This is a genomic window from Nocardia sp. 852002-20019_SCH5090214 (assembly GCF_001665865.1).
Lineage (GTDB): Bacteria > Actinomycetota > Actinomycetes > Mycobacteriales > Mycobacteriaceae > Nocardia > Nocardia nova.
Genome location: NZ_LZMK01000158.1, coordinates 1 through 47393 on the forward strand (window position 1 = coordinate 1; position 47393 = coordinate 47393).

The 47393-nt window shown below is 66.4% G+C and carries 42 protein-coding genes and 3 tRNA genes; 27 read left to right on the forward strand and 18 right to left on the reverse strand.

Translation table 11 applies throughout. The annotated features are described in order from the left end of the window. Positions 1 to 36: 36 nt before the first annotated feature. The 9 genes from A5780_RS13380 to rpmH form a co-directional block, all read right to left on the reverse strand. A complete protein-coding gene (locus tag A5780_RS13380) occupies positions 37 to 777 on the reverse strand; it encodes a hypothetical protein (RefSeq protein ID WP_030514053.1) in 741 nt (246 codons plus the stop codon). Between the two features lie 192 nt (positions 778 to 969). Next, positions 970 to 1971 (reverse strand): ParB/RepB/Spo0J family partition protein, encoded by a 1002-nt coding sequence (locus A5780_RS13385; RefSeq protein WP_063015267.1) that lies wholly within the window; start codon positions 1969 to 1971, stop codon positions 970 to 972. Between the two features lie 4 nt (positions 1972 to 1975). Beyond that, on the reverse strand, positions 1976 to 2977 hold the full coding sequence (locus A5780_RS13390) for a ParA family protein (protein WP_104366055.1): 1002 nt from the start codon (positions 2975 to 2977) through the stop codon (positions 1976 to 1978). 307 nt (positions 2978 to 3284) lie between these two features. Continuing rightward, complete coding sequence (gene rsmG, locus A5780_RS13395) at positions 3285 to 4031, reverse strand: 16S rRNA (guanine(527)-N(7))-methyltransferase RsmG (RefSeq protein WP_081879323.1); 747 nt, start codon at positions 4029 to 4031, stop codon at positions 3285 to 3287. A 97-nt stretch (positions 4032 to 4128) separates the two neighbouring features. Further along, on the reverse strand, positions 4129 to 4704 hold the full coding sequence (locus A5780_RS13400; protein WP_193615583.1) for a R3H domain-containing nucleic acid-binding protein: 576 nt from the start codon (positions 4702 to 4704) through the stop codon (positions 4129 to 4131). A 44-nt stretch (positions 4705 to 4748) separates the two neighbouring features. After that, the gene (gene yidC / locus A5780_RS13405; protein WP_063015269.1) at positions 4749 to 5903 is read right to left on the reverse strand and encodes a membrane protein insertase YidC; all 1155 of its coding nucleotides are present in this window, start codon (positions 5901 to 5903) and stop codon (positions 4749 to 4751) included. Positions 5904 to 5907: 4 nt separating this feature from the next. Continuing rightward, a complete protein-coding gene (yidD, locus tag A5780_RS39100) occupies positions 5908 to 6273 on the reverse strand; it encodes a membrane protein insertion efficiency factor YidD (protein WP_081879322.1) in 366 nt (121 codons plus the stop codon). Further along, entirely contained in the window at positions 6270 to 6710 is a 441-nt protein-coding gene (gene rnpA, locus A5780_RS13410; protein ID WP_082940710.1) for a ribonuclease P protein component, read from the reverse strand. The genes yidD and rnpA overlap by 4 nt, the downstream gene beginning before the upstream one ends. Positions 6711 to 6795: 85 nt before the next feature. Continuing rightward, positions 6796 to 6939 carry a 50S ribosomal protein L34 gene (gene rpmH / locus A5780_RS39105; protein WP_006550910.1) on the reverse strand — a complete coding sequence of 48 codons (144 nt, stop codon included), beginning with the start codon at positions 6937 to 6939 and terminating at the stop codon, positions 6796 to 6798. Between the two features lie 571 nt (positions 6940 to 7510). Between rpmH and dnaA the strand changes: the two genes are divergently transcribed. The 11 genes from dnaA (at position 7511) to A5780_RS13465 (ending at position 20355) form a co-directional block, all read left to right on the forward strand. After that, a complete protein-coding gene (dnaA, locus tag A5780_RS13420) occupies positions 7511 to 9577 on the forward strand; it encodes a chromosomal replication initiator protein DnaA (RefSeq protein ID WP_064908586.1) in 2067 nt (688 codons plus the stop codon). 834 nt (positions 9578 to 10411) lie between these two features. Then, a complete protein-coding gene (dnaN, locus tag A5780_RS13425; protein ID WP_063015308.1) occupies positions 10412 to 11581 on the forward strand; it encodes a DNA polymerase III subunit beta in 1170 nt (389 codons plus the stop codon). A gap of 166 nt (positions 11582 to 11747) precedes the next feature. Beyond that, entirely contained in the window at positions 11748 to 12983 is a 1236-nt protein-coding gene (gene recF / locus A5780_RS13430; RefSeq protein WP_064908587.1) for a DNA replication/repair protein RecF, read from the forward strand. A gap of 58 nt (positions 12984 to 13041) precedes the next feature. Further along, positions 13042 to 13614 carry a DUF721 family protein gene (locus A5780_RS13435; protein ID WP_064902030.1) on the forward strand — a complete coding sequence of 191 codons (573 nt, stop codon included), beginning with the start codon at positions 13042 to 13044 and terminating at the stop codon, positions 13612 to 13614. Between the two features lie 391 nt (positions 13615 to 14005). Then, complete coding sequence (gene gyrB / locus A5780_RS13440) at positions 14006 to 16051, forward strand: DNA topoisomerase (ATP-hydrolyzing) subunit B (RefSeq protein WP_063015272.1); 2046 nt, start codon at positions 14006 to 14008, stop codon at positions 16049 to 16051. A 72-nt stretch (positions 16052 to 16123) separates the two neighbouring features. Further along, on the forward strand, positions 16124 to 18622 hold the full coding sequence (gyrA, locus tag A5780_RS13445) for a DNA gyrase subunit A (protein ID WP_064908588.1): 2499 nt from the start codon (positions 16124 to 16126) through the stop codon (positions 18620 to 18622). A 79-nt stretch (positions 18623 to 18701) separates the two neighbouring features. Beyond that, entirely contained in the window at positions 18702 to 19676 is a 975-nt protein-coding gene (locus tag A5780_RS13450) for a DUF3566 domain-containing protein (RefSeq protein ID WP_063015274.1), read from the forward strand. A gap of 152 nt (positions 19677 to 19828) precedes the next feature. After that, a tRNA-Ile gene (locus A5780_RS13455) sits at positions 19829 to 19902 on the forward strand. A gap of 33 nt (positions 19903 to 19935) precedes the next feature. Next, positions 19936 to 20008, forward strand: a tRNA-Ala gene (locus A5780_RS13460). A gap of 151 nt (positions 20009 to 20159) precedes the next feature. Beyond that, positions 20160 to 20267: a DLW-39 family protein gene (locus A5780_RS41835; RefSeq protein ID WP_218018595.1), complete on the forward strand. Its 108-nt coding sequence runs from the start codon at positions 20160 to 20162 to the stop codon at positions 20265 to 20267. A gap of 15 nt (positions 20268 to 20282) precedes the next feature. Further along, positions 20283 to 20355, forward strand: a tRNA-Ala gene (locus A5780_RS13465). 90 nt (positions 20356 to 20445) lie between these two features. Here the strand turns inward: A5780_RS13465 and A5780_RS13470 are convergent. Next, positions 20446 to 21084 carry a TetR/AcrR family transcriptional regulator gene (locus tag A5780_RS13470; protein WP_063910804.1) on the reverse strand — a complete coding sequence of 213 codons (639 nt, stop codon included), beginning with the start codon at positions 21082 to 21084 and terminating at the stop codon, positions 20446 to 20448. Between the two features lie 178 nt (positions 21085 to 21262). Here A5780_RS13470 and A5780_RS13475 point away from each other — a divergent pair, with 178 nt between their 5' ends. The 5 genes from A5780_RS13475 to A5780_RS13495 all read left to right on the forward strand — a co-directional run bounded on the left by A5780_RS13475 (position 21263) and on the right by A5780_RS13495 (position 27606). Further along, positions 21263 to 23056 carry a multicopper oxidase family protein gene (locus A5780_RS13475; RefSeq protein ID WP_064908589.1) on the forward strand — a complete coding sequence of 598 codons (1794 nt, stop codon included), beginning with the start codon at positions 21263 to 21265 and terminating at the stop codon, positions 23054 to 23056. A 1-nt stretch (position 23057) separates the two neighbouring features. After that, the gene (locus A5780_RS13480; RefSeq protein ID WP_063025967.1) at positions 23058 to 24314 is read left to right on the forward strand and encodes an oxygenase MpaB family protein; all 1257 of its coding nucleotides are present in this window, start codon (positions 23058 to 23060) and stop codon (positions 24312 to 24314) included. Next, complete coding sequence (locus A5780_RS13485) at positions 24311 to 25375, forward strand: lipocalin-like domain-containing protein (protein ID WP_064901824.1); 1065 nt, start codon at positions 24311 to 24313, stop codon at positions 25373 to 25375. The genes A5780_RS13480 and A5780_RS13485 overlap by 4 nt, the downstream gene beginning before the upstream one ends. Before the next feature lie 66 nt (positions 25376 to 25441). After that, positions 25442 to 26998, forward strand: a complete 1557-nt coding sequence (locus tag A5780_RS13490) for an FAD-dependent monooxygenase (RefSeq protein WP_156769486.1) — start codon at positions 25442 to 25444, stop codon at positions 26996 to 26998. 182 nt (positions 26999 to 27180) lie between these two features. Next, positions 27181 to 27606 (forward strand): hypothetical protein, encoded by a 426-nt coding sequence (locus A5780_RS13495; protein ID WP_197521742.1) that lies wholly within the window; start codon positions 27181 to 27183, stop codon positions 27604 to 27606. On the opposite strand, the gene A5780_RS13500 is transcribed toward A5780_RS13495, so the two are convergent. After that, the gene (locus A5780_RS13500; protein WP_064908590.1) at positions 27540 to 30101 is read right to left on the reverse strand and encodes a LuxR C-terminal-related transcriptional regulator; all 2562 of its coding nucleotides are present in this window, start codon (positions 30099 to 30101) and stop codon (positions 27540 to 27542) included. The genes A5780_RS13495 and A5780_RS13500 overlap by 67 nt on opposite strands. 316 nt (positions 30102 to 30417) lie before the next feature. Here A5780_RS13500 and A5780_RS13505 point away from each other — a divergent pair, with 316 nt between their 5' ends. Then, the gene (locus A5780_RS13505; protein ID WP_063015279.1) at positions 30418 to 31530 is read left to right on the forward strand and encodes an AI-2E family transporter; all 1113 of its coding nucleotides are present in this window, start codon (positions 30418 to 30420) and stop codon (positions 31528 to 31530) included. A gap of 49 nt (positions 31531 to 31579) precedes the next feature. Here A5780_RS13505 and A5780_RS13510 read toward each other — a convergent pair whose 3' ends face one another. After that, positions 31580 to 31810, reverse strand: a complete 231-nt coding sequence (locus tag A5780_RS13510) for a hypothetical protein (RefSeq protein WP_030516694.1) — start codon at positions 31808 to 31810, stop codon at positions 31580 to 31582. Positions 31811 to 32016: 206 nt separating this feature from the next. Here A5780_RS13510 and A5780_RS13515 point away from each other — a divergent pair, with 206 nt between their 5' ends. The 7 genes from A5780_RS13515 (at position 32017) to A5780_RS13545 (ending at position 37808) form a co-directional block, all read left to right on the forward strand. Then, positions 32017 to 32430, forward strand: coding sequence for a hypothetical protein (locus A5780_RS13515; RefSeq protein ID WP_030516695.1), 414 nt, complete (start codon positions 32017 to 32019; stop codon positions 32428 to 32430). Between the two features lie 86 nt (positions 32431 to 32516). Further along, positions 32517 to 33524, forward strand: coding sequence for an adenylate/guanylate cyclase domain-containing protein (locus A5780_RS13520; protein WP_063015281.1), 1008 nt, complete (start codon positions 32517 to 32519; stop codon positions 33522 to 33524). A 714-nt stretch (positions 33525 to 34238) separates the two neighbouring features. After that, a complete protein-coding gene (locus tag A5780_RS13525) occupies positions 34239 to 35243 on the forward strand; it encodes an ATP-binding cassette domain-containing protein (protein ID WP_064908591.1) in 1005 nt (334 codons plus the stop codon). Further along, positions 35240 to 36082: an ABC transporter permease gene (locus A5780_RS13530; RefSeq protein ID WP_081879640.1), complete on the forward strand. Its 843-nt coding sequence runs from the start codon at positions 35240 to 35242 to the stop codon at positions 36080 to 36082. Before A5780_RS13525 ends, A5780_RS13530 begins: the two co-directional genes overlap by 4 nt. Before the next feature lie 53 nt (positions 36083 to 36135). Beyond that, complete coding sequence (locus tag A5780_RS13535; RefSeq protein ID WP_063015283.1) at positions 36136 to 36351, forward strand: hypothetical protein; 216 nt, start codon at positions 36136 to 36138, stop codon at positions 36349 to 36351. Positions 36352 to 36396: 45 nt separating this feature from the next. Then, positions 36397 to 36924 carry a peptidylprolyl isomerase gene (locus A5780_RS13540; RefSeq protein ID WP_062965673.1) on the forward strand — a complete coding sequence of 176 codons (528 nt, stop codon included), beginning with the start codon at positions 36397 to 36399 and terminating at the stop codon, positions 36922 to 36924. 14 nt (positions 36925 to 36938) lie between these two features. After that, positions 36939 to 37808 carry a rhomboid family intramembrane serine protease gene (locus A5780_RS13545; RefSeq protein ID WP_082857089.1) on the forward strand — a complete coding sequence of 290 codons (870 nt, stop codon included), beginning with the start codon at positions 36939 to 36941 and terminating at the stop codon, positions 37806 to 37808. Positions 37809 to 37847: 39 nt separating this feature from the next. On the opposite strand, the gene A5780_RS13550 is transcribed toward A5780_RS13545, so the two are convergent. Beyond that, positions 37848 to 38366, reverse strand: a complete 519-nt coding sequence (locus A5780_RS13550) for a PH domain-containing protein (RefSeq protein WP_082976460.1) — start codon at positions 38364 to 38366, stop codon at positions 37848 to 37850. A 149-nt stretch (positions 38367 to 38515) separates the two neighbouring features. Next, positions 38516 to 38779 carry a cell division protein CrgA gene (gene crgA / locus A5780_RS13555; protein WP_030516702.1) on the reverse strand — a complete coding sequence of 88 codons (264 nt, stop codon included), beginning with the start codon at positions 38777 to 38779 and terminating at the stop codon, positions 38516 to 38518. 82 nt (positions 38780 to 38861) lie between these two features. On the opposite strand from crgA, the gene A5780_RS13560 reads away from it, so the two are divergent. The 3 genes from A5780_RS13560 (at position 38862) to A5780_RS13570 (ending at position 40809) form a co-directional block, all read left to right on the forward strand. Continuing rightward, a complete protein-coding gene (locus tag A5780_RS13560) occupies positions 38862 to 39500 on the forward strand; it encodes an aminodeoxychorismate/anthranilate synthase component II (protein WP_063015285.1) in 639 nt (212 codons plus the stop codon). A gap of 92 nt (positions 39501 to 39592) precedes the next feature. Next, positions 39593 to 40306 (forward strand): dihydrofolate reductase family protein, encoded by a 714-nt coding sequence (locus tag A5780_RS13565; protein ID WP_063015286.1) that lies wholly within the window; start codon positions 39593 to 39595, stop codon positions 40304 to 40306. Continuing rightward, a complete protein-coding gene (locus tag A5780_RS13570) occupies positions 40303 to 40809 on the forward strand; it encodes a deaminase (RefSeq protein WP_227462911.1) in 507 nt (168 codons plus the stop codon). Before A5780_RS13565 ends, A5780_RS13570 begins: the two co-directional genes overlap by 4 nt. Positions 40810 to 40822: 13 nt before the next feature. On the opposite strand, the gene pknB is transcribed toward A5780_RS13570, so the two are convergent. The 4 genes from pknB to A5780_RS13590 form a co-directional block, all read right to left on the reverse strand. After that, positions 40823 to 42724 carry a Stk1 family PASTA domain-containing Ser/Thr kinase gene (gene pknB, locus A5780_RS13575; protein WP_063015287.1) on the reverse strand — a complete coding sequence of 634 codons (1902 nt, stop codon included), beginning with the start codon at positions 42722 to 42724 and terminating at the stop codon, positions 40823 to 40825. Further along, on the reverse strand, positions 42721 to 44226 hold the full coding sequence (locus A5780_RS13580; protein WP_063015288.1) for a protein kinase: 1506 nt from the start codon (positions 44224 to 44226) through the stop codon (positions 42721 to 42723). Before A5780_RS13580 ends, pknB begins: the two co-directional genes overlap by 4 nt. A gap of 82 nt (positions 44227 to 44308) precedes the next feature. Next, positions 44309 to 45775, reverse strand: coding sequence for a penicillin-binding protein 2 (locus A5780_RS13585; RefSeq protein WP_063015289.1), 1467 nt, complete (start codon positions 45773 to 45775; stop codon positions 44309 to 44311). Continuing rightward, positions 45772 to 47256: an FtsW/RodA/SpoVE family cell cycle protein gene (locus A5780_RS13590; protein WP_036525362.1), complete on the reverse strand. Its 1485-nt coding sequence runs from the start codon at positions 47254 to 47256 to the stop codon at positions 45772 to 45774. Before A5780_RS13590 ends, A5780_RS13585 begins: the two co-directional genes overlap by 4 nt. Between the last annotated feature and the right edge of the window lie 137 nt (positions 47257 to 47393).

The window sequence follows — 47393 nt, forward strand, 5'->3', positions numbered from 1 at the left end:
ACCGGAATCCGATTCCGGGGGCGCCCTCTTTTTCGGTCAGTGGCAGGGAACGCTCGGTTGGGCCTGCATCGCGGCGGCGGCCAGCAGCTGGTCCAGGGCGCGCTCGACGTCTTCCTTCCACAGATGATCGCTGTCGAGTTCCAACCGCAGTCGCGGAAAACGATGGTGCTGCGCCACCACCGAGAATCCGACGTCCTCGAGGAAATCCGCGTCGATCATGCAGCTCTCGGGAGAGCAGGCCCTGTTGGCCTTCGGCCGCGGGGCCGAGGCGATGCCGTGGCCCGGCGAGTCGATGCGCTCCATGAAGAACATGGATCGCACTCCGCGCGCCGGCAGCGCGGTCGCGGCCGGATCGGTGCGAATTCCGAAGGCCTCGATCGCTCGCACACCTCGGCGCATCAGATCGCCGACTACGGCCTGAATCAGCCGATGGGCAATATCTCCATCGTTGTGCGGCGGTTCGGCCCGCAGCGTGGTCAGCAGGACCGCATCCGGGCTCACGGGGGAGGTGGGGAACAACGCCGCGCGCGGCACCACACTCGGCGGCGAATACAGCGCACATCCGGCCGGCTGGCCATCGACCAACGCGATCTGCCCGCAGGACCCCCATTCGAGCATGACCGTCGACAACCACGCCTCTTTTTCGAAGACGGGATCGCTGAATTCACGAGAGTCTGCCGCCACGGCCGGGTCGATCTCCCAGAACACGCATCGACGCGCATGTGCGGGAAGTTTGTCCAGTCCGCCGAGGGTTAGTGCGGTCACGCTGGTCGACACCGCTCTGCTCAGCCTCCAGCTTTCCGATTCATCTATGCTCACGCCGCATCAACATCTTCTCGCCAGCAAGAATATGCGATCAAAGCGAACGCCTCATTTCCCATCCCTTATCGATCGCGGCACATTCGGATCGGCGCGAAAAACAGCGGTGTCACAGTGACGTTTCTCGCCGAACCCCAGGGTTCTGTCTCGTCAGAGCTGTTGTTGCTCCATCAGCCCGACAATGCGCTCCAAATCGTCGACCGAACCGAACTCGACGACGATCTTGCCCTTCTTCTTGCCCATACTCACCGTGACCCTGGTGTCGAACGAATTGGCCAATCGCTCGGCAACCTTGTCCAACCCCGGTGCGTAGATCTGCCGCCGCTTGGGGGTCGGCTTCGCTTCTTCTTCGGGGTAGCGGTTCGCGAGAGTGACGGCCTCCTCGGTCGCACGAACCGACAACCCCTCGGCGACGATGCGTTCGGCCAACCGCTCCTGCGCCTCGGCGCCCGCTTCCAACCCGAGCAGCGCGCGAGCATGTCCGGCGGAGAGCACGCCGGCCGCGACTCGTCGCTGCACCGGAATCGGCAACTTCAGTAGGCGAATCATATTCGTGACGACCGGTCGGGATCGGCCGATTCGGTTCGCCAGTTCTTCGTGGGTGACGCCGAACTCCTCCAGCAGCTGCTGATAGGCCGCCGCCTCTTCGAGCGGATTCAGCTGCACCCGGTGGATGTTCTCCAGCAGCGCATCGCGCAACATGGCGTCGTCGGTGGTCTCCCGCACGATCGCCGGGATGGTCTCCAGACCGGCTTCCTGGCAGGCTCGCCATCGCCGTTCACCCATCACCAGCTGATAACGCGGAGTGGGGGAGGACTCCAGCACCCGCACCACGATCGGCTGCATCAGACCGAATTCCCGCACCGAATGGACGAGTTCGGCGAGCGCATCCTCTTCGAAGACCTGCCGCGGCTGCTTCGGATTGCGCTCGATCTGATCCGGCGGAATCTCCCGGTACACCGCACCGGCGCTCGACTCCTCGGCCGCATCGGGCACTCGATGCAGATAGGCCGACGCGGGATGCGGCCCGATCGGATCGAGTCCGATCACCGCATTGGCTGCCGCGCTTCCGAGTCCCTGCACATCGGCCGGACCGGTCGGAATCAACGCGGCTAGCCCGCGCCCCAAGCCACCCTTCTTCGCCTGACTCATCGGCCTACCGACCCCTTTCCTGTGCTGCACCAGCCGTACCGACCGACGCGCCTTCCTGGCCCGGCGACACTCGGCTCTGGATGACGGCCGAGCGGGCCGCGATCTCCCGCCCCGCGTCGAGATAACTCATCGCGCCGCGGGAACCAGGATCGTAATCGAGCACGGTCATGCCGTAGCCCGGCGCCTCGGAAACCTTGACGCTGCGCGGAATCACCGAGCGCAGCACCGCGTCACCGAAGTGGCCGCGGACCTCTTCGGCAACCTGGTCGGCGAGTTTGGTCCGGCCGTCGTACATGGTGAGAACGACGGTCGAGACGTGCAGCTCCGGATTCAGATGTGCCTGCACCAGACCGATATTGCGCAGCAGCTGGCCGACGCCCTCCAGCGCGTAGTACTCGCACTGGATCGGGATCATCACTTCCTTGGCCGCCACCATCGCGTTGACGGTCAGCAAGCCGAGAGAAGGCGGGCAGTCGATCATCACGTAGTCGATGTCGTAGCCCGCCAGGTTGGCTTCTTGAATGGCCGCTTTCAATCGGCCCTCACGGGCGACCATGGAGACCAATTCGATTTCGGCGCCGGCGAGGTCGATCGTCGCCGGAATGCACAGTAGGCGTTCGTTGTGCGGGCTCCGCTGGATCGCGTCCTGCACCGAGATCTCACCGATCAGCAGTTCGTAGCTCGACGGCACGCCGGAGTGGTGCTCCACGCCGAGCGCGGTGCTGGCATTGCCTTGGGGATCGAGATCGATGACGAGCACCGTCATCCCCTGCAGTGCCAGCGCGGCAGCGAGATTCACGGCCGTCGTCGTCTTACCGACGCCACCCTTCTGATTGGCGATGGTGATGATGCGTTGTTCGCGCGGCTTGGGGATGTTGAGGGAGCCGGGGTGCAGGACCTGGCTGGCGCGATGCGCTTCGGCCGCGATCGGAGTTTCAGCGGCGGAGATGTTTCCGAATGCGGTCTTGGCGAATTCATCTCCCTCGAGGCCGCCGCTGTCCAGCATTCCGGGCACCCGGGATGTTGTTTCCCGTGAAACATTCGCCGGACGGTTCGACATACAGGCTCCTAACCCCGAGAACTTCAGACACGTGCCCAGGCAGCACCGGCGCCGCATGGCTCGAACAAGCAGAACGCGGAGCTGCCGGGAACCGCGAAACCGCGCGCTCACGCTCGACGACAACTAGCTTGCCAGCACCGGCCAGAATACGGAAGTTGAACCGCGGCAATCACTATCCGACACGCACGGAATGACTCGCTGCGGCCGTCTCGAGCGGCCTCGCGAGGCGTTGTTTCATGTGAAACAACGAAAGTTACTGTGCGCGCCGGGCGCGTCGACTCGCTTCCTTGTTCGCCCGCTTCTCCGCGCGGGGCACACGCTCGACACTGAGCACGACGGTCGGCGGCGACACGATGCCCACACCACATTCGAGAATCTTCGCGTGGCCCGCACCCGCGCGCGCCAGTTCAACCTGATCCCGCTCGAGTTCCTCGGCGACGCTGGATCCCTTGAGCGCCAACATATGGCCGTGCTCGCGAACCAGCGGCAGGGACCACTTGGCCAATTTCCCGAGGGGAGCGACCGCACGGGAAGTCACGTAATCCGCACCGCCCGCTTCCTTTCGAACGTCCGGCTGTTCGGCGCGACCACGCACCACGGTGATCTCGAGCCCTGCCGATTCGACGAACTCCGCCAGGAACTTGGTGCGCCGCAGCAACGGCTCGACGAGTGTGATGCGCAGATCCGGACGCGCGATGGCGAGTGGAATTCCCGGAAGTCCGGCGCCACTGCCGATGTCGACGACGGAAGCTCCGAGAGGAATCAACTCGCCCAGCACCGCACAGTTGAGGATGTGGCGGTCCCAGAGCCGCGGCACCTCCCGCGGACCGATCAGACCGCGTTCGACGCCCGCGGTCGCCAGCGCGGCGCAGTACTGCTCGGCCAGCGGAAGACGATCGCCGAATACCTCGGCCGCCACCGCGGGCGGCGTCAGATCGACGGAGTCACCGCCGGGGGAGTGCTGAGGAGTGGCACCCGCGCCTCGTTCCACGTGAAACATCCTTCCGGACCGTCGAAATCCATCACACGCAACTCATCACAAAGAGTAGGGCCCCCGGTTCGATGAACCGGGGGCCCTACCTTACCCATCCAATTTCTCAGGCCGGGATCACGACCACGTGCCGGTTGGGTTCGACACCTTCGCTCTCACTGGCGGCACCGTCCACGGCCGCCACCGCATCATGGACGATCTTGCGCTCGAACGGAGTCATCGGGGCCAGCGATTCGGGCTTGCCCGATTCCGCCACCCGTCGCGCCGCATCGGTTCCGAGCGCGCTCAGTTCCTCGCGACGCTTCGCCCGCCAGCCGGCCACATCGAGCATCAGGCGGCTACGCACACCGGTCGCCTGTTGCACGGCCAGTCGGGTCAACTCCTGCAACGCGTCCAGAACCTCGCCGCGCCGACCGACGAGCTTCGACAGGTCCCGCCCGCCGTCGATGCTGACGACCGCCCGGTCGCCCTCGACATCCAGATCGATATCGCCGTCGAAGTCGAGAACGTCCAGCAGCTGCTCCAGATAGTCGCCCGCGATCTCGCCCTCTTCGATCAACGCCTCTTCGGCATCGGTCGTATCCGGCTCGGTCGTCGCCTCATCGCGGTCGTCTACCGCTGACGCATCATCCTGCACACCGAGGGCCACAGTGGCGTCCCCTCCATCGGTCTCAACAGTCATATGTCGTTTCCTTCAATCTGAATCTTCCGTCGTATCCGGATCCGCTAGCGACGTCGCTTCTGATTCGCCCGACCTCTGTTGCCGGACCGCTTGCGATTACCCGGCCCGGGTGACTTACCGGACGAGCCCGACTTGCCGGAGGCCGAACCTGCCTTGGCCGAAGAAGTCGGAGTGGTGGACTCCGACGTCGTGGAGGCGGAGGTGCCGTTCGTCGCGGCTGCGGGCTTGTCCCCGTCGGCGGCCGACGGCTCGGCGGCCCCGGACTTCTTCTTGGCGGTCGGCTTGGCGCCGGGCTTCGGGGCGTTCTGCGCCTTCCGCTCGATCGCCTCTTCCTTCTTCTGCTGCTCTTCCTTATCGATGCGCCCGAAGACCAGATGCTGCTGCCCGTAGGTCCAGATGTTGTTGGCCACCCAGTAGAGCAGGATCGCGATGGGCAGGAAGGGGCCACCGACGACGACACCGAGCGGGAACACCCACAGCGCCAGTTTGTTCATCAGCGCGGCTTGGGGATTCGCCGCCGCCTCCGCACTCTGGCGTGCCACCGAGGCGCGGGCGTTGAAGTGGGTTGCGAGGCCGGCGATGATCATCAGCGGCACCGCGACGACGACCATATTCCACACGTGCGGAATGCCGCCGTAATCGGCGTACGCGTCCAGGGTCGCCTTGGGCGAGGTGATCGCGGCGGAGATCGGCGCACCGAAGATGCGGGCACTCAGGAACGACTGCACATCGTGCGCGCTGAACACGTAGTTCGGCGTCATCGCGTTCTGCTCGGGCGTCATGTGCAGCTGGCCGATACCACTACCGGTGCGGTTGAAGGACCGCAGCACGTGGTACAGACCGATGAACACCGGCACCTGAGCCAGCACCGGCAGACAGCCCATCAGCGGGTTGAAGCCGTGCTCCTTCTGCAGCTTCTGCATCTCGACGGCCATCTTCTGGCGGTCGTTCTTGTATTTGCGCTGCAGTTCCTTGATCTGCGGCTGCAGTTCCTGCATCTGCCGCGTGGTGCGCACCTGTTTGACGAAGGGCTTGTACAGCACCAGGCGCAGGGTGAACACCAGGAACACCACTGCCAGCGCCCAGGCGAACCCGTTGCTGGCGCCCTTGTCGAAATCTCCGAGTCCGAAGACGAACCCGAAGATCCGGTGCCAGAACCAAAGGATCCAGGACACCGGGTAATAGATGAAGTCGAGCACGGCTCTATGTACTCCCGTCGGTCGTGTCGCCGGTCACCGCGCGCGGCGACCCTTTACAAGACTTGTGTTCGGCCGCCTCGTCGTGGGCCCGACTCGTCTCGTGAGCCGCTTCGGCAGCAGCCCGTTTCCGTTCCGGAACCGGGTCCCACCCACCAGGGTGCCAGGGCGCACATTTGGCCAGACGCACGGCCGTCAATCCGAGACCTACGAACAGCCCGCGCGTACGCAGAGCCGTCACCGCGTACTCGCTACAGGTCGGGGTGAATCGGCATACCGGCATGCGGGTGGGGGAGACGTACGTCCGGTACAGCTCGATCAGAAAGATCAAGAGATTCGCCGGAAGCCGCGTCACTACGCGTAGGCGGTTCATGACGCATCACTCGAAGCCACCCGCGCGGCGGAGAGATCGAACGACATTTTCCGCAGCGCGGACCGCAACTGCTGATCCAGCTCCGCCGAGGTCGCCACCGCGGCACCCGGGAGGGCGCGGATCACGACATCGGCCTCCGCCGGTAGATCTGCGACGACCCCGGCGCAGATATGACGCAGGCGGCGGGCGACGCGGTGTCGAACCACCGCGGTGCCCACCGCCTTGCTGACGATCAATCCGAAACGAGGACCACCGAAGCGTGCGAGCGGCCTAGCCGCCGCATCGTCGGACCTCACGGCATCGTCGGATCTCGGTTCCTCCGACGCCGACGGCATCACCACATGCACGACGATGTCCCGTCTCCCGACTCGTCGGCCACGTCGCACCGTCCGGGAGAAGTCGGCACGATGATGCAGCCGGTACGGCTCAGGCAACACCCGAGTGTCCGACCACGTAACGGGTGAACGGAAGCAGCGAGACGATCGACGAGTCAGGCATGGCGGCGATGCCGATGCCGTGCGATCAGGCCGTCAGAGAGGCGCGGCCCTTGCGACGGCGCGCCGACACGATCGCGCGCCCGGCACGGGTACGCATCCGGAGTCGGAAGCCGTGGACCCGCGCACGACGACGGTTGTTCGGCTGGAACGTCCGCTTGCCCTTGGCCACGGTCAACACTCCTCGAGTTGGTGGGCGCCAGGCGGCGCCCGAAGCTGTTCGGTGAAACGTATGTGGTCGCGATGAAAACTGGTCTTCATCGGCACAACGCCCATTGCGTGGTGGTCCCGCTGGATCGACGATTCGACCGGGCAGCAGGCAGCCAACACCGCGTCAACGGGTGACTGTACGAGGGTACTGATCAGCCAGGAGAGGGTCAAACTCGGGGTCCCCCATGAGACGCCCGCCACTGCTTTCCGGGTCGACGATATCCGTTCGCTCCGCGCGACGCACCGAACGGCCGCGACGCGCCGTGCGGACGGCGCGGTCGTGAACCGCCCTTGTCACAGCCACCGCGGACGCACTACGATTCATAGCTAGAAGATAGCTGCAGAAGCGCAGGTCCAGGCGCTGACCGGGGGGTTGTTGCAGCGAGCCACGTATCATCCGAGTTCTCCACATCTGTGGATAATTGTGTGGAAAGACCCCTGGAGTGGCATATTCGTATGGCTGACGGCCAGGCTTGTCAGTGGTCGCCGACCGTTGGAGCTCCTGTCGACTTGCTCCGGGGAGGAAATAATACGTGGACGACGAGCAGAACGTGTTGACCGCGGTCTGGCCCGAAGTGGTCGCCGAGCTCACCGCCGGCTCCACCGACGGAGCCATTCCGCCGGTGACCAACGCCCAGAAGGCGTGGCTCGGCTTGGTCAAGCCGCTGACGGTCGCACAAGGCTTTGCCCTGCTCTCGGTGCCTTCTTCCCTGGCCCAGGAGGCCATCGAACGCGATCTGCGCGAACCGATTCTGCGGTCGCTGGCCCGTCGGCTGGGCCCGCAGGTCGAGGGTCTGGGCGTCCGGATCGCCGCGCCGGCCAATCCGCCGCCGGACCGCCCCGGCGCCGGCGCCCGACATGCTCGCCTGACGTCGCGTCCGGAGCGGATGCGCGACAAGCCCCGTGAACCGGTCGGCTTCCCGGCGCCACCGCAGTATCCCGACGCCGACGATTTCCCCACCCCACGCTATCTTTCCCCAGCCGACTACCAGGCCCGGACCGCCTATCCCCAGGGTGAATATCCGTCCGCGCCGATGGCCGGGGAATTGCCGGACAGCCTCGGACCGTCCTCCCCGCTGCGCCGGGACCCGGAAGCGCATCTGCACGACGAAGCGCTGGTCCGGCATCCGGAAAGTCTGCGTCGCGATCCCGACGATCTGCGCCGGGAAGCCGAAGCCTTCCGCCACGACCCGGACGTACTCCGCCGCGACCCGGACGTACTCCGCCGCGAAGCCGACGTCCTGCGGCGGGACCCGGACAGCCTGCCCGGCCGGGACGGCCTGCACGGTCCGGATTCGCTGCGGCGTGAGGCGGACACCCTGCGCCGCGACCACGAACTGCATCCCCAGGAGGCGTTGCGGCGGGAGACCGAACCGTTGCGTCACGATCCCGAGCTGCCCCGGCCGGGCGGCCATCCCGGACAGGAGTCGCTGTTCGCGCCGGAGCCGGAGGTAGGTCAGCGGCCGGGCGCGGCCGAAGAGGCCGACGAACCGGTGGTGAGCGCGCGCAATTCCTGGCCGACGTATTTCACGAAGTCGCCGGAACCGCCGCCGCCCGCCCCCGCGAACTCCTCGGCCAGCCTGAACGCCAAATACACCTTCGAGACCTTCGTCATCGGCGCCTCGAACCGATTCGCCCACGCGGCGGCGGTCGCGATCGCCGAGGCGCCGGCCCGTGCGTACAACCCGCTGTTCGTCTGGGGGGCTTCCGGTCTGGGAAAGACGCATCTGCTGCACGCGGCCGGGCATTACGCCCAGCGGCTGTTCCCCGGGATGCGCGTCAAGTACGTCTCGACCGAGGAATTCACCAACGACTTCATCAACAGTCTGCGCGACGACCGGAAGGTGGCGTTCAAGCGGCGCTACCGCGAGACCGACATCCTGCTGGTGGACGACATCCAGTTCATCGAGGGCAAGGAAGGTATCCAGGAGGAGTTCTTCCACACCTTCAACACCCTGCACAACGCGAACAAGCAGATCGTCGTGTCCTCCGATCGGCCACCGAAGCAACTGGCGACGCTCGAGGAGCGACTGCGTACCCGGTTCGAATGGGGCCTGATCACCGACGTGCAGCCGCCGGAGCTGGAGACCCGGATCGCGATTCTGCGCAAGAAGGCGCGGATGGACCGCCTCGATGTGCCGCACGACGTGCTGGAACTGATTGCCAGCCGGGTCGAGCGCAACATCCGTGAACTCGAGGGCGCGTTGATCCGGGTAACGGCCTTCGCCTCCCTCAACGGACAGCCGCTGGATCTGTCGCTGGCCGAGGTCGTCCTGCGCGATCTGATGCCGGACACCACCACGATCGAGATCACGGCGTCGACGATCATGGCCGTGACCGCGGAATACTTCAACACCACGCTGGAGGAGCTGACCGGTCCGGGTAAGGCTCGGCCGCTGGCCCAGGCTCGCCAGATCGCGATGTACCTGTGCCGGGAACTGACCGACCTGTCGCTACCGAAGATCGGTCAGGCCTTCGGTCGCGACCACACGACGGTCATGTACGCGGAGAAGAAAGTGCGCAAGGAGATGACCGAGCGCCGCCGGGTCTACGACCAGGTCCAAGAACTCACAGCCCGAATCAAACAGCGCTCGCGCTGAATCGCTACACAAGCCGATCCACCCGGTTGACCTGGGTGGATCGGCTTTTTCGTGTTGTGGATTCCTCGAGGAGTCCTTGTGGAGTCCTCGAGGAATCCCAGGTTTGTCCTCGAGGTTGCGCACAGTCGATGCGCGGGGCTGTGCACGCATTCGCTCACAGCCCTCGGTCCACAGTTCCCACAGCCGAATTCGTCCACGGGGTCCGAACTGCGAAGACGGCCGAATCGGCATGTGGATTCCTCGAGGACTCCCTGTCAGGTCCTCGAGGAATCCCCCGGTAGTGCACCGATCGGCACACACGTGTGTACAACAGGTCTCGGGCCATGGAAGAACTCGAGGATGGCTCGAGGATGGAAGTTGAACAGTTTCGCGGCCTCCACAGCGGCCCACTGTTCATCCTCGAGTCACCCGCCGGACATCCCCACGCCGCCACGCCACCTGAGCTGGGCGGACGGGCCGCGTCCACAGAATCCACAGTGCCTACTACTACTTCAGTTCTTCTTCTTTAGATTTCTTCTTGAAAACAGGGTGTGTGGAAACTCGGCTCGGAGGCGGACGGATCGATTCGTGGCACTCCACAACCGAACGAAGCAGGGAGCGGAACGCGTCCGGCCCATCCCGGCGGACGACGCACCGGGCGAGGGGGTGACGTAGTCATCGCCCGCATGCGCGGGTACGGTTTGATGTCGGTCGCCTGTGCCACACTGCGGTGCGTACGGGCGAGTCGTTTCGACCGCATTGCCGCGCGAACCACGCTGTTGTATGAACCACGCTGATCACCACGGCGTCGAACAGATCACGACCGATCGAGACTGGGAGAGGACATACCGAGCGATGGAGCTTGCAAGTATGAAGTTTCGGGTCGCTCGCGAGGATTTCGCGGAATCCGTCGCCTGGGTGGCCCGTAGCCTGCCGTCTCGCCCGCCCGTGCCCGTCCTGGGCGGTGTGCTGCTGGTGGCCGACGAGGACGGTCTCACGGTCTCCGGATTCGACTACGAGGTCTCCGCGCAGATGCGCGTCGCCGCCGAGGTGGCCGGCCCGGGACAGGTGCTGGTCTCCGGTCGCCTGCTGGCCGACATCACCAAGGCGCTGTCCAACAAGCCGGTCGACGTCTCGGTCGACGGCACCCGGGTGCTGATCGCGTGTGGCAGCGCCAAGTTCTCGCTGCCGACCATGCCGGTCGAGGACTATCCCCAGTTGCCCGAACTGCCGCCGCAGACCGGCGAACTGGGTGTGGATCTGTTCTCCGAGGCCGTGGGCCAGGTGGCCGTCGCCGCCGGCCGCGACGACACGCTGCCGATGCTGACCGGCATCCGCGTCGAAATCGAGGGCTCCCAGGTGGTTCTGGCAGCCACCGACCGCTTCCGCCTGGCGGTGCGGCATCTGGAGTGGCAGCCCGGTCGCCCGGATGTGGAGACTGCGGTCCTGGTCCCGGCTCGCACGCTGTCGGAATCGGCGAAGACGCTCGGAGCCTCCGACGCGCCCGTCCAGCTGGCCTTCGGCACCGGGACCGACGGACTGCTGGGGATCGTCAACGGCGGCCGCCGGACCACCACGCGACTGCTCGACGCGGAATTCCCCAAGTTCCGCCAATTGCTCCCCAAGGAGCACACCTCGATCGCGACCCTGCAGGTGAGCGCACTGATCGAGGCCATCAAACGTGTGGCCCTGGTCGCCGAGCGCGGCGCCCAGGTGCGGCTCGAATTCTCCGACCAGGGCCTGCAGCTGTCCGCCGGAGGTGACGACGCCGGTCGCGCCGAGGAGTGGCTGGAGGCCGAGTTCCGCGGTGAGCCGTTGACCATCGCGTTCAACCCCAGTTACCTCAACGACGGCCTGTCGGCGCTGCATTCGGACCGGGTGACCTTCGGTTTCACCACACCCAGCCGCCCCGCGGTGATGTGCCCGACCACCGACGACGAGCCGGAGCTTTCGGAGTCCGGTGCGTTCGCGGCGCTGTCGAGCAACTACATCTACCTGCTGATGCCGGTTCGTTTGCCCGGCTGATCGATTCGGCTCCGATCCTCCCCGCCTCGCCGGCCGCGATACGACCGGCGAGGCGGCACTCGTTCAACCCGACCTGTGGAGATGTTGATAAACCTGTGAAAAACCCCGGGCGCGTGTGCATTTCGACCCGTCCGTCACAAAGTGCCTGGTGACGGCGGGTTCATCTATGCACATTCGAACGCTCACGCTGCGCGATTTCCGCTCCTGGGAGCATGCCGACCTCGAATTACCCACAGGCAGAACCGTTTTCCTGGGGGCCAACGGCAACGGTAAGACCAATCTCGTCGAGGCCGTCGGTTATCTGTCCACACTTGGTTCCCACCGGGTTGCCGGCGATGCCCCGCTGATCAGGTTGGGGCAGCAGCGATCTCGGATCGGCGCCACCGTCGTCAACGGTGGCCGCGAACTGCGCATCGATGTGGAGTTGAACCAGGGCGCCGCCAATCGCGCTCAGATCAATCGGTCACCGGTCCGCCGCACGCGCGAGATCCTCGGGATCCTCCAGACCGTGCTGTTCGCGCCGGAGGATCTGGCGCTGGTCCGCGGCGACCCGTCCGAACGACGCCGTTTCCTGGACGAACTGGCCACTGCCCGGCTGCCGCGTCTGGCGGCGGTGCGCTCGGATTACGACCGTGTGCTGCGGCAACGCTCCGCGCTGCTGAAAACAGCGGGGCGACAGGCGCGTTCGCGTTCGGGCGCGCCGGCCGAACTGAGTACCCTCGACGTCTGGGACGGGCATCTGGCCGCGCACGGCGCCGAACTGCTGGCGCAGCGGCTGCGGCTGGTGCACGAACTGCACCCCTATCTCGAACAGGCCTACCGGTCCATCGCCCCGGAATCGCGGACCGCGGCCATCCGCTACCGCAGTTCCGCGCTGCCCGAGGAGTTCCTCGATCCACAGCGTTCTCCACAGTCCGACGATGTCGAGGCGCTGGAGGCGAATATGTTGAGCGAGTTGGCATCCGCGCGCGGCAAGGAACTCGAGCGCGGGGTCTGCCTGGTCGGCCCGCATCGCGACGATCTGGATCTGATGCTCGGTTCGGCACCCGCGAAAGGCTTTGCCAGCCACGGGGAATCGTGGTCGTTCGCGCTGGCCCTCCGGCTGGGCGCCTTCGAACTGCTTCGCAGCGCGGGTACCGATCCGGTCCTGCTGCTCGACGATGTCTTCGCGGAATTGGACCGGCGTCGTCGCACCGCGTTGGCCGCGGTGGCCGCCGGGGCCGAACAGGTGCTGATCACGGCCGCGGTGCCCGAGGACGTGCCGCCGGAACTCGAGGCGAATCCGGTCCGGGTCGAGACCGACGGCGTCGCGGACGGGCGGACCTCGCGCATCGTCGAGCCGCCGACCCTCGCGGACGAGACCCTCGCGGACGAGAGCGCCGAAGGCCGGCACATCGGCTGAAGCTGTCGGACCCAGCGGCTAGCCTTGCCGCAACGTAGTGACCGGAAAGGAGTCGAAGGTGGCCGCAGACCCCGGGCGCGAAGACGGCTCCCCGCCGTCCACCGGCCCCGAACCGGAACTGCGTGGTGTCGACCTGGCTCGTCGTGCCCTGGAGGAGGCGCGCGCCGCGGCTCGCGCCAGCGGTAAGGCGGTCGGCCAGGGGCGCGCCTCACCGCGTAAGGGCGGGGTTCGAGCACTCCGCCGGCGTTCCGGCTGGTCCGGTGCACGGCCCGACGACCGGGATCCGCAGCTGCTGTCCGCACTGGCAGGATCGCTCGCCAGGAGTCGCGGGTGGTCCGGAAAGGTCGCCGAGGGAATGGTTTTCGGCCGGTGGTCGGCCGTGGTCGGCGACGACATCGCGGCACACGCCGACCCGGTATCGCTCACCGACGGCGTGCTGAGTATCCAGGCCGAATCCACCGCCTGGGCCACTCAGTTGCGAATGCTGCAGTCGCAGCTACTGGCGAAGATCAATGCCGCGGTCGGTCAGGGCGTGGTCACCTCGCTGAAGATCAGCGGTCCCGCCGCGCCGAGTTGGCGCAAGGGTGAGCGTCATATCAAGGGGCGGGGTCCGCGCGACACCTACGGCTGATCCGCGGGCGCCGAGTTTCACGTGGAACCGGTGCGCAGTCCGGCGGCCGGCCGAACCACATCGGCGTAACTTCGCGCCGCGGGATCCGAGTGCCCGTCGCTTTCGCTGAGGCTCACGGGAGCGGGTTCGCCCATAACCGGACCCGGCGGCGACCGATTTCACGCACTCACGACGCTCTCAGGGGTGTCATAGGTGCATCCTGTGCCGGGGGTACCAGTAGGATGGAAGAGTAACTAGCGGCGATACCTTCGGCGCGTTCCGTGCAGCACGCGCGAGGACCCGTAATTCTCGAGCAGTTCGAAATCTCGAGCAGAGGCCATACGGGGCTCGGGCTGTGTGTGTTGTCCGACGTCGCATCGAGGGATCAGCAAGTAAGGAGAGCTACCGAGCAGTGGCTGCCAACGACTCCAACGCAAGCGGCTCGTCCAAGGCGAAAGCGGGCAACAAGGACTACGGTGCCTCCAACATCACCGTTCTCGAGGGACTCGAGGCGGTCCGCAAACGCCCCGGTATGTACATCGGTTCCACCGGTGAGCGCGGTCTGCACCACCTGATCTGGGAGGTTGTGGACAACTCCGTCGACGAGGCGATGGCCGGCTACGCCAGCCGAGTCGACGTGACCCTGCTGGCCGACGGCGGCGTCGAGGTCGTCGACGACGGCCGCGGTATCCCGGTGGCGATGCACGCGACGGGCGTGCCCACCATCGAGGTCGTCATGACCCAGCTGCACGCCGGCGGCAAGTTCGACTCGGACGCCTACGCCGTATCCGGTGGTCTGCACGGTGTCGGTATCTCGGTGGTGAACGCGCTGTCGAGCCGGATGGTGACCGAGATCGACCGCGACGGCTTCCACTGGAGCCAGGAGTACAAGGACGCCAAGCCCGGCAAGCTGGTCAAGGGTGAGCCCACCGACCGGACCGGCACCACGCAGCGCTTCTGGGCGGATCCGGACGTCTTCGAGACCACGACCTACAACTTCGAGACGATCTCGCGCCGGCTGCAGGAGATGGCCTTCCTGAACAAGGGCCTGACCATCACCCTCACCGACGAGCGGGTGAGCGATGCCGAGGTCACCGACGAGGTGGTCAGTGAGACCGCCGAGGCCCCCAAGCACGACGAAGGCGCGGCCGCGCCCGAGCACAAGGTCAAGACCCGGACCTATCACTACCCGGGCGGCCTCGAGGACTTCGTCAAGCACATCAACCGCACCAAGCAGCCGATCCACAACACGGTCGTCTCGTTCACCAGCAAGGGCACCGGCCACGAACTCGAGGTCGCGATGCAGTGGAATTCGGGTTACTCCGAATCCGTCCACACCTTCGCCAACACCATCAACACCCACGAGGGTGGCACGCACGAAGAGGGCTTCCGCGCGGCGCTGACCACAGTGGTCAACAAGTACGCCAAGGACAAGAAGCTCCTCAAGGAGAAGGACGGCAACCTCACCGGCGACGACATCCGCGAGGGTCTGGCCGCCATCGTGAGCGTCAAGGTCAGCGAGCCGCAGTTCGAGGGACAGACCAAGACGAAGCTCGGCAACACCGAGGTGAAGTCGTTCGTCCAGCGCACCTGCAACGAACATCTGGCGCACTGGTTCGAGGCCAATCCGGCCGATGCCAAGACGATCGTGCAGAAGGCGGTGTCCTCGGCGCAGGCTCGCGTCGCCGCCCGCAAGGCTCGTGAGCTGGTCCGGCGCAAGAGCGCGACCGATCTGGGCGGATTGCCGGGCAAGCTGGCCGACTGCCGGTCCAAGGATCCGAGCAAGTCCGAGATCTACATCGTCGAGGGTGACTCCGCCGGTGGCTCGGCGAAATCCGGCCGCGACTCGATGTACCAGGCGATCCTGCCGCTGCGCGGAAAGATCATCAACGTCGAGAAGGCGCGCATCGACAAGGTCCTCAAGAACAACGAGGTCCAGTCGATCATCACCGCCTTCGGCACCGGTATCCACGACGAGTTCGACATCTCGAAGCTGCGGTATCACAAGATCGTGCTGATGGCCGACGCCGACGTCGACGGCCAGCACATCTCGACGCTGCTGCTCACCCTGCTGTTCCGCTTCATGCGCCCGCTGGTCGAGCACGGTCACGTGTATCTCGCCCAGCCGCCGCTGTACAAGCTGAAGTGGCAGCGCTCCGAGCCGGAATTCGCCTACTCGGACCGCGAGCGCGACGGTCTGCTGGAGGCCGGTCTGGCCGCCGGCAAGAAGATCAACAAGGACGACGGTGTCCAGCGCTACAAGGGTCTCGGCGAGATGAACGCCAAGGAACTGTGGGAGACCACCATGGATCCCTCGGTGCGGGTGCTTCGTCAGGTGACGTTGGACGACGCGGCCGCGGCCGACGAGTTGTTCTCCGTGCTGATGGGTGAGGACGTCGAGGCGCGTCGCAGCTTCATCACCCGCAATGCCAAGGACGTTCGCTTCCTCGACGTGTAGCCGGCGCTGCGCAGCACACTGCGCGCCCGTCCACATGCCGAGCCCTATGCACAGGCCCTCTAAGGAGACTTCATGACCGAGACCACGCTGCCGCCCAACGGTGGTGCGGGCGACCGGATCGAGCCGGTCGACATTCAGAACGAAATGCAGAGCAGCTACATCGATTACGCGATGAGCGTGATCGTGGGCCGCGCGCTGCCGGATGTGCGCGACGGGCTCAAGCCGGTGCACCGGCGCGTGCTCTACGCGATGTACGACAACGGCTACCGGCCCGACCGCGGCTACGTGAAATCCGCGCGCCCGGTCGCCGAGACCATGGGTAACTACCACCCGCACGGCGACGCCTCGATCTACGACACCCTCGTGCGCATGGCGCAGCCGTGGTCGCTGCGGTATCCGCTGGTCGACGGCCAGGGCAACTTCGGTTCCCGCGGTAACGACGGTGCCGCCGCCATGCGGTACACCGAGTGCCGGCTCACCCCGCTGGCGATGGAACTGCTCCGCGAGATCGATCACGAGACGGTCGATTTCACGCCGAACTACGACGGCCGCTCCCAGGAGCCCGTGGTTCTCCCCAGCCGGGTGCCGAACCTGTTGATGAACGGGTCCAACGGCATCGCCGTCGGTATGGCGACCAATATCCCGCCGCACAACCTGAACGAGCTGGCGGATGCCATCTACTGGGCGCTGGACAACTACGACGCCGACGAGGAGACCACCCTCGCGGCGTGCATGGAGCGCGTCAAGGGACCGGACTTCCCGACCTACGGCCTGATCGTCGGAAGCCAGGGCATCCACGACGCCTACACCACCGGTCGCGGCTCCATCCGGATGCGCGGTGTGGTCGAGATCGAAGAGGACAATCGGGGTCGCACCACGATCGTCATCACCGAGCTCCCGTACCAGGTCAACACCGACAACTTCATCAACTCGATCGCCGAGCAGGTCAAGGACGGCAAGATCGCGGGTATCTCCGATATCCACGACGAGTCCTCCGACCGCGCGGGTATGCGGATCGTGGTCACGGTCAAGCGCGATGCCGTGGCGAAGGTGGTGCTGAACAACCTCTACAAGCACACCCAGCTGCAGACCAGCTTCGGCGCCAACATGCTGTCGATCGTCGACGGCGTACCGCGCACGCTGCGGCTGGACCAGATGATCCGGCTCTACGTCGATCACCAGTTGGACGTCATCGTCCGGCGCACCCGCTACCTGCTGCGCAAGGCCGAGGAGCGGGCGCACATCCTGCGCGGCCTGGTCAAGGCGCTGGACATGCTCGACGAGGTCATCGCCCTCATCCGGCGTTCGGCCAACACCGACACCGCGCGCACCGGCCTGATGGAACTGCTCGAGATCGACGAGATCCAGGCGACCGCCATCCTCGACATGCAGCTGCGGCGCCTGTCGGCCCTGGAGCGGCAGAAGATCGTCGACGAATTGGCCCGCATCGAGGCCGAGATCGCCGATTTGAAGGACATTCTGGAGAAGCCGGAGCGTCAGCGTGCCATCGTGCGCGACGAACTGGCCGAAATCGTCGAGAAGTACGGCGACGACCGCCGCACCAAGATCGTCGCGGCCGACGGTGACGTCGCCGACGAAGATCTGATCGCTCGCGAGGACGTCGTGGTCACCATCACCGCGACCGGCTACGCCAAGCGCACCAAGACCGACCTGTACCGCAGCCAGAAGCGCGGCGGCAAGGGCGTGCAGGGCGCCGGCCTCAAGCAGGACGATCTGGTCAAGCACTTCTTCGTGACCTCGACCCACGACTGGCTGCTGTTCTTCACCAACCTCGGCCGGGTCTACCGGGCCAAGGCCTACGAGCTGCCCGAGGCCAACCGCACCGCGCGCGGCCAGCACGTGGCCAACCTGCTGGCGTTCCAGCCGGAGGAGAAGATCGCCCAGGTCATCCGGATCAAGACCTACGAGGACGCCCCCTACCTGGTGCTGGCCACCCGCAACGGCCTGGTGAAGAAGTCGAAACTGACCGACTTCGACTCCAACCGCACCGGTGGCATCGTCGCGGTGAACCTGCGCGACAGTGACGAATTGGTCGGCGCCGCACTGTGTTCGGCCGACGACGATCTGCTGCTGGTGTCCGCGCACGGACAGTCGATCCGGTTCACCGCCAACGACGAGGTGCTGCGTCCCATGGGCCGCGCCACCTCGGGCGTGCAGGGTATGCGCTTCAACGCCGACGATGAGCTGTTGTCGCTCAACGTGGTTCGGGACGGCACCTATCTGCTGGTCGCGACCGCGGGCGGATACTCCAAGCGCACCGCGATCGAGGAGTACACCGCGCAGGGCCGCGGCGGTAAAGGTGTGTTGACGATTCAGTACGACCCGAAGCGTGGCAGTCTGGTAGGAGCGCTCATCGTCGACAACGATGACGAGCTCTATGCCATCACGTCCGGCGGCGGTGTCATCCGGACGGCGGCGAATCAGGTACGCAAGGCGGGCCGGCAGACCAAGGGCGTGCGTTTGATGAACCTCGGCGAGGGCGATACCTTGCTCGCGATCGCGCGTAACGCCGATGAGCCCGACCAGGTTTCCGGGGAAGAAGAGGCCTGAGGCTCGGATTAGCGTTAGGTTCTGGAAGCGGTAATTTCTCCACAAGCAGCGGCGCCACGACGGATCGAAGGATTCTGCATTGACCACTCCGAATCAGCCGAACGACGAGCGAAACCACGCCAACGGTGTGACCGAGCGGATCGCACCGTCACCGATTCCGCCGCGGCCGGCGCCGCGGTCCGGGTCGTCGGCCGACAACGGCTCGGGTAGTTCGTCCGCAAACCCCGAGTCGCAGGGCGATTCCGCGAAATCCGGCGCTGCGGCGCCGGAGGCCGCCGAGGCCGGTGAGGGTCGTGGTGGTTCTCGCTTCGAGGAGGGTTGGTCGCAGCTGCCGCAGCGGGAGCCGCAGTCGAATCTGAATCGCCCCGGCCAGGCTCCCGTGCAGGGCCGGGCGAACCCCCAGACCGGACTCGGCGGCGGGGTTAAGAACGCCCGTACCACCACCGACCTCGCGGCCAAGGCGGCGCGCAAGGAAGCGGCGATGGTGAAATCCGTCGGCATCGACGGACCGACCCGCAGCATCGCCCGTCCGGAACTGATCAAGGATCTGCCCGATCTGTCGGATCTGCGGCATCCGCTGCCGCAGGCGGACGCCGGTGCGGCACAGTCGGTTCCGATGGCGGTGAAGACCGCGGCGCCGACCGTCTCGCCGGCCGCGCAGGCGGCGGTCGCCCAGGCGGTGACCAGCGGTGAGCCGTTGCGCGCGACCGTGCAGGTGCGCCATATCGACCCGTGGTCGACGTTGAAGGTTTCGCTGGTGATCAGCGTCGCCATGTTCTTCGTGTGGATGCTGGCCGTCGGATTCCTCTACATCGTGCTCTCCGGCATGGGTGTGTGGGACCGCCTGAACAGCACCTTCACCGACATGGTGAACGACAACAACTCCTCGGCGACGACGATCATCGACGCCGGCAGCGTATTCGGATACGCGGCCGTCATCGGCCTGATCAACGTGGTGCTGTTCACCGCGCTCTCGACGGTGGGTGTCTTCATCTACAACCAGTGCACCGATCTGGTGGGCGGCGTGCAGGTGACGCTGGCCGATCCGGACTGACGCTCCGCGACGAACGGCCGGCCGGTTCTCACCGGACCGGCCGTTCGTGCTTTATGGGTGCTTTGACCAGGCGTTTTGGAGAGCAATCGGGGGGTTGTGTAGTCTCTACCGAGTCAGTCACGACAGCATGTCGAGTCGAGACGAAACACTACGGGCCTATAGCTCAGGCGGTTAGAGCGCTTCGCTGATAACGAAGAGGTCGGAGGTTCAAGTCCTCCTAGGCCCACATTCGCATACCTGGTCGTCGACGACGGCCGAGGGGGCCTTAGCTCAATTGGCAGAGCACTGCCTTTGCAAGGCAGGGGTTAGGGGTTCGATTCCCCTAGGCTCCACTTCTTCTTCTCACGATCCGGGGGGATCCGATCCGTCTCTCTCGCCGGTTCCTGTCGCGCCGATACACCTCACGCAGCGCTGCCGGTACCGCGTCGTCGATGCCGGAAGCCGTGGCTGCCGGGGCGGTCGCGGCACAGTAGGGTGGACGGCATGAAACTTCTTCTGACGATCGGTGCCATTGCCGCAGTTGTCTTCGCCGTCACCAAGGTTCGCAAGCGGAGCGAGGCGGATCTGTGGCACGAGGTGACCGCGCGCTGAGCCGCCACGCTCACCGGGGCCTTAGCTCAATTGGCAGAGCACTGCCTTTGCAAGGCAGGGGTTAGGGGTTCGATTCCCCTAGGCTCCACAAACCCCGCAGCTCCACAAACCCCGCAGCTCCACAAACCCCGCAGCTCCACAAACCCCGCAGCTCCACAAATTCCACAGCTCCACAAATTCACGGCCGGGCCAGCAGGTCGATGACCGCCTGCACTTCCTCCGGTGTCGGGGTCGGCAGATTGTCGCGGCCGTGGATCAGCCCGATCCCCAGATACACCATCGCGCCCGCGCGCAGCCGCGCCTGTCCCGGCTCGAAACCCAGATCGAGCATCGCCGTCTGCACGGTCCGGAAGATGCGCTGATCCAGTGCCCGGACCGCCGCCGCCACCGTGTCGTCGGTGCGTGACCACTCCCGCACCGAGGCCTCCACCATCCAGTGCTGCGGATCCACCAGCATGGCCGCCATCTGTTCGATGCGGGACTCGACCGGAATCGAATCCAAGGCGGCGAGGGCCCGGACCGCCTCACTCTGCATTTCGCCCCACCGGTCGGCCATCGCGGCCATCAGTTGTTCGAGATCGTCGAAATGCCAGTAGAAACTACCCTTGGTGACGCCCAGTTCCTCGCACAGCCGGGGAATCCGGATCGCGGTCACACCCTCGCGCGCGAGGAGATCCAACGCGCCGTTCACCCAGTCGTCGTACGACAGCCGCGTCGTCTGACGGCGGTTGCGATGTTGTGCCTCCGCTTTTCTGGAGGCCGCCTTTCCGGACACCGCCTTCTTGGACGTGACCGGGGCCTTCTTCGGTGCCGTCATCCATTCACCGCCGAGTCGCCCAGGTCCATAACCCGATCGTAGGGGAGCCGGCCCGCTGTGGATTCGACATGCGCACGGCCCACCTCCTCGCACCGTTCAAACGAGTACCGTCTACTGTACTCAATGGTATGGTCGCTGCGACGGGTGACGATCGATGTCACCTCGGAAGGTGCGAGGGATGAATCGACCGATCGGCCGCCGTGCGATGCTGCGCGGTATCGGCGCGGGTCTGACGGCCGCGGTGGCCGGGCGCGCGGCGACAGTCACGGCCGATCCCGTGCCGGGCGGATTCGAGAGCCCGCTGTTGTTCCACTCGCCCCCGATGCAGCCTTTCGTGGACGAACTCCCGCGGCCGCCCGTCGTCACCGGCAGTCACCTGGACCTTGTCGCGACCACCACCAGCCATCGTTTTCACCGCGATATGCCCGCGGTGCCCGCCTTCGGATACAACGATCAGACCTATCTGGGCCCGACCGTCGAACACGAAGCCGGCCGGCCGCTGACCGTCCGGTTCCACAACCGGCTCGGCGCTCATCCGTTCGCGGCCGATATCGACACCACCCTGCACGGGGTGCCGGAGAGCTACCGGACCACGGTTCCCGCCTCGCTGCATTTGCACGGCGGAGTGACTCCGCCCGCCAGTGATGGGCACCCGGAACAACTGGTCATGCCGGGACAACACCTCGATCACGACTTCCCGCTGCGGCAGTCGGCCGGTCACCTCTGGTACCACGACCACGCGATGGGGATCACGCGGGCGAATGTCTACGCCGGATTGACCGGCATGATGCTGCTGCGCGACGAATTCGACACGGGAGCTCCGGACAATCCGCTCGGACTGCCGGCGGGGGAGTTCGAGATACCCCTGGTGCTGCAGGAGAAGTTGTTCGCCCCCGACGGCCGCCAGAGTCTGCGCTCGACCGCGGTGGTGCCACCGGGTTCGTGGGAAGGCGGTGCGGTCGGCGACGTCGGAGTGGTGAACGGGGTGGTGTGGCCACAGCTGCCGGTCGCGCGCGGGCTGTATCGGTTCCGTGCGATCAATGCCGCCTCGTTCAGTACGTGGAATCTGTTCTTCGGCAATCGGATGCGGTTCTGGGTGATCGGAAACGACCACGGACTGCTGGATGCGCCGGTGCCGGTACGCAATCTACGACTCGCTCCGGCCGAACGGGTGGATCTCCTGGTGGATTTCGCCGAGCTCGCGCCGGGGGAGACGGTCGAACTATGCAACGACGAAGCACCGGTGTTCCAGGCGTCGATCCTGGGCGAGGTCGCGATGCCGGTGTTCTGCCGCTTCCGCGCCGAGGATCGCACGGGGTTGCGCGGGCCGGTCCCGCAGACGCTGCGCGGTGGACCGCCACAGCCCGCGCCGCTGCCGCCGGTGCCGGTGCCGACTCTGTCGCGGACCCTCACGGTCAGCCAGCCGTACGAACTGCGGATGCCGCCCGCGATCATGTCGTTGAACAACCTGCGCTATTCGGATCCGGATATCGAAATGCCGCGGCAGGGCACGACCGAGGTGTGGAACATCGTCAACATCACGCCCGATCCCCATCCCATCCACATCCACCTGGTGGATTTCCGCATCCTGAGCCGTACGCCGCTGCGCACTGTGGATTACCAACTCGCTCATCCCCAACCGGCGATCGGCACCCGGTGGACTCCCGATCCGGAGGGCTTCCTGGCCGGGCCGCCGCAGCCGCCGGCGCCGTGGGAGAGCGGCCGTAAGGATGTGGTGCGAGTCGACGGCGGCACCGTCACCCGGATCGTGGTGCGATTTCCGACCGCCGACGAACTCGGATTCGATCCCGACGCGCCCTTTACCGGACTCACCGCGCCCATGCCGGGTGCGGCGCATTCGGCGGAGCATGCCGCGCATCGGGATTCGGATCTGCGCGGCTTCGTCTGGCACTGCCATCTGCTCGATCACGAGGACCACGACATGATGCTGCGATTCCGAACGGTGCGGTGAAATGACGACACAGATACGAACCCTGAAATGCCCCAGCGCTTTCCGGTATTGGGAGGCGAAGCAGCAGCCCGCCGTGCAGCGCTTGGAAGCGATCGTGCGGAAAGTGACCGGGGCCGAACTCTTTCCCACCGACGAGCAGGCCCGGGCTCTCACCGAGGATCTGTTCGCCGGTGATCCGGTCGCCGAACGATTCGTCGCCGAGGTGATGCACGGTCCCGGTGGTTCGGCACAGGGCCGCGCACTGCTGGACCGGGCCTTGGCCGAGGGGATCGATGCCGTTCCCGAGGCGCCGGATTCGATGCGCGAACTGTTCGCCGAATTCGACACCGTGCCCGAGTGGGTGCGTCCCGAATTGGTCGAACAGGGCGCGGCCATCTGGCGGCGCTGGGGCACCATGCTGTTCAGCTTCGCGGGTGCGGAAACACTGGAGATGTACACCGAATCGGCGGTCGCGACTCCGCTGTCGCTGGCGGGCGGATATGCCGGAAACAGTGCGCTGCGCAGGTATTTGGAGACCTGCCGATTCTGGATGGACGTCTCGCAGCCGAATGCGCTGCTCACCCCGGGGTCGACCGGGCGCGCCACCGCGCTCAAGGTCCGGGTGATGCACGTGTCGGTGCGCGCACGGGTGGCCGGCCATCCCGAATGGGATATCGACAAGTGGGGGCTGCCGATCAGCCAGACCTATCAGTTGCTGACCCTGATCGCGGGCAGTGTGACACCCGGCCTCGGGCTGTGGGCGCTGGGATATCAGACGACGCCGTCGGAAATCCGCGCGCTGCTGCACTTTCAGAAGTACATGGGATATCTGCTGGGCGTGCGGTTGCAGTGGCATCCGGAAACCGTGGTCGACTCGCTGCGGGTGCTGGCGATGACCATCGCCTCGCGTTCCTACGACGCCGGTGCGCACGGCGCGGAATTGATCGAGTCCTATCCCGCCGCGTTCGCTCCCCGCCCCGAACACCGCGGCGTGAGCCGGCTGCGCGCCGCCTACAACTACCGCATCAACTCCGTGTATTCGGCGATGTACATGGCGCCGGGCACGCGGCGCAAATACCGTATGCCCCCGGCCTTTCCCTGGTTGCTGATTCCGGTGCTGCGGTTTCCGCTCATCACCGCGATGGAATTCGTGCGCCGGATACCGCCGGTCGGGCGGGTGCACGAGAAGGTGATGGTGCGGCACCGAGAGAACTGGTACCGGGCCCAAATGCAGGGCAGAGAAGCGGAATTCGATGCGAGCGGAGCGTTGCGGCGATGAACGACACAGCCATTGTGGAGGCGTGGAACGGTCCCGGCCGCCGGGACGGTGAACTCACCACGGTCGAACCGCGCCACAACGCACTGCATCCCGCGGCGAGTTCGCTCGCCTTCGAGCACTGGTATTTCGACGCACATCTCGACAGCGGGCATACCGTCGTCGGATTCCTCACCAAACGCCGCCCGGAGGATTTCCCGCACGCGCGTCCCTGGGTCGAGCTGATGGTCTACGAACCGGACGGCACCCGTCGGCAGGTCTCGCGCAAATATCCCCGCAATCAGGCGTCGTTCGACGCGCAGTCGTGTGATGTGCGGATCGGAGACAACCGGGCCTACACCGAATTCCGGCCCGACGGATTGCCGACGCATCACCTGAGACTGGCCGAGGACGGTTTGGTTTTCGACCTGCGCTTCGACAACGAACTGCCGAGCTGGATGCCTGGTAAGGGGGAGACGCATTTCGGCGGCGGTGATTCCTTCGGCTGGGTCGTCGGCGCGCCGCGCGCACGGGTGAGTGGCACCGTGACCATCGACGGCGTCGAGCGGTCCGTCACCGGTCGCGGGTACGCCGATCACAACTGGGGCGTCGGCGATATGCGCAAGATCATCGAGCGCTGGCACTGGGGGCGGCTGTATGTGGAGGACTATTCGCTGCTGTTCGCCGACGTGCTGACCCAGCAGCGACGCGGCGCGCACGAGATCGCGCCGCTCATGCTGGCCCACCACGACCGCGTCGTTCTCTCGACCGGCGAAACGACGCTGCGCGAGGGACCGGCGCGTTTCGACGCGACCGCCGGGCGCGGCTATCCGGAGTGGATCGAACTGCGCGTACCCGATCGGGTCGAATTGCGGCTGACAGTGGATCGGGTGATTCACGCCCACGATCTCCTCGACGATATTCCGCTGGTGGGCACCCGGCTGCTGAAACCGCTGGCGCACAAGTTGATCGGACATCCGGGCTATTTCCGATTCGAATCCACCTTCGAACTGACCGTGCTCGGCGGTGCGGAACCGGTCCGCCGCACCGGCACCACCTTGCACGAATTGGTGGCGCTCACCTGAGACTTGCGCGGTTCGCGCATCCGCGGTGCAAGGACGCTGCAAGCGGTTGGCGGCAGGGTCGATGTCATGAGCGAGACATTCGATGTGGTGGTCGCCGGGGCGGGCCCGGTCGGACTGATGCTGGCCTGTGAACTGCGGCTGGCCGAGGTCGAGGTGCTGGTCGTGGAGCGGCTGACGGAGATCGATCGGACCATCAAGGCCGGAGCGATCAATGTGCCGACGGCTCAGGCCTTCGATCGGCGCGGACTGTTGCCCGAGTTGCTGGCGCATCAGCAGGCGGCGATCGAGCGGATGAACGCGTTCGACGTCCGGAGGGTGGCCGCGAACCGGCCGCCGATCGCGGGACATTTCGCCGGAATCATGTTGTCGTTCGACCTGATCGACGCCGAAGACCCGGCGTTCGCGGGGGTGGGGCCAGCGGGCCGGGCCGTCCTGGTGAGCCAGCAGGGCATCGAGGAGATTCTCGGTGCGCGCGCCGCGGAACTCGGCGTCGTGGTGCGCCGGGGCGTAGAAGTGACCGATCTGACCGACCACGGCGACGGCGTGACCGTGCGCTGCCGGGCCGCCCAGGGTGGTGGTGCCGGGAGCTGTGGCGGCGAGGAGATACGTGCCTCGTGGTTGGTGGGTTGCGACGGTGGACGCAGTACCGTCCGCACACTCGCCGGCTTCGACTTCCCGGGCATCGGGCCGGAGATCACCGGACGGCAGGCGGTGGTCGAGATGTCGGAAACCGAAGGGCTGCAACTCGGTTGGCACGACACCGAGCACGGCATCTACGTCTACGGGCCGACTCCCGGCCGCTTCCTGACCGTGGAACTCGACGGACCGCCGATCGATCGCGACGCGCCGATCACGGCCGCCGAGCTGGAGGCGAGCCTGCGTCGCGTTTCCGGGGCGCCCGTGCGGGTCTCGGCGGTGCATTCCGCCACCCGGTTCACCGACAACACCCGTCAGGTGCCGGACTACCGCAAGGGCCGTGTGCTGCTCGCCGGTGATGCGGCGCATGTGCATTCGCCGTTCGGCGGACAGGGCCTGAATCTCGGAATCGGCGATGCGGTCTGCCTGGGCTGGAAGCTCGCCGCGGTTGTCGACGGGCGGATGGACGAGCGGCTCCTGGACACCTACACCGCCGAGCGGTATCCGATCGGCGCCTGGGTGCTGGAATGGACCCGGGCGCAGGTCGCGCTCATGCGACTGGACCGCCGCAGCAAGGCGCTGCGGGCGGTGATGTCGGAGCTACTGTCCACCGGCGACGGCGCGACCGCCGTGTTCAAGCGGATTTCCGGTGTGCTGCACCGCTATCATCTGGGCGGCGACCACGAGCTGATCGGCACCATCGCTCCCGATCGCGATCTGTCCGACGGGACCCGCGTGGCGGAGCACTTCGCCACCGGTCAGGGTGTGCTGTTCGATTTCGCCGACTCCGCGCAGCTGCGCGCCGCGGCGGCGCCGTGGCAGGACCGGATCCGGATCGTCACGACGAAGCCGTTGGACGCCTCGGACGTGCCCGGCTCCCGCGATGCGGCCGGCGTGCTCGTCCGTCCGGACGGCTACGTCGCCTGGGCCGCCACCGACGGCACCGAAGGTTTGACGACCGCGCTGACTCGCTGGTTCGGCCGGTGAGCGGGATTTCTCGTCGGCTCGTTCGGGCGTGTTATATGTGACTGCGCGTAGCGGGCAGATGTGCTGCTTGCCTACGATCGCAGAGCTATTGTTCGTCGAGGTGCCGGTGTGGTCCGGCGCGTGCTGCGGGACGTCCGCTGTTCATCGCGCGGCATGCCGCCGATACCGAAGCGCTGGCCCGGATGGAAGCGGTCGACCGCTTCATGGCGCCGATGCCCGGTTATCTCGGCCGTTCGCTGTGGCAGATCTATCGCAGTCTGGTGTTGCGAAACGAGCTGGCGGACGGCGTGATTCGACTGCGCTCGGATCTCGTCGTGGATCTGTCGAAACTGACCTGCCGGGTCCTGCTGATCGGCAGCCGCACCGATATGCTCGTGCCCGCCCGGTCCACCCGCCGCGGAGTCGAGCTGCTCACCGGTGCCGCCGACGTGCGATTCGCGGAGGTGACCGGCGGACATCTGGGCCTGATGGTGGGTCCCGACGCGGCCGGCTCGACCTGGCCCGCGATCGGCGAATTCCTCGGCGAATCCGGAGATTCCGATCAGATCAAACCGAGCTCGCGCGCCCGCGCGATGGCCTCGGCCCGGGAACCGCTGCCCAGCTTGTGATAGATCCCGCGCAGGTGTGTTTTGACGGTGTTGATCGAAACGCCCATGCCCTCGGCGATATTGAGCGTCGTCATCCCGGACGGCAACTGGCGCAACACCGACATCTCGGTTTCGGTCAATCCTGGATTGTGGGCCGCGCCGCGAGCCGACGGGTGCGACCGGATCAGATCGACCAGCCGGTCGTGGTGACCGAAGCGGCCGACCGAACCGTCCAGTAACGCAACGGTTCCCGGCACCTCCAGGAACGGGCGCACGATCCGGTCGTCGGCAGCGTGAGTCAGCGCCTGCGCCACCGCCTCGTAGGCCTTGACCGGGCGGTCCAGATGGGCGGACGCGGAGGCATACAGGAGCCATGCCGTGACGGAGGTGAGCGGGGGCAGTCCGTCGGTCCGGCGCAGCAGTGGCTGGAGCAGCTCGAGTGTCGTCGACGAGGTCTGCGCATACTCCGACAGGCATGCCTGCGCCAGCACGACCTCGGGCGTATGGCCCAGTACCGCGACCGCTCGCTCGACCAGAGTCTGTGCGCCGACGCGGGATTGGATCCGCAGCAGGGCGAGGACCGTATGCAGGACCAGATTGCCAGAGGAGCGCGCCGGTGTCGGTTCGGCGAGCATGTCGAGCAGCTGAATCCGCAGCGTATCGGCAGCCAGGAAACGATCTGTGGCGGAATCGAATTCGATCAGCCGCAGAATCGCCTGCGCCTGACGGTCAGCGGCCGGCGCGGGAGACAGGCCGCTCGTCGTGGCGGGCGGTAGCTGGCCGTGCACATCGATCGGATCGCCCTGCAGATAGCGGGCGTACGCGATCATCGCCTGTGCGTGCGTCATCGCGGAATGTGTTCGCATTCCGTATTTCTCGGCGAGCTCCACGGCATGTTCGGCCCGCTTGCACATCACCGTGAGATGGCCGCCGATACCACCGCACAACGCCAGTCGCGTTGCCGCCGGCACGACGAAGCGACCCAGTCCGGCATGTTCGGCCAGCGCGAGCGCCTGCCAGAGCCCGGATTCCGCGCGCGCGACATCGCCGCGGTGCAGGTGCGCGTTGGCCAGCTGCAGGATGATGTAGCAGTCCAGTTCGGCATGCCCGGTCGGAGTGGGCGTCGCCGGATCGGGAGCGGCGGGTTCGGTGCCCGTCAGCACCGCGACATCGGCGGCCACGGCGCAGCGCAGCGCGGTCAGCCAGGACGCGGGCACCAGTGCGGACGCCGAACAGGGCTCTGCTTCGAGGCGATCCAGGTAGGCCGTGCAGGCCGCCACGTCTCCGCGGCCCACGGCCTCGGCGATGCGCAGCAGTTGGACGAATTGATCGTCGGCGAGTTCGCCGACGTCGTCCAATCGGGCGAAGAAGGACGGCCCGTCCCCGCCGAACACCAACCTCGGGCCGTGTTCGCGGATGAACCGCGACAGCTGTGGATGTCCCGGCACGGCGAGGACGTGATGCAGTGCGGCGGACGGCATCCGGGCATCGATGAACCACTTCGAACAGCTGCGGTGAATGCGCTGCAGCCGGTCCGGAAGTGAGCGTGCGGCTTCGGCGAGCAGATAGGCGCGCAGCATGGGGTGGTAGCTGTGCCACAGTTCGCCGTCGCGGGCGACGCAGGTGATCGGCAGATTGTTGCGCAGCAGATATTCCAGCGTGGCCGGGGCGGATTCGCCGACCAGCTCCGTGGCCAGCGCGACACTGAACTCCTCGGGCACCGCCGTGGCGAGCAGGAAATGCAGCGCATCGTCCGGCAACGCCCCCAGCAGCTCGCCGACGAGGAAGTCGCTGATGGCATGCGGTGCGCGGGCCAATGCCGCCAAGGCGGTGGGCCGGTCCTGCGGATTCGCGGCCAGATAGATCGCGGCTATTCGTACCAACGCGGCCCAGCCGCAGGTCAGTCGCTGAATGCCGGCGATATCGGCCGCGTTCAGGTGGAGGTCGTGCTGATCGAGCAGGGCCGCGGTGTGTTCGTCGTCGAGCGCGAGTTCGCGCGCCGTCAGCCGGGTGAGCCGGCCACTCAGCTCGAGGCCGTGCCATCGCAGCGGCGGATCGAACCGGCCGGTGACGATGGTTGTCAATGTGGGCGGTGCGTTTTCGACGACGTATTCCAATCCCGCGAGAGCCAACGGGTCGGTCAGCAGGTGGGCGTCGTCGAGGACCAGAACGGTCGGTTCGGCTCGGTCGGTCAACCGGTCCACCAGCGTCGCCGGTTCGGCGAGGGGGCCGGTGGGGTCCCGGTCGGGTGATCCGACGGGTAGGTCGAGCACTCCGGCGATCGCACGCCACAGATCGGCCGACTCACCGCGGCGGCCGGTGAAGGTCAGCCAGCCCACCCGGCAGGCGGAATGCCGGGGTGTCAGTCGCGCCACCCAGTCGGCGGCCAGGACGGTCTTGCCGGTTCCCGCGGGGGCGCAGATCAATACGGTCTGGCCGGCGCCGGTCGCCGCCGCCTCGTCGATGCGGGCGTGGGCAGCGGGAAGCGACAGCGGTACGAAGGAGAGTTCCGGCACGCCGAGTTGGAGGCCACTGCGAATGGCGGCAACGTTCGAGCTATCGGCTAGCGATCGCGTTGTTCTGGGCGAAGCGTTCAAAGCGCCTCCCGGAGCTGTGCCTTCGCCGAAGGCAGTGTCGGTGAAGCCTGCTTTCTCCAAACTGAAACGTACACTAATCATTTGCTGAATTCGGTCAAAATGTGCGTCCCATCATGATTTCGAATCGGTCTCGGGCCGTCGAATTCGGCCGTGGCGCAGGACGTAACGGGCCGGTCGGAGCCGTAGTGTCGGTCGGAGAATCGACACACCGGTCTGCGGCGGCGAGGTAATTCCGATGCAATTGCGACGAGATCGGCCCGCGCGGGCCGAGCGAAAAGCTCCGCCGCCCGCGTCCGGAGCGACATGGTCGCTACCGCGCGGTCTGATCGTGATGCTTTCGGTCGCCGGGGCCGTGGTGGCCGTCATGGGTATGAAGGCGTTCGCAGGCGTGCTCGGTCCCACCTTCCTGGCGCTGATGCTGACCATGGCCGTTCAGCCGGTGCAGACCTGGGTGCAACGGCGCGGCTGGCGGCCGTGGATCGGGATGGTGGCGGCCCTTTTCCTGGTCGTTCTGATTCTGCTCGTACTGATCGGGGCGCTGGTGCTCTCGGTCGCGCAATTGGCGTCCGAACTACCGAAATACTCCGACAAACTCGACGACATGCTCAACGGTGTGCGGAGTACCCTCGCCGATTTCGGGGTGGACACCGAGCAGATCCACAACGCCCTCAACGGTCTGGATGTGGGCAAGGTCGTCGATCTGCTGTCGGTCGCACTGAGCAACGCGCTCGGAATCTTCTCGAATCTGTTTTTCGTTCTGGCACTGCTGCTGTTCATGGCGATCGACGGCATGATGATCGATCGAAAATTGGCGGTGGTGGCCAAGGCACGGCCCGAAATCGCTTATGCGCTGGGTGTATTCGCCATCGGCACCCGGAAATATCTGGTGGTTTCCACGGTCTTCGGCTTGATCGTCGCCGTCTTCGACGGCGGTGCCCTGTGGTTGATGGGCGTGCCGCTTCCGGTGCTGTGGGCGCTGCTCTCCTTCATCACCAACTACATTCCGAATATCGGCTTCGTCATCGGCCTGATTCCGCCGGCGCTGCTGGCGCTGCTCGACAGCGGCCCGATGCTGATGCTGTGGGTGATCGTCGTCTATTCGGTGATCAATTTCGTGATTCAGTCGATCATCCAGCCCAAATTCGTGGGTGATGCCGTCGGCCTCAGCGTGACCGTGACGTTCCTGTCGTTGGTTTTCTGGTCGTGGGTCCTGGGCGCGCTCGGTGCGCTGCTGGCGATTCCGCTGACGCTGCTGATGAAGGCGCTGCTGCTCGATATCGATCCGACCACGCGGTGGGTCAACGTGCTGATCCAGGACCGGGCGCCCGATCCGGACGAGGAACCGTAGGCGGCGGCGACCCCACCTGGGGCCCAGCCGACGACCCAAGCCGACGAGTTCAGCCGGCGGAGTCGGGCAGTTGCGCCATCCCCAGCAGTGTCAGCCCGAGCGAATCGATGCGTGCCAGCACGCCACGCATGGCCGTGGTGTCGGAGAGGGTGCCGAACAGTGTGGTCGTCCCAGCCGACGAATGATCGCTGCGGCTCAATTCCGGAAATGCGGCCAGCGCCCGTTCGGACAATTCACCATCGATGACGAACTGATAGCGGATCGACAACGACCAACTCACCTCCTCGGCCGGGGTGCATGCGCGTCTCCAGGCTCGGGCACAACCGCTGGTAGTCGCCTCATCCGCCCGGGATGAGCTCGAGATCCGGCCGCGAACCGGTCCCGCGGGGCGACGGCGTCCGACACTCACCCGTCACGGGTGAAGCCATTGCGCACCGCGCTGGGCACATTCAGGGGAAGACCTCTCGGCTGGGAAGGAGTTCTGCCATGACCACAACCCCGCAGGAGCATCCCGTACGTCAGGGCATCGCCGCCGGAACATCGATCGGCGCGGCGATCCTGCTGATCACCGTCGGTGTGCTCTCGATCCTGGAAGGAATTTCGGCGGTCGCCAACGACAACCTCTTCGTCGTGGGCATCGACTACGTCTACCAATTCGACACCACGACCTGGGGATGGATCCACATCGTGCTGGGGATCCTGCTGGTCATCGCCGCCCTCGGTCTGATGGCCGGCACCACGTGGGGCCGGATCGTGGCAATCACGTTGGCGGCGTTGTCCATCCTCGCGAACTTCCTGTGGCTGCCCTACTACCCGGCATGGTCGATCCTGGTGATCGCGTTGAATGTCGTGGTCATCTGGGCGGTCGCCACCTGGCAGCCCGGCCCGGACCGCGTCTGATCCCCGCTTCGCCGGGCTGTGACAACCGGCTGTGACAAATAATCAGCCGGCGGCCCGGCCTCGGCGGGATCCGTATCGTCGGAATTATGGCCTCTCCGGAGCTGTCGAAGCTGGTTCAGTCGGTGGTCGAGCCCTATCTACTGGAGGGATCTCGCCGCTACAACCGGGTCGAGGTCGCGGAACTGTCGGGCGTACCGGCCGATCTGTCGCGGCGGCTGTGGGTTTCGCTCGGATTCCCGGCTCATGAGGACGACGCCGCGGTCGAATTCACCGACGGCGATGTCAACGCGGTCCGGAACTTCAGAAGTCTCGACGCGCTGGCCGGCGCCGATGTGCGCCGGCAGCAGGCGGCCGCGCGCACCCTCGGGCAGTCGATGGCGCGGCTGGCGGAATGGCAGGTCGATCTGGTCGCGGAGGAGATCGCCGACCGGATCCGTTCGATCACGGCGGGCGATCCCGCGGTGGACCAGGACAAGGTCGCCCGGGAGGCGACCGCCGAGGTGGTGTCGGCGCTGCAGCAACTGCAGGCCTACGCGTGGCGGCGCCATCTCGCGGCGGCGCTGACGCGGTCGCTGGCCGGTGACGGCACCGGAGAAACGTTGCGGGAGTTGGCCGTCGGATTCGCGGACATGGTCGGCTACACCCGGCTGACCCGGCATCTGGAAGCCGACGAACTGGACGATCTGCTGGAGTCGTTCGAATCCGTCACCACGAACGCGATCACCGCGAACGGCGGCTGGACCATCAAGAATGTCGGCGACGAGGTGATGTTCGCGGCCGAATCGGCGGTGGCGGCCGCCCGGATCGCATTGGCGATCCAGGAGGCCACGACGAGTGCCGGAACCACCCCTGAACTGCGGGTCGGGCTGGCTTACGGCCAAGTGTTGCAACGTTTCGGTGATCTCTACGGGTCGGTGGTGAATACCGCGGCGCGGCTGACCGGAGTCGCCCGGCCGGGCACGGTCCTGGTGGACGACGGCGCGGCAACACAATTGGCGGACGAGCCCGAGTTCTCGTTGCGGCATCTGCGCACTGTGCGGGTGCGCGGAATCAACCGTTTGGGTTCGCACGTGCTGCGGCGGAACGGTAGCTGACCGCCTCTGTCGTCGGATCCGAAAACGCTGTCGCACAAGGGTGGAGGCGGCGCAGACGCCGACCGGAAAAGTCCCGGAATTGGAAGCGGGCCTCGGCGAAGGGGGGGAGTTAGCCGAGGCCCGCGTAGGGTCGGCCCGGGGGGGAGGGGCCGACGTGACTGATCCTACGCGACGATTCTCGTTTGTGTCTGCATGAGGGGCGCTAGTTTCGGAATTTTTTTCTCTGGCGTGTTGCGGGGCGCGTCGTCCGGTTTGCCGGAGGGTTGATAGTCGGCGGGGAGGCATTCGTGAATTACGTTGTAACACAAAGGAATAAACTTGTTCCACGTGAAACGATCGGGCGTGGCGGGGCGCCTTCGCGAGCGTCGAATTCGGTAGCTGTGCGGGTGTGGCGGCGCACGACGGTGGGCGTTTTCACACCCTCGGGGCCCCGTGAGCGCCACGGCAGGTAGCCGTGCGGGCCGCACTCGAGTAGCCCGCTACTCGCGACCTTCGGGGCCGGCCGCGGGAGTATCGAGTCGGTCGCATCCCGCCGGCACCCCCGAGCACCGCCGGATCCCCGGGATGCGACCACCTCCGCCCTCTGCCCGGTCGGGGTTCGTCGCTCGGTCGATGTCCGATATGGGTTTATTCGGATGAACTTGTCGGTGGTGTGGGCAATACTGCACGGCAAGTAGCGAACCTCACATCCACATCGAACGGCAGGGGAAAAGCATGCCCGACGCCATCATCGCCGAGGGTTTGGTCAAGAAGTACGGACGGCTCGTCGCACTCGACGGGCTCGACCTAGCGGTTCCCGAGGGGACGGTGACCGCCCTGCTCGGCCCCAACGGATCCGGGAAAACCACGACGGTCCGGGTGCTCACCACACTGCTCACCCCTGATGCCGGCCGCGCCACGGTCGCCGGTATCGATGTGCTGCGCGAACCGCAGCGGTTACGCGCCCACATCGGTGCCTCCGGTCAGTACGCGGCCGTGGATGAATATCTCACCGGCTTCGAGAATTTGGAGATGGTGGGGAGGCTGTACCACCTGGGCATTCAGCGCAGTAAACAGCGTGCCCGGGAACTGCTCGAGCGCTTCCGGCTCAGTGAGGCGGCCGATCGGCCGGTGAAGGGCTACTCCGGCGGCATGCGGCGCCGGCTGGACCTGGCCGGAGCTCTGGTGGCGAATCCGCCGGTGCTGTTCCTCGACGAGCCGACCACCGGGCTCGATCCACGGGCCCGGATGGACCTGTGGGATGTGATCGAGGAACTCGTCGCCGGTGGTACCAGCCTCCTGCTGACCACGCAGTACATGGAAGAGGCGGACCGGCTGGCCGACACCATCGTGGTGATCGATCACGGCTCGGTCATCGCGCGCGGCACCGCCGACGAGTTGAAAGCTACGGTCGGGGGCGATCGGATCGAGTTGACGGTCGAGCATGTCGACGCGCTCGCCGTCGCCCAGCAGGCACTGGCCGGGCTGGCGGTCGGCGATATCCACGTCGAACCGGGGTTGCGGCGGCTCACCATTCCCGTCGACGACGGCTCGCAGGCCCTGGTCGACACCATCGAGCGGCTGTCCGCGCACCGGGTGCGCATCCAGGATGTGGGCCTGCGACGGCCCTCGCTCGACGACGTCTTCCTCACCCTGACCGGGCACGAGGCCGCCGACTCCATCGACCCGGCCGATGCCACGCAGACCCTCGAACAAGCCACGGAAGGACAGAGCAGATGATCACCGCCGCGGCCGACACCCGCAGACCGACCCTGGCCGAACGCGCGGCCACCGTGGCCGGGGACAGCCTGACCATTGCCAAGCGCAATGTCATCAAGATCAAACGAGTGCCCGACGTGCTGATCTTCTCGACGCTGTCGCCGATCATGTTCGTCCTGTTGTTCGCCTACATCTTCGGCTCGGCGATCAGCGTGCAGGGCACGTCGTACCGCGAATTCCTGATCGCCGGCATCTTCGCCCAGACCTCGGTCTTCGGCGCCACGTTCACCGGTACCAGCCTGGCCGAGGATATGCAGCGCGGAATCATCGACCGGTTCCGCTCACTGCCGATGGCACCGTCGGCGGTGCTGGTCGGGCGCACCGTGGCCGATGTCGCCATCAACGTGGTGAGCCTGGTCGTGATGTCGGTGACCGGTCTGCTCGTCGGCTGGCGCATCCACGGATCCTTCCTCGAGGCCGTGCTCGCCTATGCCTTGCTGTTGCTGTTCGCCTACGCGATTTCCTGGATCATGGCCGTGGTCGGTTTGCTGGTGCGGGCTCCGGAAGTGTTCAACAACGCCAGTTTCATGGTGATCTTCCCGCTGACCTTCATCGCCAACACCTTCGTGCCCAGCGAGGTGCTGCCGACGCCGCTGCGCGTCGTCGCGGAATGGAATCCGGTATCGGCGGTGACGCAGGCGACGCGCGATCTGTTCGGCAACACGAGTCCGACGAATCCGACGCCGGATGTGTGGTCGCTGCAGCATCCGGTGGCGACGACATTGATCTGGGTGGTGGCGATCCTGGCGATCTTCGTGCCGCTGGCGCTGCGTCAGTTCAAGCGGTCCGTCAGCCGGTGAGCCTCTCACCTGGCGCTACTGCGGGCGGCCCGTGCCTGTGACAGCATGGTGCCATGCAGTTGGGGAGTTCCCGGAAATCCGGTCGGTTGCGTAATCGGCTCATCGCGGCGGGCGTTGCCGCCGCCGCGGGCGGTGCCGCATGGGTGGCCGCCTCGCGTCGCCCGCAGCTTCCGGAGCCGGCCGCCGAACCGCCGCGGCTGGGATATGCGGGCGGAGCGACCGCGCCCGAGACGGCGGCCTCCACCGACGACGCGGCGCACACCGGCTAGGCGCGCCCCGCGAGTACGGACAGCCGACATGGCACGATATTCGGCGTGACCTCACCGAATCAGACCGCCGTGGCCGTCCTGCACACCAACCTCGGCGACATCAAGATCTCGCTCTTCGGTAACCACGCCCCGAAGACGGTGCGCAACTTCGTCGGCCTGGCCGACGGCAGCGCGGCCTACACGACGAAGAACGCCGGCGGCGGCACCTCCGGACCGTTCTACGACGGCAGCGTATTCCACCGGGTGATCGATGGTTTCATGATTCAGGGCGGTGACCCGACGGGTACCGGCCGTGGTGGGCCGGGATACGAATTCGCCGACGAATTCCACCCCGAACTGCGCTTCGATCGTGGCTACCTGCTGGCCATGGCCAACGCCGGACCCGGCACCAACGGTTCGCAGTTCTTCATCACCGTCGGTCCGCAGCCGCACCTGAACCGTCGCCACACCATCTTCGGCGAAGTGGTGGACGCCGATTCGCGCAAGGTCGTCGACGCCATCGCGACCACCGCGACCGACCGCAACGACCGGCCGAAGGAGCCGGTCGTCATCTCGAGCATCACCCTGAGCTGACCCATCGGAGTTTCGTGAATCCGCAACCGCCCGTACCGACCTGCTACCGCCATCCCGATCGCACCACCGGACTGGCATGCACGCGGTGCGGGCGGCCGGCGTGCCCCCAATGTCTGCAACCGGCCGCCGTCGGACAGCATTGTGCGGAGTGTGTCGCGCAGGGCCGCACCGATATTCGGCCGGTACAGCCGACCGTCGGCGGTCCGTTCGCCACCGCTCGCCGCACGCCGTATGTCACCTATGCGCTGATCGCGATCAACGTCGCGGTCTTCGCCGTCACCGCGAGTCAAGCGCACAGTGTCACCGACAATCATCTGTCGCGGCTGTTCTTCGACTGGGTGCTCGCACCGCAGTGGGTTGCCCAGGGGCAGTGGATTCGGGTCCTCGGTTCCGGATTCCTGCACTACGGGCCGCTGCATCTCGTGGTCAACATGTTCGCGCTCTACATTCTCGGCCGCGATACCGAACTCGTGCTGGGACGTTCGCGCTTCCTCGCGATCTATCTGGTGTCGCTGCTCGGTGGATCCGCGGCGGTCATGTGGCTGGCGACCGATTCCGCCACGGCCGGTGCCTCCGGCGCCATCTACGGTCTGTTCGGCGCGATGACCGTGATTCTGCTGCGGCTGCGGCAGAGTCCGGTGCAGATGCTGGTGTTGATCGCGATCAACCTGCTCATCAGCGTGTCCCTGCCCGGCATCTCGCTGTGGGGCCACCTCGGTGGATTGGTGGCGGGCACGCTCGCCGCCGCCGGAATCCTGTTCCTGCCGGAATGGCTGCGGGCGCGCACGCGCGATTCGATCCGATGGATCGGATGGGGTGCGGTAGCCGGACTCGCCGCCCTGGCGCTCGCACTGATCGGTGCGGGTGCGGCGGTTCTCGCCTGATTCGGTGGCCGCCCGATTCGACTGCGGCCCGCCCGGTTGTCAGCTGGTGCGGGGATCAGCGGGAACGAGACCGTGCACGGTCAGCACGTCCAGGACGTCCTGAGGATGGGTACCGAGGTCCCAGCGGCCGAAGATCACCAGCCGTTCCTCACCCCTGTGGTCGACATCGAGTTCCAGATTGGGGATGCTCCGGCCCAGCCGCCGGAAACCGACGACCCGTGCCCGCAGAATCTGCTCGGGTCCGTAGCTGACCGGGCCGAACAGGCCACGAACCACCAGGTGGGCCGGTTTCCCGGGCACGACGGTCAGGCGCGGGCGTTGACGGAAGCCCAGTCCGGCCATGCACAGCAGCAGTGCCGCACCCAATCCGATCAACAGCCGACTCGGTGCGTCGGAGGCGAACGCGGCGGCCACGGCCAGCGCCACTCCGCCGAGGGTGACCGCGGCCAAGGCGGGCGCGGGGGTGGACCACTCGAGCCGGGGCGCCGACTCGGAACTGCCGAATTCCGGGCTGGATCCCGGGCGGTCGGACTCGGGGTGTTCGGGTGGTGTGCTCACGGTCCCCAATTGCTCCTCGAGTTGTCCACAGAGTCATCCACAGGTGTGCATGAATCACACGCGTGTAATAAGGGTCAACGCCCGTGCGACAGCGCGATCAACGCCACCCGTGCGACAGCGCGATCAACGCCACCCGTGCGACAGCGCGATCAACGCCACCGCATCGTCATGATCAGGCCGATCACCATCAGTCCGAAGCCGATGAGGAAGTTCCAGGCGTTCAGATCGCTCATCCACTGGATGTGGTCGGCGCCCAGGTAGTAGACCAGCAACCATGCCAGGCCGGCCAGCATGAAGCCGAGCATGATCGCTACATACCAGACCGGCGACGGACCGCCCTTCACCTTCACCGGGGTGCGGCTGGTCGGGTTGATCGTGTAGTCGGTCTTCTTGCGGACCTTCGACTTGGGCATGACGTCCTCGTATTCGGCGTGCAGGTCTGCCTAAAGGCTATCTCAGCTGCGTATCGGCGGTGGCGCCACGTACTCTCGAACCATGCGTGTTCTGGTCGTCGACAATTACGACAGCTTCGTATTCAACCTGGTCCAATATCTGGGCCAGCTGGGTGCCGAGGCGACCGTCTGGCGCAACGACGACTCCCGGCTGCAGGACACCGATGCCGCGGCCGCCGATTTCGACGGCCTGTTGATCAGCCCGGGCCCGGGCACACCGGACCGCGCCGGCGCGAGCATCGAACTGGTCCGCGCGTGCGCCCGGAACCGGACTCCGCTGCTCGGGGTGTGCCTGGGACATCAGGCGATCGGAGAGGCGTTCGGCGCGACCGTGACTCGTGCCCCCGAGCTGCTGCACGGCAAGACGAGTTCGGTCTTCCACATCGGTTCCGGGGTGCTGGCCGGGCTGCCCGACCCGTTCACCGCCACCCGCTATCACTCGCTGACCGTGCTCGAGGACACCTTGCCCGGTGATATCGAGGTGATCGGGCGGACCGAGAGCGGCATCGTGATGGCCATGCGGCATCGCGACCTGCCGATTCACGGTGTGCAATTCCATCCCGAATCGGTGCTGACCCAGGGCGGGCACCGGATGCTGGCGAACTGGCTCGAGGTGTGCGGCGAGCGGCCGGCCGAGGGCCTGGTCGAGACGCTCGAAGCCGAGGTCGCCGCGCTGGTCTGACGGGCTCGTAGCGCCGCACGCGAAAGCCTTACCGTGACAAGGAGTTTGCGCATGCATAAGCCCGGTGCGGTCGTCGTGACCCGGCGGCGCTGATGGCTCGGCCCTATGTCGTGCTGTCGGTGGCCACGAGTGTCGACGGATATATCGACGACGCCGGCCCGCAACGACTGCTGCTGTCCAATGCCGAGGATTTCGATCGCGTCGACCAGGTGCGTGCCGAGGCCGACGCCATTCTGATCGGCGCCGAGACCCTGCGGCGCGACGATCCCCGGCTGTCGCTGAGCAGTGAGCGGCGGCGCGAGGCTCGCATCGCGGCGGGAAAATCCGAATTCCCGGTGCGCGTCATCGTCACCGCGAGCGGTGAACTCGATCCCGGACAGCGGCTGTGGAAACAGGATGGGGAGCGACTGGTCTATACGACCACGGCCGGGCGCGCGCGGCTGGGCGATCGGCTCGCAGGCCGCGCCGAGGTCGTCGCCCTCGGCAACTCCGTCGATTTCGGCGCGCTGCTCGACGATCTGGGCGAGCGCGGGATCGGCCGCCTGATGGTCGAGGGCGGCGGCCGCATCCACACCGCGTTTCTCGCGGCGGATCTGGCCGACGAACTGCTGATGGCGGTCGCCCCGGTGCTGGTCGGGGACAGCGGGGCCCCGAAATTTCTGCATCCTGCCGACTTTCCCGGCGGTTCTCGGCGCAGAATGGCTTTGGTGGATATCACTCGTCTCGGCGATATCGCAGTGCTGCGTTATCTGCCGAAGCAGACACCGTCCGATGGGAGTTCGCCGACGATGGAACACTCACAGTGACAACCGAATCCGATGCGTGGGAGTCGGTCGAGTCGGCCAGCCGTGTCCCCGGCCGGCCGGGGGCGCACCGATTCTGGATGCATCACGCGATCGGCCTGGCCCGGCTGTGCCCGCCGAGTGCGACCGCTTTCTCGGTCGGCGCGGTGATCGTCGGCCCGGACGGCGTGGAACTCGCGCACGGCTACTCCCGCGAGACCGACGCGAAGGTGCACGCCGAGGAATCGGCGCTGAACAAACTCGGCGCCGACCCCCGGCTCGCCCAGGCCACCATCTACAGCACGCTCGAGCCGTGTTCCACCCGGGCCTCGGTCGGCCGCGTCCCGTGTGCCGACCGCATCCTGGCTGCCGGAATTCCGCGCGTCGTCATCGCGTGGCGGGAACCGCGCACCTTCGTGGAGAACTGCGTCGGCGTGGAGAACCTGCGCGAACACGGCGTCGAGGTGGTCGAACTTCCCGACCTGGCCGAAGAAGCCATGTCGATGAATCGCCACCTCGCGTTGTGATTACCGGCCCGGATCAGGGCGGTCCCAGCACTCCCGTGACGATCGTGATGGTCGCGTTGCGCGCCACCGACGAACCCGGTCGGGGCTGCTGATCGATCACCCGGCCGACATTGCTCGCGTCGAATGTGCCCTGCGTGCTCTGGCTGATCTGGCCCACACCGCCGGTCCAGCCCACCGAGCGCAGTTTGTCCACGGCTTGCGACGGGGTGAGGCCGGTCAGCGACGGCATGGTGATCTGGTCGCTGGACACCTGGACCGTGATGGTCGAACCCTTGTCGGCCATGGAGCCGCCGGCCGGATCGGTGGACAGCACCTCACCGGCGGGCCGCGACGAGCTGACCTTCTGGATCACGACCTTGAACCCAGCGCTGTCGGCCAGGTTCGGTTCTGCCACATCGATCGACTGCCCCACCACATCGGGCACGCGAACCTGGTCCGGACCCTTGCCGAGGGTGATCGTCACCTTGGAACCGGCATCGATCCTGGTGCCGGCGGCGGGGGATTCGGCGATCACCTTGTCCTTGTCCTCCGGACTGGAGGCGCCCCGCTGGATCTGCGGATCCAGCAGTAGCCCGGCCGCGTTCAAATTCTGCTCGGCCTGCTGCTGAGTGAGTTTCGTCAGCTGTGGCACCGGTACCTGCTGCGGTCCGGTCGAAATCTGCAGGGTCACCGTGGACCCCTTGTCCACCCGAGCGCCGCCGAGCGGCTGCGTCGCGACCACATTGCCGCTGGCGACCTTGCCGTCCGGTTTCTGCTGGATGGCGACGTCGAAGCCCAGCTTCTCCAGATCGCTCTGGGCTTCCTGGGCGGGTCTGTTGGCCAGATCGGGGATCGCGACCTGATCGGGCCGGCTGCCCGGCCCGATCAACACCCAGAACAGCGCGACCAGCACCGCGACCACCGCGGCCGCGCCGATGCCGATCCACAACTTGCGTCTGGACCCCTCGGATTCGGGTTCCGGTTCGTCGTCGCCGTCGTTGCGTTCGACCGTGCGGTAACTACGCGGTTCGGGATCCATACTGCCGAGGAAGGTGGTGCGGTCCTCCTCGGTCATCACCATCGGGGCCTGCGGCTTCTGGCCGCCCAGCACCCGGATCAGATCGGCGCGCATCTCGGCCGCGGACTGATACCGGTTGGCCGGATTCTTGCTCATCGCCTTGAGGATGACCGAATCGAGTTCGCGCGGTACGCCGGGATGAACCAGCGACGGCAGCTTCGGATCCTCGCGGACATGCTGGTAGGCGACGGCGACCGGCGAGTCGCCGGTGAAAGGTGGCTGCCCCGTGAGGATTTCGTACAGCACACAGCCGACGGAGTACACATCGGACCGGGCGTCGACCTGCTCGCCGCGGGCTTGTTCCGGGGACAGATACTGCGCGGTGCCGATCACCGCGGCGGTCTGGGTCATCGGATTCGAACTGTCCGCGATGGCGCGCGCGATGCCGAAGTCCATCACCTTCACCGCACCCTGGCGGTTGATCATGATGTTGGCCGGCTTCATGTCGCGATGCACGATGCCGTTCTTGTGGCTGAAATCCAGTGCGGCACAGACATCGGCGATGATCTCCATCGCCCGCCGCGGCGGCAGCGGACCCTTGCCGCGCACGATATCGCGCAGCGTCTCGCCGTCGACGTACTCCATCACGATGTAGGGCAGCGGGCCGCCGTCCACCTCGGCCTCGCCGGTGTCGTACACCGCGACGATCGCCGGATGGTTCAACGCCGCTGCATTCTGTGCCTCGCGCTTGAACCGCAGATAGAACGTGGGGTCGCGAGCGAGGTCGGCGCGCAGCACCTTGATCGCCACGTCGCGACCCAGCCGCAGGTCACGAGCCTTGTGCACCTCCGACATACCGCCGAATCCGATGATCTCGCCCAGTTCGTAGCGAGAAGACAGATTCTTCGGGGTCGTCATGGCATTCCTTGTGAGGAGGTTTCGGGGTATCTGCTGCTGTCGGCTTCGTGCGTACCGCCGACCCCCGGCAGTGAATCGCCGGCCCCCGGCAATGGTAGGTCGAGCGAGGGGTAGGACGGGCGTGTTGTGGGGCGTGTGGTGCGGGTCGGCCGCTCCCGGGTGGTGGTGGTCGTCGGCGGTGCCGTGGTGGTCGTGGTCGGCGGGGGTGTCGTCGTCGTGGTCGGCTCGGGAGTCGTCGTCACCACCGGCGGCGGGGCCGGTTGGGTGGTGGTCGTCGGCTCCTCGGTCGTCGTCCACACCGTGGTCGGCGGCGGGGGCGCGACGACGGAGGTGGTCGACTTCACCGGCGACACCGTCGAATCCGGCGCCTTACCGCTGAGCAGCACCCACGCGGCCAGGCCGCCGAGCAGCACCGCGCCGGCGCCGAGCCCGGCCATCACCTTCTGACCGGTGGTGAATCCCGACTTCTCGCCGTCCTCGTCCGGGCCGCCGGGACCCGGCATCATGGCCGTCGAACCCGCCGCCGCGCCCACCCGGGCCGGTTCGGCGGTCGGGTAGCGGACGGTCGCGCCGTCGTAGTCGTTGCGCGGGATCACCGCGGTCGGACCGGGCGGGAGTACGCGAGTCGCACCGGTCTGCGGCACCGCACCTCCGCGCGGCGGCGGTGGGCGTCGACCCGCCCGGACCGCGGCCACGGCATCGGCGAATTCGCCGCCGCTGTGGTAGCGCCGCGTCGGATCCTTGGTCATCGTGATGTCGATCAGCTCGCGCACGTTCGGCGGCAGATCGGCCGGCATCGGCGGGGGCGCCTCGCGGACATGCTTCATCGCCACCGTCAGGGCACCGTCGCCGGTGAACGGCCGATGGCCCGACAGCGCCTCGTAGCCGACGACGCCGAGCGAGTACACATCGCTGGCCGAGGTGGCGTCCTCGCCGGTGGCCTGCTCGGGGGCGATGTACTGGGCGGTGCCCATCACCATGCCGGTCTTGGTCACCGGTGAGGCGTCGACCGCCTTCGCGATGCCGAAGTCGGTGATCTTCACCTGACCCGTGGGGGTGACCAGGATATTGCCGGGCTTCACGTCGCGGTGGACGACGCCCGCGGCATGGGCGACCTCGAGGGCGCGGCTGGTCTGTTCCAGCATGTCCAGACCCTGGCCGACCGAGAGCCGGCCGAGCCGGTTCAGCACCGCGTTCAGCGGTTCGCCCTGGACCAGCTCCATCACGAGGTAGGCGGTTTCACCACCCTGTGGATCGTAGGTCTCGCCGTAGTCGTAGACGCCTGCGATGCCGGGGTGGTTGAGCTGGGCGGTGGTCTTGGCCTCGGTCTTGAACCGATGCCGGAACGTCGGATCCGCGGAGAATTCGGCCTTGAGGACCTTCACCGCGACCCGGCGGTCCAGGCGGGTGTCCAATGCCTCCCACACCTGGCCCATACCGCCCGTGGCGATCAGACGTTGCAGCCGATACCGATCGGCGATCAGGGCACCGTTGTTCAGCATGGCCGCCCCCGTCGGTAGGTTCGCCGATCACGACGTTGTTGCATATCCACCTGGGGTCCTGGTCCTCGCTTACTCATTGTTCTCAGCCCCCCTGCAATCCGGCATCCAGCACCGCCCGTGCCACCGGCGCCGCCACCGATCCACCGGTCGCCGCCAGGGCACGGTCGCCGCCGTTCTCCACGATGACAGCGATCGCGATCTTCGGGTTCTGGGCCGGCGCGAACGCTATGTACCAGGCGTGCGGCGGGGTGTTGCGCGGGTCGCTGCCGTGTTCGGCGGTGCCCGTCTTGGAAGCGATCTGGTACGGCCGCGGCTGGGTGCCCCCGGCCGTGGACTTCTCCGAATCGATCATCAGCCCGGTCAGCTGGCTGGCCACCGGGGCGCTGATCGCCTGCCCGACCGACACCGGTTTGGTGGTGGACAGATCGCGCAGGTCGGGACCCTGGGTCCGGTCGACCAGATGCGGTTCCATCCGCACACCGCCATTGGCTACGGTAGCCGCGATCACCGCATCGTCGAGCGGGGTGAGAGCCACGTCTCGTTGTCCGATGCTGGTCTGCGCGAGCGCCGCGTTGTCCGGAATCGGCCCGACCGTGCTGTCGGCCACCGGAATCGGAATGCCCGAATGCGGGCCGATGCCGAAGGCCGCGGCCTCGTCCTTGAGTTTGGCCGCACCCACCTTCATGCCGATCTCGGCGAAGGCGGTGTTGCACGAGAGCCGGAACGCGTCGTGCATGGTCGCGGTCGCACCGCCGCCACACGGGGTGCCGTTGTAGTTCTCCAGCGTGGTGTTCGTACCGGGCAGGGTGATGTTCGGCGCCGCGGTGAACGCGTCCTCCGGCTTGATCCCCATCGACAGCGCGGCCGCGGCGACGACGACCTTGAACGTCGAGCCGGGCGGATATGTCTGCGACACCGCACGATTCAACATCGGCTGACCGGGGTCCGCGCTCAGCGATTCCCAGGCCTGGGTGGCACGCGCGCCGTCGTGCGTGGACAGCTGGTTCGGGTCGTAGCTCGGTGTCGACACCATGGTCAGGATGCGGCCGGTACTCGGTTCGATGGCCACCACCGAACCGGTGTAACCCTTGCTGGTGAGCTGGTCGTAGGCGACCTTCTGCATCATCGGATTGATGGTGGTCACCACATTGCCGCCGCGCGGATCGCGTCCGGAGATCATATCGATCAGGCGGCGGCCGAACAGCGCGCTGTCGGACCCGTTGAGCACGGAATCCTCGGAACGCTCCAGACCGGTGCTGCCGTACTGCATCGAATAGAAGCCGGTCACCGGGGCGTAGGCGGAGGGGTCGGTGGGATAGGTGCGCAGATACTTGTAGCGGTCGTCGGTGGCCACCGAACTGGCCAGCACCGTGCCGCCCGCCGAGATCTGACCGCGCTGGCGGCTGTACTCGTCGAGCAGAACCCGGGAGTTGCGCGGGTCGTTGCGCAGGCTGTCGGCCTTGATCACCTGGACGTAGGTCGCGTTGACCAGCAGCGCGACGATCATCACCATGACGGCCATCGCGACCCGGCGGAGCGGGGTGTTCATGCCGGCTCTCCCTTCTCGGGTCGGGGCGTCTCGGCGCGGATCATCTCGGTCTGCGCTTCGGCGATCGGCGCGGCTTCCCGGCGGCGAGCCGGCGCCGGCGCACGAGCGGCGTCGGAGATCTTGACCAGCAACGCCAGCAGGGCGTAGTTCGCGAGCAGCGAGGAGCCGCCGTAGGACACGAAGGGGGTGGTGAGTCCGGTCAGGGGAATCAGTTTGGTGACGCCACCCACCACCACGAATACCTGAATGGCGATCGTGAACGCCAATCCGGCGGCGAGCAGCTTGCCGAAACTGTCGCGGACCGCCAGTGCCGTGCGCAGGCCGCGCACCACGAAGACGGCGAACAGCATCAGCATCGCGGTGAGCCCGATCAGGCCCAGCTCCTCACCGATGGTGGCGACGATGAAGTCGGTCTTGGCGAACGGCACCTGCGAGGGCCGTCCGCTGCCGAGTCCGGTTCCGGCCAGGCCGCCGGTCGCGAGCCCGAACAGCGATTGCGAGATCTGGTAACCGGTGTTGTTGTAGTCGTCGAACGGGTGCAACCACGTCGACACCCGCACCCGCACGTGGCCGAAGGCGTTGTAGGCGAGGAAGAATCCGAGCGCGAGCAGTCCGGCGCCGACGATCAGCCAGCCCACCCGTTCGGTCGCGATGTAGAGCATGGCCAGCACGGTCGCGAAGATCAGCAGCGAGGTGCCGAGGTCCTTCTCGAAGAACAACACGACCAGGCAGGCCGCCCACACCAGCAGAATCGGGCCGAGGTCGCGCGGTCGCGGCAACTCCATTCCCAGGACGTGGCGTCCGGCCGCGGTGAACAGATCGCGCTTGGCGACCAGTACCGAGGCGAAGAAGATGATCAGCAGGATCTTCGCGAACTCACCCGGCTGCACACTGAAACCCGGTAACCGGATCCAGATCTTGGCGCCGTTGGTTTCGGAGAACCTCCCGGGCAGCAGCGCCGGGATCATCAGCGCCACCAGGCCGAGCAGACCGAGCGTATAGCCGTAGCGGGCCAGGGTGCGGTAGTCGCGCAGCAGCACCAGCACCGCGATGAACAGGGTGATCCCCAGCGCTGTCCACAGCACCTGTTGATTGGCGTCGGGGGAGGGGATCGACCACGAATTGTGGATCGCGGTCTGCTCGTCGGCGAGATCCAGGCGATGGATCAACACCAGCCCGAGTCCGTTGAGCAGCGCCGCGATCGGCAACAGCAGCGGATCGGCGAACGGGGCGAACCGCCGCACCGCCAGATGGGCGACACCGAACAGCGCCAGATAGGCGAAACCCAATTTGGCCAGATCCCAGGTGATTTCCTGATCCTGACTGGCCTCCACCAGCACCAGCGCAACCGTGGTGATGACCACCGCGAAACCCAGCAGCAACAGTTCGACGTTGCGGCGGGTCGAGGGTGGCGGCGCGGGAGCGAACCCGCCCGGTGGACTGGGGAACGCTCCAGCGGACGGCGGTGCCGGTGCGGACATCAGTCCGCCTTCCTGCAGTTCTCCCCCGGAGTCTGAGGGGCCGGCGCCGCGGTGGTGGGTGCTTTACGAGAAATCGCCGAGAGGGAATATCGCCGGAAATGCCGAACGCCCCGACATGTCTGCCGGGGCGTTCGGCG

Bases quoted from the DNA above. Each gene is read 5' to 3' on its own strand.
- A5780_RS13385 (WP_063015267.1), bottom strand. From the start codon at position 1,971: ATGAGTCAGGCGAAGAAGGGTGGCTTGGGGCGCGGGCTAGCCGCGTTG.
- A5780_RS13390 (WP_104366055.1), bottom strand. From the start codon at position 2,977: ATGCTGGACAGCGGCGGCCTCGAGGGAGATGAATTCGCCAAGACCGCA.
- rsmG (WP_081879323.1), bottom strand. From the start codon at position 4,031: ATGTTTCACGTGGAACGAGGCGCGGGTGCCACTCCTCAGCACTCCCCC.
- A5780_RS13400 (WP_193615583.1), bottom strand. From the start codon at position 4,704: ATGACTGTTGAGACCGATGGAGGGGACGCCACTGTGGCCCTCGGTGTG.
- yidD (WP_081879322.1), bottom strand. From the start codon at position 6,273: ATGAACCGCCTACGCGTAGTGACGCGGCTTCCGGCGAATCTCTTGATC.
- dnaN (WP_063015308.1), top strand. From the start codon at position 10,412: ATGGAGCTTGCAAGTATGAAGTTTCGGGTCGCTCGCGAGGATTTCGCG.
- recF (WP_064908587.1), top strand. From the start codon at position 11,748: ATGCACATTCGAACGCTCACGCTGCGCGATTTCCGCTCCTGGGAGCAT.
- gyrA (WP_064908588.1), top strand. From the start codon at position 16,124: ATGACCGAGACCACGCTGCCGCCCAACGGTGGTGCGGGCGACCGGATC.
- A5780_RS41835 (WP_218018595.1), top strand. From the start codon at position 20,160: ATGAAACTTCTTCTGACGATCGGTGCCATTGCCGCAGTTGTCTTCGCC.
- A5780_RS13470 (WP_063910804.1), bottom strand. From the start codon at position 21,084: ATGACGGCACCGAAGAAGGCCCCGGTCACGTCCAAGAAGGCGGTGTCC.
- A5780_RS13475 (WP_064908589.1), top strand. From the start codon at position 21,263: ATGAATCGACCGATCGGCCGCCGTGCGATGCTGCGCGGTATCGGCGCG.
- A5780_RS13480 (WP_063025967.1), top strand. From the start codon at position 23,058: ATGACGACACAGATACGAACCCTGAAATGCCCCAGCGCTTTCCGGTAT.
- A5780_RS13485 (WP_064901824.1), top strand. From the start codon at position 24,311: ATGAACGACACAGCCATTGTGGAGGCGTGGAACGGTCCCGGCCGCCGG.
- A5780_RS13490 (WP_156769486.1), top strand. From the start codon at position 25,442: ATGAGCGAGACATTCGATGTGGTGGTCGCCGGGGCGGGCCCGGTCGGA.
- A5780_RS13495 (WP_197521742.1), top strand. From the start codon at position 27,181: ATGGAAGCGGTCGACCGCTTCATGGCGCCGATGCCCGGTTATCTCGGC.
- A5780_RS13505 (WP_063015279.1), top strand. From the start codon at position 30,418: ATGCAATTGCGACGAGATCGGCCCGCGCGGGCCGAGCGAAAAGCTCCG.
- A5780_RS13515 (WP_030516695.1), top strand. From the start codon at position 32,017: ATGACCACAACCCCGCAGGAGCATCCCGTACGTCAGGGCATCGCCGCC.
- A5780_RS13520 (WP_063015281.1), top strand. From the start codon at position 32,517: ATGGCCTCTCCGGAGCTGTCGAAGCTGGTTCAGTCGGTGGTCGAGCCC.
- A5780_RS13525 (WP_064908591.1), top strand. From the start codon at position 34,239: ATGCCCGACGCCATCATCGCCGAGGGTTTGGTCAAGAAGTACGGACGG.
- A5780_RS13530 (WP_081879640.1), top strand. From the start codon at position 35,240: ATGATCACCGCCGCGGCCGACACCCGCAGACCGACCCTGGCCGAACGC.
- A5780_RS13535 (WP_063015283.1), top strand. From the start codon at position 36,136: ATGCAGTTGGGGAGTTCCCGGAAATCCGGTCGGTTGCGTAATCGGCTC.
- crgA (WP_030516702.1), bottom strand. From the start codon at position 38,779: ATGCCCAAGTCGAAGGTCCGCAAGAAGACCGACTACACGATCAACCCG.
- A5780_RS13560 (WP_063015285.1), top strand. From the start codon at position 38,862: ATGCGTGTTCTGGTCGTCGACAATTACGACAGCTTCGTATTCAACCTG.
- A5780_RS13565 (WP_063015286.1), top strand. From the start codon at position 39,593: ATGGCTCGGCCCTATGTCGTGCTGTCGGTGGCCACGAGTGTCGACGGA.
- pknB (WP_063015287.1), bottom strand. From the start codon at position 42,724: ATGACGACCCCGAAGAATCTGTCTTCTCGCTACGAACTGGGCGAGATC.
- A5780_RS13580 (WP_063015288.1), bottom strand. From the start codon at position 44,226: ATGCTGAACAACGGTGCCCTGATCGCCGATCGGTATCGGCTGCAACGT.
- A5780_RS13585 (WP_063015289.1), bottom strand. From the start codon at position 45,775: ATGAACACCCCGCTCCGCCGGGTCGCGATGGCCGTCATGGTGATGATC.
- A5780_RS13590 (WP_036525362.1), bottom strand. From the start codon at position 47,256: ATGTCCGCACCGGCACCGCCGTCCGCTGGAGCGTTCCCCAGTCCACCG.